Origin of the sequence: Streptomyces sp. NPDC058646 (genome assembly GCF_042716875.1) — a bacterium.
Taxonomy (GTDB): Bacteria; Actinomycetota; Actinomycetes; order Streptomycetales; family Streptomycetaceae; genus Streptomyces.
The window spans coordinates 1-52634 of the sequence record NZ_JBHXRK010000039.1 but is presented as its reverse complement, the minus strand read 5'-3'; the positions used below and the strand labels follow the sequence as shown (position 1 = coordinate 52634).

General features: G+C 71.7%; 51 protein-coding genes. 22 read left to right on the top strand and 29 right to left on the bottom strand.

The features are described 5' to 3' along the window. The coding region (locus tag ACFWUZ_RS32905; protein ID WP_384381230.1) for a type I polyketide synthase at positions 1 to 1928 on the bottom strand (1928 nt) is incomplete at its 3' end. 311 nt (positions 1929 to 2239) lie between these two features. Here ACFWUZ_RS32905 and ACFWUZ_RS32900 point away from each other — a divergent pair. Continuing rightward, a complete protein-coding gene (locus ACFWUZ_RS32900; RefSeq protein WP_384381228.1) occupies positions 2240 to 2650 on the top strand; it encodes a YybH family protein in 411 nt (136 codons plus the stop codon). Positions 2651 to 2821: 171 nt separating this feature from the next. Here the strand turns inward: ACFWUZ_RS32900 and ACFWUZ_RS32895 are convergent, their stop codons facing one another. Next, the gene (locus tag ACFWUZ_RS32895) at positions 2822 to 3220 is read right to left on the bottom strand and encodes a YybH family protein (RefSeq protein ID WP_384381226.1); all 399 of its coding nucleotides are present in this window, start codon (positions 3218 to 3220) and stop codon (positions 2822 to 2824) included. A 131-nt stretch (positions 3221 to 3351) separates the two neighbouring features. Next, positions 3352 to 4209: an NAD(P)H-binding protein gene (locus ACFWUZ_RS32890; protein WP_384381224.1), complete on the bottom strand. Its 858-nt coding sequence runs from the start codon at positions 4207 to 4209 to the stop codon at positions 3352 to 3354. A 256-nt stretch (positions 4210 to 4465) separates the two neighbouring features. Between ACFWUZ_RS32890 and ACFWUZ_RS32885 the strand changes: the two genes are divergently transcribed. The 6 genes from ACFWUZ_RS32885 to ACFWUZ_RS32860 all read left to right on the top strand — a co-directional run bounded on the left by ACFWUZ_RS32885 (position 4466) and on the right by ACFWUZ_RS32860 (position 10540). Next, positions 4466 to 5638, top strand: a complete 1173-nt coding sequence (locus ACFWUZ_RS32885) for an acyl-CoA dehydrogenase family protein (protein WP_384381222.1) — start codon at positions 4466 to 4468, stop codon at positions 5636 to 5638. Between the two features lie 18 nt (positions 5639 to 5656). Next, positions 5657 to 6133, top strand: a complete 477-nt coding sequence (locus ACFWUZ_RS32880; protein ID WP_384381220.1) for a pyridoxamine 5'-phosphate oxidase family protein — start codon at positions 5657 to 5659, stop codon at positions 6131 to 6133. A gap of 52 nt (positions 6134 to 6185) precedes the next feature. Beyond that, the gene (locus tag ACFWUZ_RS32875; protein ID WP_384381218.1) at positions 6186 to 7718 is read left to right on the top strand and encodes a DHA2 family efflux MFS transporter permease subunit; all 1533 of its coding nucleotides are present in this window, start codon (positions 6186 to 6188) and stop codon (positions 7716 to 7718) included. 131 nt (positions 7719 to 7849) lie between these two features. Further along, a complete protein-coding gene (locus ACFWUZ_RS32870; protein WP_384381216.1) occupies positions 7850 to 8293 on the top strand; it encodes a nitroreductase family deazaflavin-dependent oxidoreductase in 444 nt (147 codons plus the stop codon). 166 nt (positions 8294 to 8459) lie between these two features. After that, positions 8460 to 9749 (top strand): flavin monoamine oxidase family protein, encoded by a 1290-nt coding sequence (locus ACFWUZ_RS32865; protein WP_384381214.1) that lies wholly within the window; start codon positions 8460 to 8462, stop codon positions 9747 to 9749. 26 nt (positions 9750 to 9775) lie between these two features. After that, positions 9776 to 10540 (top strand): SDR family oxidoreductase, encoded by a 765-nt coding sequence (locus ACFWUZ_RS32860; RefSeq protein ID WP_384381212.1) that lies wholly within the window; start codon positions 9776 to 9778, stop codon positions 10538 to 10540. An 88-nt stretch (positions 10541 to 10628) separates the two neighbouring features. On the opposite strand, the gene ACFWUZ_RS32855 is transcribed toward ACFWUZ_RS32860, so the two are convergent. Continuing rightward, positions 10629 to 11189 carry a flavin reductase family protein gene (locus ACFWUZ_RS32855; RefSeq protein ID WP_384381210.1) on the bottom strand — a complete coding sequence of 187 codons (561 nt, stop codon included), beginning with the start codon at positions 11187 to 11189 and terminating at the stop codon, positions 10629 to 10631. Positions 11190 to 11416: 227 nt separating this feature from the next. On the opposite strand from ACFWUZ_RS32855, the gene ACFWUZ_RS32850 reads away from it, so the two are divergent. Together ACFWUZ_RS32850 and ACFWUZ_RS32845 are read left to right on the top strand one after the other, a co-directional pair. After that, a complete protein-coding gene (locus ACFWUZ_RS32850) occupies positions 11417 to 12976 on the top strand; it encodes an aspartate aminotransferase family protein (protein WP_384381208.1) in 1560 nt (519 codons plus the stop codon). 401 nt (positions 12977 to 13377) lie between these two features. Beyond that, positions 13378 to 15468 (top strand): BTAD domain-containing putative transcriptional regulator, encoded by a 2091-nt coding sequence (locus ACFWUZ_RS32845; protein WP_384381206.1) that lies wholly within the window; start codon positions 13378 to 13380, stop codon positions 15466 to 15468. A 15-nt stretch (positions 15469 to 15483) separates the two neighbouring features. On the opposite strand, the gene ACFWUZ_RS32840 is transcribed toward ACFWUZ_RS32845, so the two are convergent. The 4 genes from ACFWUZ_RS32840 to ACFWUZ_RS32825 form a co-directional block, all read right to left on the bottom strand. Further along, positions 15484 to 15738 (bottom strand): LapA family protein, encoded by a 255-nt coding sequence (locus ACFWUZ_RS32840; protein ID WP_384381204.1) that lies wholly within the window; start codon positions 15736 to 15738, stop codon positions 15484 to 15486. Between the two features lie 83 nt (positions 15739 to 15821). Next, entirely contained in the window at positions 15822 to 16145 is a 324-nt protein-coding gene (locus tag ACFWUZ_RS32835; RefSeq protein WP_384381202.1) for a hypothetical protein, read from the bottom strand. Then, positions 16142 to 16750, bottom strand: a complete 609-nt coding sequence (locus tag ACFWUZ_RS32830; protein ID WP_384381200.1) for an RNA polymerase sigma factor — start codon at positions 16748 to 16750, stop codon at positions 16142 to 16144. Before ACFWUZ_RS32830 ends, ACFWUZ_RS32835 begins: the two co-directional genes overlap by 4 nt. A gap of 297 nt (positions 16751 to 17047) precedes the next feature. Next, complete coding sequence (locus ACFWUZ_RS32825) at positions 17048 to 17293, bottom strand: DUF6332 family protein (RefSeq protein WP_384381198.1); 246 nt, start codon at positions 17291 to 17293, stop codon at positions 17048 to 17050. 713 nt (positions 17294 to 18006) lie between these two features. Here ACFWUZ_RS32825 and ACFWUZ_RS32820 point away from each other — a divergent pair. Further along, positions 18007 to 18795, top strand: coding sequence for a response regulator transcription factor (locus ACFWUZ_RS32820; protein WP_384381196.1), 789 nt, complete (start codon positions 18007 to 18009; stop codon positions 18793 to 18795). 97 nt (positions 18796 to 18892) lie between these two features. Here the strand turns inward: ACFWUZ_RS32820 and ACFWUZ_RS32815 are convergent, their stop codons facing one another. The 17 genes from ACFWUZ_RS32815 to ACFWUZ_RS32735 form a co-directional block, all read right to left on the bottom strand. Continuing rightward, entirely contained in the window at positions 18893 to 20194 is a 1302-nt protein-coding gene (locus ACFWUZ_RS32815) for an MFS transporter (RefSeq protein WP_384381194.1), read from the bottom strand. A gap of 94 nt (positions 20195 to 20288) precedes the next feature. Then, positions 20289 to 21218 carry an alpha/beta hydrolase gene (locus tag ACFWUZ_RS32810; RefSeq protein WP_384381192.1) on the bottom strand — a complete coding sequence of 310 codons (930 nt, stop codon included), beginning with the start codon at positions 21216 to 21218 and terminating at the stop codon, positions 20289 to 20291. Then, positions 21215 to 21439 (bottom strand): acyl-CoA carboxylase subunit epsilon, encoded by a 225-nt coding sequence (locus ACFWUZ_RS32805; RefSeq protein ID WP_384381190.1) that lies wholly within the window; start codon positions 21437 to 21439, stop codon positions 21215 to 21217. The genes ACFWUZ_RS32810 and ACFWUZ_RS32805 overlap by 4 nt, the downstream gene beginning before the upstream one ends. A gap of 135 nt (positions 21440 to 21574) precedes the next feature. After that, on the bottom strand, positions 21575 to 23140 hold the full coding sequence (locus ACFWUZ_RS32800) for an acyl-CoA carboxylase subunit beta (RefSeq protein ID WP_384381188.1): 1566 nt from the start codon (positions 23138 to 23140) through the stop codon (positions 21575 to 21577). Between the two features lie 30 nt (positions 23141 to 23170). Then, positions 23171 to 24139: an ACP S-malonyltransferase gene (fabD, locus tag ACFWUZ_RS32795; RefSeq protein WP_384381186.1), complete on the bottom strand. Its 969-nt coding sequence runs from the start codon at positions 24137 to 24139 to the stop codon at positions 23171 to 23173. 61 nt (positions 24140 to 24200) lie between these two features. Further along, positions 24201 to 24941, bottom strand: a complete 741-nt coding sequence (locus tag ACFWUZ_RS32790; protein WP_384381184.1) for a 4'-phosphopantetheinyl transferase family protein — start codon at positions 24939 to 24941, stop codon at positions 24201 to 24203. Between the two features lie 168 nt (positions 24942 to 25109). Then, positions 25110 to 26513 (bottom strand): MFS transporter, encoded by a 1404-nt coding sequence (locus ACFWUZ_RS32785; RefSeq protein WP_384381182.1) that lies wholly within the window; start codon positions 26511 to 26513, stop codon positions 25110 to 25112. 41 nt (positions 26514 to 26554) lie between these two features. After that, on the bottom strand, positions 26555 to 28969 hold the full coding sequence (locus tag ACFWUZ_RS32780; protein WP_384381180.1) for an SDR family oxidoreductase: 2415 nt from the start codon (positions 28967 to 28969) through the stop codon (positions 26555 to 26557). Between the two features lie 2 nt (positions 28970 to 28971). Further along, positions 28972 to 29919, bottom strand: coding sequence for an aromatase/cyclase (locus tag ACFWUZ_RS32775; RefSeq protein ID WP_384381178.1), 948 nt, complete (start codon positions 29917 to 29919; stop codon positions 28972 to 28974). Between the two features lie 70 nt (positions 29920 to 29989). Next, on the bottom strand, positions 29990 to 30775 hold the full coding sequence (fabG, locus tag ACFWUZ_RS32770) for a 3-oxoacyl-ACP reductase FabG (protein ID WP_384381176.1): 786 nt from the start codon (positions 30773 to 30775) through the stop codon (positions 29990 to 29992). Positions 30776 to 30818: 43 nt separating this feature from the next. Then, positions 30819 to 31088 (bottom strand): acyl carrier protein, encoded by a 270-nt coding sequence (locus ACFWUZ_RS32765; RefSeq protein WP_384381174.1) that lies wholly within the window; start codon positions 31086 to 31088, stop codon positions 30819 to 30821. A 79-nt stretch (positions 31089 to 31167) separates the two neighbouring features. After that, the gene (locus ACFWUZ_RS32760) at positions 31168 to 32385 is read right to left on the bottom strand and encodes a ketosynthase chain-length factor (RefSeq protein ID WP_384381172.1); all 1218 of its coding nucleotides are present in this window, start codon (positions 32383 to 32385) and stop codon (positions 31168 to 31170) included. After that, positions 32382 to 33650, bottom strand: coding sequence for a beta-ketoacyl-[acyl-carrier-protein] synthase family protein (locus ACFWUZ_RS32755; RefSeq protein ID WP_384381170.1), 1269 nt, complete (start codon positions 33648 to 33650; stop codon positions 32382 to 32384). Before ACFWUZ_RS32755 ends, ACFWUZ_RS32760 begins: the two co-directional genes overlap by 4 nt. Positions 33651 to 33687: 37 nt before the next feature. Further along, positions 33688 to 34017 (bottom strand): TcmI family type II polyketide cyclase, encoded by a 330-nt coding sequence (locus ACFWUZ_RS32750; RefSeq protein WP_384381168.1) that lies wholly within the window; start codon positions 34015 to 34017, stop codon positions 33688 to 33690. A 19-nt stretch (positions 34018 to 34036) separates the two neighbouring features. Continuing rightward, positions 34037 to 34696 (bottom strand): TetR/AcrR family transcriptional regulator, encoded by a 660-nt coding sequence (locus ACFWUZ_RS32745; protein WP_384381166.1) that lies wholly within the window; start codon positions 34694 to 34696, stop codon positions 34037 to 34039. Between the two features lie 59 nt (positions 34697 to 34755). Continuing rightward, complete coding sequence (locus ACFWUZ_RS32740; RefSeq protein WP_384381236.1) at positions 34756 to 36231, bottom strand: FAD-dependent monooxygenase; 1476 nt, start codon at positions 36229 to 36231, stop codon at positions 34756 to 34758. 208 nt (positions 36232 to 36439) lie between these two features. Continuing rightward, on the bottom strand, positions 36440 to 36571 hold the full coding sequence (locus tag ACFWUZ_RS32735) for a hypothetical protein (protein WP_384381238.1): 132 nt from the start codon (positions 36569 to 36571) through the stop codon (positions 36440 to 36442). A 308-nt stretch (positions 36572 to 36879) separates the two neighbouring features. Here ACFWUZ_RS32735 and ACFWUZ_RS32730 point away from each other — a divergent pair, with 308 nt between their 5' ends. From ACFWUZ_RS32730 to ACFWUZ_RS32700, 7 genes are all read left to right on the top strand, one after another. After that, positions 36880 to 37761 carry a hypothetical protein gene (locus ACFWUZ_RS32730; RefSeq protein WP_384381164.1) on the top strand — a complete coding sequence of 294 codons (882 nt, stop codon included), beginning with the start codon at positions 36880 to 36882 and terminating at the stop codon, positions 37759 to 37761. A 79-nt stretch (positions 37762 to 37840) separates the two neighbouring features. Then, a complete protein-coding gene (locus ACFWUZ_RS32725; protein ID WP_384381162.1) occupies positions 37841 to 39082 on the top strand; it encodes a cytochrome P450 in 1242 nt (413 codons plus the stop codon). 75 nt (positions 39083 to 39157) lie between these two features. Beyond that, positions 39158 to 39367, top strand: a complete 210-nt coding sequence (locus ACFWUZ_RS32720) for a ferredoxin (protein WP_384381160.1) — start codon at positions 39158 to 39160, stop codon at positions 39365 to 39367. 19 nt (positions 39368 to 39386) lie between these two features. Beyond that, entirely contained in the window at positions 39387 to 40859 is a 1473-nt protein-coding gene (locus ACFWUZ_RS32715) for an FAD-dependent monooxygenase (RefSeq protein WP_384381158.1), read from the top strand. Between the two features lie 38 nt (positions 40860 to 40897). Next, positions 40898 to 41557 (top strand): hypothetical protein, encoded by a 660-nt coding sequence (locus ACFWUZ_RS32710; protein WP_384381156.1) that lies wholly within the window; start codon positions 40898 to 40900, stop codon positions 41555 to 41557. Between the two features lie 136 nt (positions 41558 to 41693). Then, positions 41694 to 43289 carry an MFS transporter gene (locus ACFWUZ_RS32705; RefSeq protein ID WP_384381154.1) on the top strand — a complete coding sequence of 532 codons (1596 nt, stop codon included), beginning with the start codon at positions 41694 to 41696 and terminating at the stop codon, positions 43287 to 43289. Positions 43290 to 43335: 46 nt separating this feature from the next. Beyond that, positions 43336 to 44013, top strand: a complete 678-nt coding sequence (locus tag ACFWUZ_RS32700; protein ID WP_384381152.1) for a monooxygenase — start codon at positions 43336 to 43338, stop codon at positions 44011 to 44013. A 36-nt stretch (positions 44014 to 44049) separates the two neighbouring features. On the opposite strand, the gene ACFWUZ_RS32695 is transcribed toward ACFWUZ_RS32700, so the two are convergent. Continuing rightward, complete coding sequence (locus ACFWUZ_RS32695; protein WP_384381150.1) at positions 44050 to 44286, bottom strand: hypothetical protein; 237 nt, start codon at positions 44284 to 44286, stop codon at positions 44050 to 44052. Between the two features lie 328 nt (positions 44287 to 44614). Here ACFWUZ_RS32695 and ACFWUZ_RS32690 point away from each other — a divergent pair, with 328 nt between their 5' ends. Continuing rightward, entirely contained in the window at positions 44615 to 45250 is a 636-nt protein-coding gene (locus ACFWUZ_RS32690; RefSeq protein WP_384381148.1) for a class I SAM-dependent methyltransferase, read from the top strand. Positions 45251 to 45367: 117 nt separating this feature from the next. Here ACFWUZ_RS32690 and ACFWUZ_RS32685 read toward each other — a convergent pair whose 3' ends face one another. From ACFWUZ_RS32685 to ACFWUZ_RS32675, 3 genes are all read right to left on the bottom strand, one after another. After that, entirely contained in the window at positions 45368 to 46030 is a 663-nt protein-coding gene (locus ACFWUZ_RS32685) for a deoxynucleoside kinase (RefSeq protein WP_384381146.1), read from the bottom strand. A 590-nt stretch (positions 46031 to 46620) separates the two neighbouring features. Next, entirely contained in the window at positions 46621 to 47856 is a 1236-nt protein-coding gene (locus tag ACFWUZ_RS32680; protein WP_384381144.1) for a glycosyltransferase, read from the bottom strand. Between the two features lie 405 nt (positions 47857 to 48261). Continuing rightward, the gene (locus ACFWUZ_RS32675) at positions 48262 to 48891 is read right to left on the bottom strand and encodes a TetR/AcrR family transcriptional regulator (RefSeq protein WP_384381234.1); all 630 of its coding nucleotides are present in this window, start codon (positions 48889 to 48891) and stop codon (positions 48262 to 48264) included. 627 nt (positions 48892 to 49518) lie between these two features. On the opposite strand from ACFWUZ_RS32675, the gene ACFWUZ_RS32670 reads away from it, so the two are divergent. The 4 genes from ACFWUZ_RS32670 (at position 49519) to ACFWUZ_RS32655 (ending at position 52526) form a co-directional block, all read left to right on the top strand. Beyond that, on the top strand, positions 49519 to 50316 hold the full coding sequence (locus ACFWUZ_RS32670; RefSeq protein WP_384381232.1) for a VOC family protein: 798 nt from the start codon (positions 49519 to 49521) through the stop codon (positions 50314 to 50316). A 91-nt stretch (positions 50317 to 50407) separates the two neighbouring features. After that, positions 50408 to 51322, top strand: a complete 915-nt coding sequence (locus ACFWUZ_RS32665) for a GNAT family N-acetyltransferase (RefSeq protein WP_384381142.1) — start codon at positions 50408 to 50410, stop codon at positions 51320 to 51322. A gap of 243 nt (positions 51323 to 51565) precedes the next feature. Continuing rightward, positions 51566 to 52066, top strand: coding sequence for a hypothetical protein (locus ACFWUZ_RS32660; RefSeq protein ID WP_384381140.1), 501 nt, complete (start codon positions 51566 to 51568; stop codon positions 52064 to 52066). Positions 52067 to 52319: 253 nt separating this feature from the next. Continuing rightward, on the top strand, positions 52320 to 52526 hold the full coding sequence (locus ACFWUZ_RS32655) for a hypothetical protein (RefSeq protein WP_384381138.1): 207 nt from the start codon (positions 52320 to 52322) through the stop codon (positions 52524 to 52526). The last annotated feature ends 108 nt before the right edge of the window (positions 52527 to 52634 follow it).

Below are 52634 nucleotides of genomic sequence, written 5' to 3'. Positions count from 1 at the left end.
GGGAGGGTGAGGATGCCGGAGATGTGGGCGGCGGTGAGTTCGCCGATGGAGTGTCCGGCGAGGTAGTCGGGTTTGATGCCCCAGCTTTCGAGGAGTCGGAAGAGGGCGACTTCGAGGGCGAAGAGGGCGGGCTGGGTGTAGCCGGTCTCGTCCAGCCCCTCCCCACTGGCGATGACCTCGGCGATCGGCCGGTCCAGGAGCGGGTCCAGCTGTGCGGCGACGGCGTCGAAGGCTTCCGCGTAGGCGGGGAAGGCCTCGTACAGTTCCTGGCCCATGCCGGTGCGCTGCGCACCCTGACCCGTGAACAGGAACGCCACCTTGCCCTGCCCGGCCGTACCCGTGACCACGGACGGCGCGGCGGTGTCCGAGGCGAGCGCCGCCACTCCGTCGAGCAGCGCGTCCCGATCCGCCGCGACCACCACGGCCCGGTGGTCGAAGACGGTCCGGTGGGCGGTCAGCGACCGGCCGGTGTCCTGAGCGGCCTGCTCCGGGCGCACCGCGAGGAACTCCCGCAGCCGCCCGGCCTGCCCGCGCAGCGCCGCCTCGTCGCGACCCGACAGCACCCAGGGCAGCACCGGCGGCGTGCCCCCGGCGCGGGCCTCGTCCCGCTCCGCACGCGCAGGCTCCGGGGCTCCGGAGAGCACGACGTGGCAGTTGGTGCCGCCCATGCCGAAGGAACTCACGCCCGCGACCAGCTCGCCGTCCTCGCGGGGCCACGGCTCCAGGGACTGCTGCACGGCGAGGCCCAGGTCGGCGAGCGGGATGCCGGGGTTCGGCGTCGCGAAGTTCAGGCTCGCGGGCAGCAGCCGGTGGTGCAGACTCAGGAGCGTCTTGATCAGGCCGGCGATGCCCGCCGCGCCCTCCAGATGGCCGATGTTGGTCTTCACCGAGCCGACCAGCAGGGGCGCCTCGGGGGCACGTCCCGACCCGAGCGCGGCGCCGAGCGCCGCAGCCTCCACGGGATCGCCGACGGGTGTGCCGGTGCCGTGCAGTTCGACGTACTGGACCTCGTGGGCGCCGACCCCCGCCCGCTCGTAGGCCTCGCGCAGCACCGCCTCCTGGGCGGCCGGGCTGGGCACGGTCAGGCCGTCGGTGGCGCCGTCGTTGTTGACCGCGCTGCCGCGGATGACGCCGTAGATCCGGTCGCCGTCCGCCTGCGCCCGGCCCAGCGGCTTGAGGACGACGACCCCGCTGCCCTCGCCGGGTACGAACCCGTTGGCGCGGGCGTCGAACGTATAGGTGGTGGCATCCGGGGAGAGCGCGCCGAATCGTTCCTCCGTCACCAGGTTCTCGGCGAGGAGGTTGAGGTTCACACCCGCCGCGAGGGCGGTCCCGGCCTCGCCGTTGCGCAGGCTCTCGCAGGCCAGGTGGACGGCGACCAGCGAGGAGGACTGCGCGGCGTCGACGGTCAGGCTCGGCCCGTGCAGACCCAGGTAGTACGAGACGCGGTTGGCGATGACCCCGCGGTTCACCCCGGTCATGGTGTGCTGGGTGACGGCCTCGGTGCCGTGCAGGTAGAGCAGGTTCGTGTAGTCGTCGCGCAGCGTTCCGACGAAGACCGAGGTCCTGCTGCCGCGCAGGGCCTCCGGCACGATACCGGCGTCCTCCAGCGCCTCCCAGGCCAGCTCCAGGACCAGCCGCTGCTGGGGGTCCATCGCGGCGGCCTCGCGCGGGGAGACGTGGAAGAACGGCGCGTCGAAGTCGGCGACCGCGCTCAGGAATCCGCCGCGCCGGCCTCCCGCCGGGCCGTCGGCGTCCCAGCGGTCCGCGGGCGCGTCCCCGATGGCGCTCGAACCGCCGGCAAGGAGGTCCCAGAAGGCCGGGAGGCTCTCCGCGCCTGGGAGCCGGCACGACATTCCGATCACGGCGATCGGTTCACTCTGCGCGCCGGCTGCGTCGGTCGTCTTGTCGTCGTGCTCGGTCGTCATCACGTCCGGTTGCCCTTTCCCTACTGCGTCTTGCAACGGTTCAAGAATGTTGGTCCGTATTCGGATTTCGACCGTACAGCGGTTCGTGTACTCACCTCCCAGCGTGCGATCACAGCCCGGTAATCAATGAGGGGATTTCAAAGTCCCCGCGAGCGCTCGACTCCGCAGGTCGCGGCAGGGCAATGGGGGCGCGACCCTTCCGGAACGGGCCGCACGTCCGCCCCGTTACCTGACGATGGACCGATGGTGTCTGCGGCCCGGATACCTTCCGTGGTGGGTCAGAAATAGCGAGCAATATGGAGGGCACACCCATGGCTGAAATCCCCAACAGCGTCACGCTCCCCGAGGACCTCGAAAAGCACATCGAGAGCTATCTGACGGCGTTCAACGCGGGCGACGCCGAGGCCGTCAACCGGCACTACACGGACGAGGCGATAGCCGTCTGGGAGCCCGGCAGCCCGATCAGCGGCAAGGAGCGCCGCGACTACGTCGTGGAGTTCCTCGCGACGCAGAAGCCGACGATGCAGGCCGACGTCCGCGAGGCGTACGTGACGGGCGACACCGCGCTCCTGGTGGTCGACTGGAAGATGGAGGTGGCGGGCCCGGACGACACCCGGGAGCACCTCGAGGGCTCGGCGCTCGACGTCATGCGCCGCGACGAGGACGGGAACTGGCTCTACGCCATCGACGACCCGTTCGGCGACACCAACAAGGACGCCTGAGCCGGTTCGCGCCCGCCCGGTCCCGCCACCGGTCCCCCCACGCAACGCAGAGAGTCGCACGGCCCCGAGTGCAGTCGGGGCCGTGCGACTCTCCGTGTTCCAGGGCCTGCGTCCGCACGGCAACACGGACCGGCCCCCGCGTGGGGTACGGGAGCCGGCGGTGCGGATGCGTCAGATGCTCGCGACGGGACGGTCGACGGCCATCAGCCACCGGCCGTCCTCGACGCGGCGCACGACATCGGTGCACGAGCCCTTCACGGGCACGAGCTCGCCGTCGTCGCCGGGTATGCCGAGCTCGAAGTCGACGACGATCAGCGTGACGTCACCGGCGGTGTAGGAGTGCTTCAGCGTGGACTTGAGGGTCGGGCCCTTGGCCAGCAGTTCCGTGATGGCGCGGGTCCGCTCGGCTCCGCTCAGCGGCTTGCCCGAGAGGTTGGAGATCGCGTCGTCCCTGTACAGCCGGTCGAACGCGGCGCCCTCGCCCGAGTTGAAGGCCCGCAGGAAGACGTCGTTCTGGACTTCCGGGTCGTCCGTCAGCTCAAGGCTGTAGAGGTCGACTTCAGCGGTCATGGTGATGTTCTCCCACTCTGTTGTGTGCCGTCGGTCGGTGGTGCGGAAGGTCGGTGGTACGGGAAGACCGGTACGCCCGGGGGCCGGAGCTACGGGAGGCCGGCCCGCCGCGAGGGGACGCGGCCGCGCGGTCAGGCGTCCCAGACCCCGGTGGCCGCCGCGTCCTTGGCGAACGCGGCGAAGTCGCGGGGGTCGTGCCCCAGCGCGTCCTTGAAGCCGGTGGAGATGTGGGCGCCCTTGCCCTCGCGGATCTGGCCGATCAGGTCGGCGACCATCTGGGCGTAGTCGGCGGGCACGCCCTCGGCGACCAGCTCGGCGACGTACTCCTCCGGAGACAGCGCGACGTAGCGGATCTCCCGGCCGGTGGCGCGGGCGATCTCCTCGACGGCCTCGCCGAACGAGAGCAGCCGCGGGCCGGACAGCTCGTACGTCTTCCCGGCGTGGCCCTCCTCCGTCAGCGCCGCGACCGCGACCGCGGCCACGTCGTCGCAGTCGATGAACGGCTCGAGCCCCTCACCGGCCGGCAGGCGGACCTCGCCCGCGCGGATCCCGTCGAGCAGGATGCCCTCGTCGAAGTTCTGCGCGAACCAGCCCGGACGCAGGATCGTCCACTCGGCGCCGGAGTTCTGCACCTCGGCCTCGCTGCCGATGAGGGACTTCCCGCCCGCCTCCTCGTTCGTACGGGCCTGCAGCAGCACGATCCGCTCGACGCCGGCCGCCACCGCCTGCCGGCAGAAGGCCCGGACCGACACCTCGGGGTTCCACTCGACCGGCTCGTCCACCATGTCGACCATGTAGACGGCGCCGGCGCCGTCCAGCGCGGGCTGCCACGTGCTCTCGTCGTACCAGTCGAAGCGGGTCTTCCCGGAACGGCTGGCCGCGCGGACCTCCAGGCCGCGTTCCCGGAGCTGCGCGGCCACCCGCCGGCCGGTCTTACCCGTGCCGCCCAGGACAAGAATCGGTTTGGTCGTCACCGTTTGATTCGTCATGGCGCCAGTGCACCATGTCCGGGATTCGAATTCCATGGACCGGATGTGTTTGCGATCTCCTCGGGGTCTTCCGCCATTGCAGCGCCCGGTAATCGTCCGTCAATTCTCCGGTCTTCGGGCAGGTGGGGGCGGATGGGTTACCGGTCGATTCCGACTGATTACAGGCCGGTGACCAACTGCTTGAACGAAACGGAACTCCTCTCGGTACGTTTCTCCGCGGCATGTTGGTGACGGAGTTCGTGACTGAGGAGGCAGGGTGACTACGACCGACGTTGAAGGCGCGGCCGTGTTGGAGGCGGTGAAGGGCATCGTCCCGACACTTCGCGACAACGGGCGGGAGTCCGAGCAGCGCCGTTGGATCCTGGACGACAACATCGAGCTGCTGGACAAGGCCGGCGTCTTCCGCGCGGCGGTCCCCGCCCGCTTCGGCGGACTCGACCTCCCGCTGCGCGACCAGGTCGACGTCCTGGCCGAGATCGCCCGGGGCTGTGCCTCCACCAGCTGGGTCTCGATGGTGTGGCTGTCCACGACCTGGATGGTCTCGCTCTTCCCGCTCCGTACGCAGGAGGAGGTGTACGCCGGGGGGTCTGTGCGGGTCTCCGGCGGCTTCACCCCGGGCGGCACGCTCGTCCCCACCGAGGGCGGCTACCTGCTCAACGGCACCTGGCGCTTCAACACCGGCAGCCGCGGGGCGGACTGGAACATCACCGCGGCCCACCTCGAAGGCCCGGACGGCACGTCCCGGGAAGCCGTCGCCATCGTCCCGATGTCCGAGATGACCCTCGCCGACGACTGGTACGTCGCCGGCGCCGCCGCGACCGGCAGCTCCTCCTCGACCGCCAAGGACCTCTTCGTCCCCGCCCACCGGGTCGTCGACGCCGAGGCGGCCGTGGTCGGCGAGACGGGCAAGGACACGGCGTCGCCCGGCCGCCACTACGGCATCTACACCTTCGTCATGGCCGAGGCCACCGCCACCTTCGTCGGCATCGCCCGCGCCGCCCTGGAGCTGTTCCTGGAGCGCGTGCCCGGCCGCGGCATCGCGTACACCAACTGGGCCGACCAGAGCGCGCACCCGCTGACGCAGATCCAGGTGGCCACCGCCGCCAACAAGATCACCGCGGCCGAGGGGCTGCTCGACGGTGTCGTACGCCTGCTGCAGGAGCGCGCCGACGCGGGAGAGCACCCGACGTGGGACGAGAAGGCGGCCGTACGCGGCCGGACCGCCTACGCGGTCCAGCTGGCGAAGGAAGCCGTCGAGGTGCTGCACACCGCGAGCGGCGCGAGCGTCATCACGCTCTCCACTCCGCTCCAGCGCTTCCACCGCGACATACAGACCCTCGCACTGCACGGACTGATGCAGCTCAACACCAACCTGGAAGTGCACGGACGGGTCCTGCTGGGACTCGACCCCGAAACCCCGTATCTGTAGGGCGCAGGAGTACACATCATGGCGACGACGGTGCAGTCATTTGCCGAGATCGAAGAAGAGTTCAACCGCTACATCCGGGACATCGTCTACTGCTCGCTGGTCACGGTCGACAGCAAGGGCCGCCCGCGCGCCCGCGTGCTGCTGCCCATCTGGGAGGTCGTGGACGGTCGTCCCGTCGGCTGGCTCGCCGCGTACAAGACGCCGGTGAAGACCGCGCACCTGAAGAACAATCCACACGTCACGTGCGCCTACTGGAACCCCCGGCAGAACTGCATGTTCGCCGACTGCACGGCCGAGTGGATCGAGGACCAGCAGGTCAAGAACGAGGTGTGGGAGCTGTACCGCAAGGGCAGTCCGGCGCCGGTCGGCTACGACCCGCAGCGGTACTGGTCCGGTGGACCGAGCGACCCCGAATTCGGCTTGCTGCGCATGGATCCGTTCCGGGTCCAGGTCGTGCGGGGCCAGGACCTGAAGAGCCGGATCTGGCAGCCCTGAGAGGCAGTTCCGGTCATCCGGTGAGTGTTAGTCACCTTGGGAAGGAAAAGTGATGTCCACAGACAGCACCACGTCCGACTTCACACGCGTCGAGTCGGAGAAGTCCAGCAACGGGGCGGGGGAGGCAGCGGACCGCGTCAGCCCGCCCGTACAGGAGAGGCCGGACCCGCTGCGCTGGAAGGCGCTGGCGGTCCTGTGCACCGCCTTCTTCATGATGCAGCTCGACGCGCAGATCGTGCTCCTCGCGCTGCCGTCGATCCAGTCCGACCTGAGCCTGTCGGCCAGTGGCGCGCAGTGGGTCATGAGCGCCTACCTGCTCACCTTCGGCGGCCTGCTCCTGCTCGGCGGCCGCTCGGCCGACCTGCTGGGCCGCCGGCGCATGTTCATGATCGGTATGGCTCTGTTCCTGATCTCCTCGGTCGTGGCCGGCGTCGCCTGGTCCGGTGAAGTCATGATCGCGGGCCGGGTCGGCCAGGGCATCTCGGCGGCGATCGTCGCCCCGACCGCCCTGTCGATCCTGATGACCACCTTCAAGGACGGCAAGGAGCTCAACAAGGCCCTGGCCATCTGGGCGGCCAACGGCGCCGGCGGCGCCATGGCGGCCCTGCTCGTCGGCGGTCCGATCAACGACTCCCTCGGCTGGGAGTGGATCTTCTTCATCAACGTCCCGGTCGCCATCGCCGTGCTCGCCCTGAGCCCGGCCCTGCTCCGGGAGAGCCGCGTCGCCTCCGGCACGCGTTCCTTCGACGTCGTCGGCGCCGTCACCATCACGGTCGCCCTCGTGCTGTTCATCTACAGCGTCGTCGAGGCCCCCGCGATCGGCTGGACCAACGGCCGCACCATCGGGATGCTCGCCGCGTCCGCCGTCCTGATCGCCCTGTTCGTCGTGGTGGAGAAGCGTGCCAAGTCGCCGCTGGTCCCGCTGTCGCTGTTCCGCTCGCGGAACCTGGTCGGCGGCAACGTGGTCATGCTCCTCATCGGCATGGTCACCTTCGGCGCGGTGCTGGTCATCTCGCTCTACGCCCAGCAGGTCCTCGGCTACACCGCCCTCGTCTTCGGGCTGAGCACCGTCGTGTACACGGTCATGTCCGTGACGGGTTCGCAGGTCGGCTCCCGCATCATCACGAAGTTCGGCTTCCGTACCCTCGGCCTGGTGTCGACCGCCCTGATGGGCGCCGGCGTCCTCCTGCTGACGCAGGTGTCCGTCGACGGCTCGTACTTCGGTGACCTCTTCTGGGGTCTGCTGATCTTCGGCTTCGGCCTCGGTCTCGGCTTCGTCGCCGTCTCCATCGCCGCGCTCACCGGAGTCCCCGGCGAGCAGGCCGGTATCGCCTCGGGCATCAACACCGCGGCCTTCCAGATGGGCGGCGCGCTCGGTGTCGCCATCGTCTCCGCCGTCACGGTGTCCTACACCACCGGCGGGGAGGAGCTCGAGTCCCTGACCAACGGCTTCCAGGCCGGCTTCGTCTCCCTGTCCATCCTGGCCGTCGCCAGCGTCATCGCCACGCTGCTCTTCTTCAAGCCCCCGAAGGAGGAGGCCGCCGGCGAGGCCGCGGAGAAGGCGGTCCCGCACGCCGGCCTCTGAACCACCGCATGCGGTGACCGGATCTGGTGGGCTGTCCTGCATGCCGGGCAGCCCACCTCCGCCGTCCGGCACCCCGGGGCGCCGGACGGACGCCCCCCGCAGTACCCGCCCCACCCGACAAGGAGAACGACGTGACAGCGTGGGCCATGGATGAAGTGATCGACAGCCCCAACCCGGCCGTGGCCGAACACGTCCGGCGCTATCTGCGCACCGACGGCGCATCCGGCTACACGGAAGGCGGCATGACCAACCTCCTGCTCACCACGGTGGGCCGGAAATCGGGCAAGCTGCGCCGCACCGGGCTGTTCTTCGGATTCGACGGTGACCGCTTCGTCCTCATCGCGTCCGACATGAACGGCGGACCCACCCACCCGTCCTGGTACCTCAACCTCGACGCGCACCCCGAAGTGCACGTCCAGGTGAAGGGTGAGAAGTTCACGGCCACGGCCCGTACCGCGGTGGGGGAGGAGCGGGAAAAGCTGTGGGCGATGATGACCTCGCACGTTCCGGCGTACGACCACTACCAGGCCCGGTCGACCCGGCAGATCCCGGTTGTCGTACTGGAGAAGATCTGAACTCCCCGCCGTTCTGACACCCGAACCCACATCCCCGTCCGGCACCGGGCGGGGATGCTGCTTTCGGCATGTGCACTGGTTACCTGGAAATGAGCGCCCGTTGAGTGCCCGCGGATAGCTTTGACGATGTTCTACACATCCGAAAAGCAACCTGCTGGGGGCTAAATTGAGCACCGATTACGACGTCATCGTCATCGGCGCAGGCTTCGCCGGAATCACGGCTGCGCGGGAACTCCGGGCCAAGGGAAAGCGCACGCTGCTCCTGGAGGCCAGGGACCGTATCGGCGGACGCGTCTACACCCAGGAATTCGCCGGCCACACCGTTGAGCTCGGCGGGGCCTGGGTCCACTGGACCCAGCCGCACGTATGGGCCGAGCTCACCCGCTACGGGATATCGACGGTGCCGGACGTCGACCCGGAGATAGCCGTCTTCCCCACCCCGGACGGCTACCGTGCCTTCCCCGCCCAGGAGAGGTTCGATCGCCAGCACGAGCTGCTGACCGCGCTCTTCGCCGATGCCGACGAGTACTTCTCGCACCCGTGGGAGCCGACGCGGAACAAGGAACTGATCGCCGAGGCCGACAAGTTCACCCTGCGCGACGGCATCAAGAACCTCGACCTCTCGCCCGAGGACGAGGGTCTGCTGATCGGCCTGGCCTCCGGTGAGTCGGGCGGCTCCAGCGCGCGCGGCGCACTGACCATGACCGGTCACTGGTGGGCGCTGGGCAACCTGGAGCACATCGGCTTCCACGAGATCTTCACCCACCGGCTGGAGAACGGCCTGTCCGCGCTCGCGGAGGCCATGCTGGCCGACGCGCAGACCGACCTGCGCCTGGAGTCGCCCGTCGCGAAGGTCGAGGACGACGGCTCGGCGGTGCACGTCACCACGCGCTCCGGGGAGCGTTTCTCCGCCCCGGCCGCGGTGGTGGCGGTGCCGGTCAACGTGTGGAAGACGATCGACTTCAGCCCGGGCCTGCCGCAGCCGTTCACCCAGGCCTCGACCGAGGGCATCGGCGTCCCGTACGGCGTCAAGATGGCCATGCACATCCGCGGCGACTTCGGCCCCGTCTACGCGCAGGCCGACGAGGGCGCTCCGATCATCGGACTCTTCGCCCACCGCCAGCTCGACGACGGCCAGCTCGTCGTCGGCTTCATCGTCGAGCCCGACGTCGACCACACCGACTTCCAGCAGGTCGAGGCGGCCGTGAAGCTCCTGGAGCCGAGGGCCGAGCTCGTCGACTACGTCTACCACGACTGGGGCCGGGACGAGTTCTCGCAGGGCGGCTGGGCCTACCGCCAGCCCGGACAGCTGGCCCTGCTCGACGACATCCAGACGCCGCAGCCCCGTATCGCCTTCGCCAACGGTGACATGGCGAACGGCTGGAGCGGCTGCGTCGACGGCGCCATCGAGACCGGGCTCAAGGCCGCCCGGTACGTCGACTCCCTCACCGACTAGACAGCTCAGGACCCCAAGGAGAAGCAGTGGGCAAGTACGCAGGCAAGAAGGCCGTCGTCACCGGAGGGACCCACGGCATGGGCCTCGCCACGGCCAAGGCGCTCCTGGAGGGCGGCGCCGAGGTCCTGGTGACCGGCCTCAACGAGCGCAACCTCGAAGCGGCCAGGAAGGAGCTCGGGGCCGGCGCGCACGTCGTGCGTTCCGACGCCACGAGCCTGGACGACATCGCCGCGCTCGGGGCCGAGGTCGAGAAGGCCCTCGGGCGGATCGACTTCATCCACATCAACGCCGGCTTCGCCGAGGTCGAGCCGTTCGACACGGTCGACGAGGCGACGTACGACAAGACCTTCGCCGTCAACACCAAGGGCGCCTTCTTCACGGTCCAGCGGCTGCTCCCGCTGGTGAACGACGGCGGGGCGCTGGTCTTCACCACGGCGGTCGCCGACGGCACCGGCACGCCCGGCATGAGCACGTTCTCCGGGGCCAAGGCCGCGGTGCGCGCCTTCGCCCAGGTGCTCGCCGCCGAGTTGCTGCCGCGCGGGATCCGCGTGAACGTGGTCAGCCCCGGCTTCATCAAGACCCCGACCATGGGCGTCGTGAACGTCTCCCCCGAGGTGCGCGCCCACTTCGAGAAGGAAGGCGCCGAGCTCACTCCGCTCGGCCGGGTCGGCACCCCGGAGGAGGTCGCGCAGGCCGCGCTGTTCCTCGGCTTCGACGCGACCTTCACGACCGGCATCGAGATCGCGGTCGACGGCGGCATCGCCCAGGGCCTGGTCCCGCTGTCGCAGTAGCGCACCACGCGGTTCACCCCGCACGCCCAAGGGCGGCCGATCCCCACCGGGGCCGGCCGCCCTTGGGCGTGAGCGCGCGGGCCGGCGGCTACGTGCGGGTGCGCGCCGGCTGGTCGAACTTGCCGTCGAAGAAGAGCAGCCCGGTACGGTCGGTCCGCCCGTCCCCGCGGCCCCCGGCCAGCACCGTCCCGATGAACAGGGTGTGGTCGCCGGAGTCGTGCGCCGCGGTGCGCTCGCACTCCAGCCAGGCCAGGGCGCCCGAGAGGAGCGGCGCCCGGGTGTGCTCCCCGGGCTGCCAGTCGACGCCGTCGAACTGACCGTGGCCCAGTACGCGCTTCTTGTCCGCGAAATGCCGGGCCAGCTCCTCCTGATCGGCACCCAGGATGGAAATGCCGAAGGAACGGCTCGAACTGAGCGCCTTGTGCATCACCGCACTGTGTGCGATCGAGCACAGTATGGTGGGCGGCGCGAGCGACACCGAACTGAAGGCGTTCGCCGTCATCGCATGAATGTGTTCACCTCCCACGGTGATGACGACGACACCAGTGGCGAACTGGGACATCACGTCCCGCAGCGAGGACGGCGTCACGGCGGGCAGCCGTCCGGACCGCAAGACTGCGGGTTCGAGCTCAGCAGATACAGAAGTCATGTCACCCTCTTCGGAATCAGTGCATCGCCAACACCCGGCCGACCTGCAGGAATTAAAGGCCCAGGTGAATCGAAGGTATCGGGGTGGGCGGTGCCGTACCTTCATTGTCAAGTAACCGCTGTCTCCGGGCGGTAATCGAACGGCTGCATGACTGCCAATGACCGCCCATTACCGGCGATGACTCCCTTGTGAGCGCGCATTGACGAGCAGTCAGGAACGCTGGTGAAATGAATTCTGCATCCGCTCCACCCCAGCTCGCAGAACCCCACCTGGGAGCCGTCCTGGGCACCGCCGGCCTGGACATCGCCTACGTGAGGGCCGAAGGGAACACGCTGTACGCGCGCGACGACGAGGGCCGGGAGTTCCCGGTGCTGGACTTCGCCGGCGGTTACGGCTCGCTCCTGCTCGGACACAGCAACCCGGACATCACGGAACGCGCCAGGGAGCTGCTGGACGCCCGGGTCCCGGTCCACGCGCAGTTCTCGCTGCACCCCGAGGCCAACCGCCTCGCCGTTGCCCTCAACGCGATCGTGCAGCGCGAGACCGGCACCGGCGAGCCGTACTTCGCGATCTTCGCCAATACCGGCGCCGAGGCCAACGAGGCCGCGATCAAGCACGCCGAGCTGGACCGCGTACTGCGGCTGAAGGCGCTCACCGAGGACGTGGCGGCCCGTCAGGACGAGGCCCTCGCGGCGGTCCGGGCCGGCGACGCGTCCGTACCGGAGGGCTGGGGCGCGCTCGATGAGGTCGTCGACACGCTCGCCCGGCGCAACGCGGAGCAGCTGTCGCGGCCGCCGCTGTTCCTGACCCCCGAGGGCTCCTTCCACGGGAAGCTCGTGGGCAGCGTCCAGCTCACCCACAACGAGAACTACCGGGCGCCGTTCAAGTCGCTCGCCGCGCAGGCACGCTTCGTCCCGATCGACCGGCCCGGCGCGCTGGAGAAGATCATCGAGGAGGAGCGGTCGGTGCTGTCCGGCCTCGCCGCCGTGGACGGCACGGTCGTCGTCGCCGAGTACGACGCCCCGGTGTTCGCCGCGTTCCTCCTGGAGCCGATCCAGGGCGAGGGCGGCATCCGCGAGCTCTCCCAGGAGTTCGCGGCGGAGGTGCAGCGGCTCTGCGCGGCGATCGGCTGCCCGGTGGTGGTCGACGAGATCCAGAGCGGCATGGGCCGCACCGGCTCGTTCCTGGCCGGCACCCACATCGGGCTCCGGGGCGACTACTACACGCTGGCGAAGAGCCTCGGCGGCGGCCTCGCCAAGACCTCGGTCCTCCTCGTACGGGAGTCCCGCTACCGCGGCGAGTTCGAGCTGATCCACAGCTCCACCTTCGCCAAGGACGGCTTCTCCACCCAGATCGCGCTGAAGGTGCTAGAGCTGCTGGAGGACGGTGACGGCCGCGCCTACCGGACCGCCGCCGAACGCGGCGGCCGGCTGAAGGCCGTGCTCACCTCCGTACAGGAGGACTACCCGGACGTGGTCAAGGACGTCCGCGGCCGGGGGCTGATGCTGGGCCTCGAGTTCTTCGACCAGTCGGACGCGGCGGCCCCGCCCGTCCAGGAGGCGGCCCGGGCCGGTCTGTTCGGCTACGTCATCGCGGGCCACCTGCTGCGGGGCCACCGGATCCGTACGTTCCCGACCGCGAGCGCCGTGAACACCCTGCGCTTCGAGCCGTCGCTGCTCCTGTCCGACGACGAGATCGGGCAGCTGGAGACGGCCCTGAGGGACACCTGCGACATCATCCGCGGCGGGTACGAGCGCCCGCTGGCCCTGCCCGCACCTGCCCAGTAGTCCTCCTCCCCCTCTCCCCAGGTCCCGCAGACCCCCGCCCCCGAAGTCCCGCAGAGCAAAACAAACCGATCGGTCTAGAAGCCTTGTGCGAACGAGGTCCTGGGCGGCGGCGCCGAGAGCGCCGCCGCTTCCTTTGTTGGGACCCGTCCGGCCTGCACGGGACCTGAATCGCCCCCATGTGCCCTGACCTGCCGCCTTGTTCAGGTCCGCCGATCCCTGCGGGGCCGCGTCGGCCGACTGCGACCTTACGCGCTTGAAAACCGCCGCGTCGGTTTGTATTGTCTGAGGAGCGATGGGGGACCATCGCGAGCCGCGCGTGATCCACGGTCACTGCACCTGCAGTGCCTCTCTCAGCCTGTATCCAGGGCTTCGCACGCCATGGGGGAACTATGCGGTTTAACATGTTGGGCCCGTTGGAAGCCGTCTCGGGCGGCGAACCCATCGCCCTCGGAGGCAGCAAGCAACGGGCGACGCTGGGCTTCCTCCTGCTGCAGCCCAACCAGGTGGTACCCGCCAGTCAGTTGCTGCGGGCGCTCTGGAGCGTCGAGGAGGCGCCGGCGACGGCGCGCAAGATCCTGCAGAACGCCGTCTGGGGCCTGCGCCGCGCCCTCGCCGCCGAGGACGGCGCCGACTGCCCGGTCTCGCTGCGCACCCAGGCCCCGGGATACTCGCTGCGGGTCGACCCCGAACGCGTCGACCTGCACCTGTTCCACCAGTGGGTGGAGGAGGGCCGGACCCAACTGGCCGCGGGCGCGCCGGAGGAGGCGTCCCTGCTGCTGCGCGACGCCCTCGCCCTGTGGCGCGGCCCGCTGCTCGCCGATCTCGTGGAGGTCGGAGTCCTGTGGCCGGAACTGACCACCGTGCAGAACGCGCGGCTGGACGTCCTGGAGGACTACTTCGAGGCCCAGCTCGCCTGCGGCCGGCAGTACGCGGTGCTCGGCGAACTGGAGGCCATGGTCGAGGCCGAGCCGCTGCGGGAACGGTCCTGCGGACAGCTCATGCGCACCCTCTACCGCTGCGGCCGGCAGGCCGACGCCCTCGGCGTGTACAGCCGCCTGCGGTCCTCCCTGGTCGAGGACCTCGGTCTCGAACCCAGCCGCGAACTGCAGATGCTGCAGACGGCCATCCTGGCGCACGACCCCGTGCTCCAGATGCCGGACGCCGCCGCCCCGGCTGCGTCCCCGGCCGCCCGGCGCCAGGAACTCCGGCTCGCGCCGGCCCCGGCGCCCCGGCCCCGGCAGGTCGTCTCGGAGCGGCAGCGGGTCAGCGTGCTGCTCGTCCGCACGGAGCTGGGCCCGGAGTTCGACGGCGTGGACGGGGCGGAGGTGGACAGCGCGCTGGAGGGCGCGGCCACCGGGTCCCGGGAGCAGATCGAGCGGCACGGCGGTGTCGTCGCCGCCTCGATGGGCTCCGTCTGCCTCGGACTGTTCCCCGCGTCCGGCGGGGCCGACCACGCCGAACGCGCGGTCGGCGCGGCGGCGGCGATCCGCGACGCCCTCGCCTTCCCCCTCGGTACGGACGTCCGTGCGGCCGTCGCCACCGGCGAGGCACTGGTGCGCCACCAGCCCGGCGACGACTCCGTACCGCCGTCGGTCCAGGGTGCGCTGCTGCACGAGTGCCAGGCCTTCCTGACGCTCGTGGTCATGGGCGAGATCCAGGTCTGCGACGCGACCCGCAGGGCCACCGGCGACCGGTTCTCGTACGCCCGGCTGCCGGGCGCACCCGCCCGGTGGCAGCTGCTGGGCTCCACACCGGACCAGCCGGGCTCCGCCGGGGCGCCGCACCGGGAGGCCGGCGGGCACGCGAGCGAACTGGACCTGCTGCGCGGACTGCTGGGTCACACCAGGAGCCGCGGGACCGCCCATCTGGTCACCGTGCTCGGCGGCTCCGACGCGGCCAGGGCGGGCCTGCTGATGGAGTTCCAGCGGGGCGTCGCGGGCCGGACGCCGCAGCCGGCGCAGTTCCTGTTCTGGCGCCAGCCGCCCGCCGTCGAGCACGGCCGGTTCGCCGTCCACCGGATGATCCTGGCCTCGTACTGCGGGCTGCTCGACGGCGACTCCTCCCGCACGATCAGGGACAAGCTGCACGAGACCGTCCACCGGCTCGCCGACGACGAGGGGCGGACGAACTGGCTGGTGTCGCGGCTGATCCCGCTGGTCGACCCGGCGATCGGCACGCTGCCGGGCCCGGCGGACGGAGAGCTGGCCGACGCCTGGCACCAGTTCCTGGAGCGCGCGGCCCGCGACCGGCCGCTGGTGGTGATCTTCGACGACCTGCACCGGGCCGGTGACGCCCTGCTGGAGCTCGTCGAGCCGCTCGCGGAGTCCTCGGGCTCGGTCCCGCTGCTGGTCGTGGCGGGAGCGGGAGCCGAACTGCTGCACCGCCGTCCCCACTGGGCGGGCGGCCGGCGGCACGCCACCACCCTCACCCTCGACCCGGCCGCCCCGGGCCTGGCGTCCGTGAAGCCGCCGCGCCGGGCCGCGGCCGGGTGAGCCCGGGCGGGGCCGTCACCGCCTGGCGCGGCGCCGGGCGATGAGCAGGCCGAGCGCCATACCCACCAGCAGGGTGACCGTGAGGACACCCCACAGGGGGATCGTGACCGTGGGGATCCACAGCCTGACGGTGACGGACCCGGTGTTGGCGGCGATGAACCAGACGGCGAGGGCGGCCAGGACGACGAAGCCGATGGTGCGCAGCCGCATGTCCCGGCCCTTGACGGTCAGCGTCGACGGGCGGTGTGACGTACCAGCCTTCTGCGTCATAGCCACCATTGTCAACCGATATGTGCGATTGATCGACCCGATGTCCGGGTATTCGTTTGCTCACTCTCAGTGATGCGGGCAGCTCACCGCCGGTCGGCGGCGCTCGCCGAGTGATCCGCCGAAGGGTGCGCCGGGGCGAGTGTGCAGACGCCGTCGGCGCACCGGCGCTCCAGACGGCCACGGGAGACGGTCTGCGCCAGGCCCACCATCCAGCAGGTGGGGCAGCCGCGGAAGGCGACCAGCGCCAGCGGGGCCGCCAGCAGGACGGCCGGCCCGGCGACGGGCACCAGGGCGATCGAGCCGATGATCAGCCCGAAGCCGATGGCGCCACGCGCCAGGTGGCGCGGGACGGACTTACTGGCGAAGTCCGTCCCGCGCGCGGCGGGCTCCGCGTTCACGGTCTTCACGGTCGTGCCTCTCCTTCGACTCGTCGGTCGGCGGCCCGGCCGGGCGCCGACGCCGCCCCGCCGGTCACCGCCAGGGACTGGCGCAGGGCCGCACGTGCCCTGTGCAGCCGCGTCTTCATCGCGGCATTGCTCAGACCGAGCGCACGGGCGACGGTCCCGCCGGGCAGGCCCTGCAGGTCCCGCATGATCAGGACCTGCCGCTGGTCACGGGGCAGGGCACCGACCGCGGCGGCGACCCGCTCCACCTCCAGCCGGTGCAGCACCGCGTCCTCGGCGGACGGTTGCGCGTACGCCTCCGGTCCGGCCGGTGCCCCGTCGCTCCGCGGGACGAGCAGCCGTACCTGCCGGAGGCATTCGTTGCGCACGATCCGGAACATCCACGAGGCGAGCGCGCCGGTGGCCCGCAAGGTGCCGATCTTCCGGTAGAGGATGATCAGCGCCTCCTGCGCCGCGTCCTCCGCGTCCTGCGGCGAGGCGCACAGCGACAGGGCGAACTTGCGCACATGGGGCTGCGATTCCATGACGACGGTGGTGAGCGAAGTGACGTCGCCGTCCTGAGCGGCCTTGATCAGCCGCTCGTCCGGCCAGCGGAAGCGTTGGTTCATCTGCTGCTCGTTCCCGGCAGGCGATCCGCGCGCACGCGCCGATCAGCCCCGGCTCCTGTAGCGCCGCATCAGATGCCAACTGCACGCGCCCACGAGCAGGGCTCCGATCACTACGAGACCAGTGACCATCATCGGTGTTCCTCCCGGATCTGCCGACCGGCCCGTTTGGCCGGTACACGAACAAGAGGCGGCGAGGTCCGGAAAGGATTCACCTCCGGCCGAACTTTCTTCCCGGGCAGGGCGCGACCGCCACGCGACGGCCGCTGCCGACGATCCCGGGAGCGGGGACGCGGCGTCTCAGCGGTCCCGCTGCGCGTGGCGCCACAGGACATGAACGACCCGGAGCACCCCGAGAACACCCGCGACCGATGCTCCCGTGATCAGCAGGACCCTCTCCACGTCCGGGGAAAGGTCCCAGACGGCGACGGGTCCGGCAACCGCCGCGAATACGACGGCGGCGAGAAAGCACGCACTGAGCAGCGCGTAGCCGATCTCGACCGTGGTCTCGTCCCGTTCGGCCTGGCTTCGACGCAGTGTGGTCATGGCCCCAGAATCGCATCCGACCTGCCCCGGGCACGACTGGACGTCGAGAAGTCGTACGGGCTTGCGTGCCGCGTCTGTGCCAGGCGGAGGGGCTGGGGAACCTGACACGGTCAGGGTGGGTGAGGCGAGGGGGAAACGGGCTCGATCAGGGACTGCGCTCCGCGGGATCCGGTGCGTGCTCCGGGTCCGGGGAACGGTCCGCGCGTGCGGTGAGGGGCTGCCGCAGGATTCCATTTGTCGGCCCGGAACGGGGAGCGGCCGAAGCCGGAGGGGAGTGATCCGGCACGGTCGGCCCGCCGGCGCCCGACTTCCGACGCCTGACGCCTGACGTCCGGGCCACGGCCCGGATCCCGCGCCGACGGACTGCCCGGGTCTGCGCCACCTGTCGCCGGGCCCGCGCGGTGATGTCGCGCTCCCTCCGGTACGCCCGGATCCGGCGGACGAGCGCGAGAACCGGAAGTGACATGCTCCTCGTCCGGATGCCCGCAGGAGACCGTGATCCCGCGTTCGAGCAGCACTTTCTCGACCTGACGGAAGCGGAGGGGGAAGCGGTGGTACCGCTGCACCCCGTGGTCAATGATCTTCACCGGATGGCGGAAAACCTCTGTACGACGCCGGCTCGGCCTTCACGAGCAGTCCCTCTCCACCTCGCCTCACCCGAAGACCATCCCGACCCGCACTCCACGTTGACCATGCCCTCCCAGGAGGATCAGATGCACCGGCAGGCCACGGAACTACTCGAACCCCGCACCGGGCGGCCCCCCGCGACGGACCACCACCTGCTCCGCCGAGCGCACTTCACGCCCCCGGCGCAGACCGGCACCGTCGGCACCGGGCAGGCGCTGCGCGTCCTCGTCGTCGAGAACGAGGAACGCGCCGCCGGCTCCCTGGTGCAGGGTCTGCGCCGGCACGGCTACGTGGCCGAGAGCGTGGCCACCGGTGCGAAGGCGCTCCAGGTCCACCGGTCCGCCGAACTGATCCTGCTCGACCTCGACCTGCCCGACCTCGACGGCCTGGAGGTCTGTCGCGGGATCCGCGCGGTCAGCGACACCCCGGTCATCGCCGTCACGGCGCGGGGCACCGAACTCGACCGCGTACTGGGGCTGCAGGCCGGCTCGGACGACTACATGGTCAAGCCGTACGGGTTCCGCGAGCTGCTGGCCCGGATCGAGGCGGTCATGCGGCGCGTACGACCCCAGCAGCCCGTCACCCAGGTGATCACCCACGGCCCCCTGGTCATCGACTCGGGCACCCGCGAGGTCTCCGTCGACGGCCGGCCCGTGGAGGTGACCCGCAAGGAGTTCGGACTGCTGCACCTGCTCGCGTCGCAGCCCGGGGCCGTGGTCTCCCGCCGCCAGCTGATGACCCAGGTGTGGGACGACTCCTGGTCGAATCCGGGACGCACCATCGACACCCACGTCAGCAGCCTGCGCGGCAAGCTCGGATCGAGCACGTGGATCATCACGGTCCGCGGCGTCGGCTTCCGGCTCGGCCACCCGTAGGACCCGCAGGACCGCAATACGGTGTTGTCGACCCGGTACGTGCCAACGACGTCCCGGCCTGGTCGCCCCCCGGCACAGTGCTCCGAGGTGCTCCGTGTCACCGGGCGCCGGCCGACGTTCTCTCCGCAGCGAGCGCCGGTACGGACGCCGCCGTCCGCTCCTCCCCGCCCGAACCCGCCCGCCGGGTACGCCGCAGGTGCACCGCCAGGACGAGCAGCGCGGCAATCACCGTGGCCGCCCCGCCCGCCAACAGGCCCGCCCGGGCCCCGTACCGCTCGCTGAGCCAGCCGGTCAGCAGCGCGCCGAACGGCGTGGTGCCCTGGAAGACCAGCGTGTACAGGGCCATCACCCGGCCCCGGTAGTCGGCATCGGTGCCCAGTTGGATCCGGTGGTTCGCGGCCTGCGCGAAGAAGATCGAGGCGAACCCGGTGAGGAAGAGCAGTACGGCCGCCACCGCGTACGAGGGAGCCAGGCCGGCCAGCAGCTCCAGCACGCCGAACGCCAGCGCCGCGGCGATCACCAGCCACAGCGGCGGCCGGCCGCGCCGCCGCGTCGTCGCGAACGCCGCGGCCAGCGAACCCGCCGCCATCGCGGTGGTGAGCAGCCCGAACGCGGCGGCGTCGGCGTGCAGCACGGTCTTCGCGAACAGCGGCAGCGTCAGCTGGAAGTTGAAGCCCAGCATGCCCACCACCGCGACCAGCGCCATCGGCAGCAGCAGGCCCGGCCGGGCCGCCATGTACCGGATTCCGTCCACGGCCCGCGCCCGCTTCGCGCGGTCCGCACCCCCGGCGGGGCGGTGCAGCTCACCGGAGCGGATCAGCCGCAGCGCGCACACCGTCGCCAGATAGCTCACCGCGTTGACCGCCATCACGGGCCCGGTGCCCACCCAGGCGATCAGCAGCCCGGCCAGCGCCGGACCCACCACCCGCGCCGCGTTGAAGTACGCGGCGCTCAGCGCCGACGCGTTGGGCAGCAGATCCGCTCCCACCAGTTCGGAGACGAAGGACATCCGGGTGGGCACCTCGACCGCGTTGACGATGCCCAGGGCGAGCGCGAACACGCAGACGTGCCACAGCTGCACCACCCCGGCGAGCACCAGCACCGCCAGCAGCAGCGCCAGTACCCCCGAGACCGCGTTCGCCGAGATCAGCAGCCGCCGCTTGTCGTAGCGGTCGGCGAGGGCGCCCGCGTACAGGGTGAGCAGGAGCAGCGGCGCGAACTGCAGCGCCGTCACCACGCCGAGCGCGGTCCCCGAGTCACCGGTCAGTGACAGCACCAGCCAGTCCTGGCCGACGACCATCATCCAGGTGCCGGTGGCGGAGACCAGCTGGCCCCCCGCGAACAGCCTGAAGTTGCGTACCCTCAGGGACTGGAAGCTGTGGGCGAGCGCGCGTTTCATCGGGTCCCCGTCAGTCGTTGCCGCGCAACGGCCGCTCCGGCCGCCCGCCCTGGTCGCCCTCGTCGCCGCTCTCGCCGCCCCGTGCGGTACCGCACTAGCGTGCGCCCGCGAGTACGGGCGATCGCCTGCTCCCGCCGGCCGCGCGCATCACGTGCCGGGCCTCGGCGGGTGCGGCGTCCAGGGCCAGCAGCTGCTCCTCCAGGAACCCGAGCGCCCGCAGGTGGTACGCGCGGGCCGACCAGCCGAGGCTGATGTTGTGCCCCGCGTCCGGCAGGCGTTCCACGCGCACCGTCGGGGCCGCCAGCGGCTCGGTCAGTGCGGCGACGGCATCCTCGTCGAAGCGCCACCACTGCTCCTGTTCGGCGAAGGTGAACCGGACCGGCACGTGCACGCGCGCGGCGATGCCCGGGTACAGCTCCGGCCACAGCGGGGCCTCCCGCGCCTCGCAGGCCGGCACCGGGGACACCAGGGCGCGACCGAGCCGGAAGGCATCCGGCGGATACAGCCGCAGGGCGCCCCAGTGGCGGCGCCAGTCACCGTGGCCGTCCTGGCCCGGCAACTGGTGCGGGGCCACCGCGAGCCGGTTGCCCAGGCCCGAGACGTCCAGGCCCAGCAGCCGGTCACCGCACTCCCCGGCCGCCGCTGTGGCCAGCGCCAGCTTGCCGCCGTTGGAGTGGGCGACCACGAAGAATCCCCACCCCGTGGTGTGCCGGCCGGCGAAGTCGGCGAGCGCCGCGTGCAAGGTCGCCGCCTGGTCAGCCAGCGCCTGCCCCTCGGGCAGGTGCGCGGCCGACAGCCCGTACCCGGGCCGGTCCACGGAGAGCACGCTGTAGCCGAGCTCGGCGCCCAGGGAGAGCAGCGAGAGTCCCGGGCGGGCCCGGCTGTCGAAGTAGCCGGCGCTCATCCCGCAGCCGTGGATGGCCACCACGACGGCGCGCGGCGGCATCGAGACCGGCTCGGCGAGCAGCGCCGAGACCGGGATGCCCCCGGCGTCGAGCGTGATGGCACGGACCTCTGCCGTCATGTCGCTGCTGCTTCGCCGCGCCAGCCGCGTCCGGTGGGGTGGATGCCCCGATGCTCCCGGTGCCGCCAGCGTACGGGCGTACGGCCGGCGGGCCGGGGCTCGTGAGCGGCCTCGGCCGCCGCCCCGGCACGGGACCCGGCGAGGGCGAGCAGCACCGCGGTGACCGCGGCCAGTTCGTCCGGGTCGGGGGAGCCCTTCTCGATGTGGATGAGCTGGGTCATGGTTTCTCCAAACGGAATCGGAAGGAGGAGGAACGGGAGTTCAGCACCCGGTGCCCGGCCCGTGCACCGGCCTCGGCGGCGATCCGCTCCGGCACGGCGTGTCGCCGGTGCCGCAACCGTTGACGGCACCGGCCGTCACTGCGGCGGGTTGCCGTGCTTGCGCGACGGCAGGTCCGCGTGCTTCGGGCGGAGCATCGCCAGCGAGCGGATCAGCACCGACCGGGTCTCACGCGGGTCGATGACGTCGTCGATCAGACCCCGTTCGGCCGCGTAGTACGGGTGCATCAGCTCGTCCTTGTACTCGGAGATCCGCTGCTGCCGCACGGCCTCGGGGTCCTCGGCCGCGTTGATCTCCCGCCGGAAGACCACGTTCGCCGCACCCTCCGCGCCCATCACCGCGATCTCGTTGGTGGGCCAGGCGAGCGCCAGGTCGGCGCCGATGGACCGCGAGTCCATGACGATGTACGCGCCCCCGTACGCCTTGCGCAGCACCAGCGAGATCCGCGGCACCGTCGCGTTGCAGTACGCGAACAGCAGCTTCGCCCCCCGCCGGATGATGCCGTTGTGCTCCTGCTCCACACCCGGCAGGAAGCCCGGTACGTCGACGAGGGTCACCAGCGGGATGTTGAAGGCGTCGCAGAACTGCACGAACCGCGCGGCCTTCTCCGACGCCTCGATGTCCAGCACCCCGGCCATCGAGGCGGGCTGGTTGGCGACGATGCCGACCACGTGCCCGTCGAGCCGGGTCAGCGCGCACACGATGTTGGTGGCCCACGCCGGGTGGATCTCGAAGTACTCGCCGTCGTCGACGATCTCCTCGATCACCTTGCGGATGTCGTACGCCTGCCCGGGCTCGGTCGGCACCAGGTCCAGCAGCGCGTCGGTGAGCCGGTCCGCGGGGTCGCCCGAGTGCTCCACCGGGGCCAGCTCCCGGTTGTTGGCCGGCAGCAGCGACAGCAGGTAGCGCACGTCCTCGATGCAGTGCTCCTCGTCGTCGTACGCGAAGTGCGAGACGCCGGAGACCGCGGAGTGCACATCCGCGCCGCCCAGACCGTTCTGGCTGATCTCCTCGCCGGTGACCGCCTTGACGACGTCCGGGCCGGTGATGAACATCTGCGAGGTCTCGCGGACCATGAAGACGAAGTCGGTGAGGGCGGGGGAGTAGGCCGCGCCGCCCGCGCACGGGCCGAGCATCACGGAGATCTGCGGGATCACCCCGGAGGAGCGGGTGTTGCGCTGGAAGATGCCGCCGTAACCGGCGAGGGCGCTGACGCCCTCCTGGATGCGGGCACCGGCACCGTCGTTGAGCGAGACCAGCGGAGCGCCCGCCGCCTCCGCCAGGTCCATGATCTTGTGGATCTTCTGGGCGTGCGCCTCGCCGAGCGCCCCGCCGAAGACGCGGAAGTCGTGCGCGTAGACGAACACCGTGCGGCCGTGGACCGTGCCCCAGCCGGTGACCACGCCGTCGCCGTGCGGCTTCTTGTCCTCCAGGCCGAACCCGCTCGCGCGGTGCCGGCGCAGCGGCTCCACCTCGTTGAACGACCCCTTGTCCAGGAGCAGCGCGATCCGCTCGTGCGCGGTCAGCTTGCCCTTGGCGTGCTGGCGCTCGGTGGCGGCCGGGTCCGGGCCGCGCCGCGCTGCTTCCTTGATCTCGGTGAGTTCGTCGATCCGGCTCACGATCGTGCCGTCTGCTGTGGGCATGGTCTTCCTCAACTCTCGTACGTCGGTGGGTCAGGCGGCGAAGGCGGCGTCACGGCTCGCCGCGAACGCGGCGACGGTCAGGCCGAGCTGGCGGGCGGTGCCGGTGGCCAGCGTCCGGGCGCGGGGTGCGATGCGCCGGCCCAGGCCGGTCAGCACCAGACCGGGCCCGACCTCCACGAAGTGGGTGGTGCCGCGGCCCGCCAGCAGCCGGACCGTCTCGGTCCACCGCACCGGGCTGGTGAGCTGCGCGCGCAGGGCGACCACGGCCTCGGTGGCGGTCGACACCTCGGCGCCGGTGACGCTGGAGACCATCGGGACCACCGGGTTGCCGAAGTGGGTGCCGATGAGCGCCTCGGTGAACTCGGCCTCGACCTCGCGCAGCAGGCTGGTGTGGAACGGCCCGCCGGTCTCGATCCGCTGGACCCGCCGGGCGCCCGCCGCGCGGGCCAGGCCGATCAGCCGGTCCACCGCGGCGCTCTCGCCGGACACCGCGGTCTGCCCCGGGTCGTTGTCGGCCATGACCTCGATGACCCGGCCGGTGATCCGGGAGGCCTCGCCGCACAGCCACCGCACCTCGGCGCGGCTGAGCCCGATGACGGCGGCCGTGGCGCTGGGCACCCGGTCGTTGGCGGTCGCGACCAGTTCGCCGCGCAGCCGCACCAGTTCGAGCGCGTCCGTCCAGTGCAGGATGCCGGCGGCGGTCAGTGCGGCGTACTCGCCCAGGCTGTGGCCCGCGACGGCATCCGGCTCGATGCCGTGGTCGCGCAGGATCTCGTAGGTGACCAGGCTGGTCAGGAACACGGCCGGCTGGGCGATCGCGGGGTCGGCCAGCTCGGTGGCCGACCCGTACAGGCACAGCCGTGACAGGGGGACGCCGAGGACGTCGTCGGCGGCCCGGAAATAGCGCTCGAAGATCTCGGGGCGCAGCGCGCACAGGTCCCTGCCCATGCCCACGCGCTGCGAGCCCTGGCCGGGGAAGACGAATGCGGTGCGGCTCATGTGGTCGTGCCCTTCTCGGTAGTGGTGCGTCGTCGGTCGGTACGCCGTCACGGCGCGTGGTTCAGGCGTCGAGCAGGGCGGGCACGGCGGGTGCGCGCAGCCACTCCCCGGACAGCCGGCGGATGTCCACCGTCCGGGGCGCGCCGCCCCGGACGGCGGCGGCCGCCACGTGCGCGGGTCCGCACGGCACGTCCAGCACGGTCCAGCCGGCCGGATGCCCGGCCGGGTCCCCACCCAGGTAGTCCAGGGTGGGGGAGCGTCTGAGCCCGGTCCCCAAACCCTTCAGGTACGCCTCCTTGCGGGTCCAGATCCGGCCGAACAGCGCGGTCCGGTCCTCCCCGGACGCGGCGTCCAGCTCGGCGCGCTCCCGGGGGTGCAGCGACGGTGTGCAGAACTCCACCGTCGCCCCGCGGGGCAGCCGCTCCAGGTCCACCCCGACCGGCACCGCCGCGACACCCACCAGGGCGATGCCCGCGCTGTGCGACAGCGAGAAGTGCAAGGGAGGCGACGGCGCCTCGACGGCCGGGCGGCCGTGCTCCCCGCCGCACTCCCCGCACCGCTCCCGCACGAAGCGCACCCGGTCCGGTGCGGTGCCGGTGTACCGGCCGAGCAGCCGCCGCAGGGCGACGTGGGAGGCCGCGTACAGCACCCCGTCCGCCGGCCGGACGAAGGCGGCGGCCCGCCGCCGCTCGGCGTCGTCGAGTTCGGAGCGGTCCAGCCCCTCGGCGTCGGCGCCCCGCGGGCTGTGCACCAGCCACAGGTCGAGCCGGTCCGGCTCCACCGTGAACCTCGGTGCCGTCATGTCGTTCCCCACCGGTCGATCTGGTGCGACATGGTGGTTCCTTTCAACAAGGTGGAGCAGGGGGCTGGGCTTCAGGTGTTCAGGGGCCCATGGGACTCACCCGGCCTGCGGGACTCACACGGCCCGCGCGGCCCGCGCGGCTCACCGGGCTCACGCGGCTCACGCCGCTCACGGGGCGGCGACGGGCACGGCCGCCCGCCGAGGCCGTAAGCCGCGCAGCGCCGGCAGCAGACCGGCCGAGCCGACGGCCACCACCAGCAGCAGGGCCGGTCCGGTCCCGGCCGTGTGGAGCGCGGCCACCGCCGCCGTCACCAGGACCGCGCCCAGCTGGACGGAGGTCTGGTACAGCCCGCCGGCCGCTGCCTGCCGGTCGGCCGGCACCGCCGCGGTGGCCTGCAGGTGCAAGGCGGTGAAGGCGAGCACGAACGCCGCCCCGACCAGCAGCATCGTGGGCAGGACGTCGGCCGCGTACGAGATGTCCGCGCGGCCGTCGCGCGGGTAGAGGGCGTACCCGAGCGCGGCCGCGGCCGTCCCCGCCGCGATCAGCCGGGCCGGCCCGAACCGGGCGGCGATCCGGCCCGAGTACAGGGCGGTCAGCGCGAGCGGCGCACTGGCCGGCAGGAAGGCGAGCCCCGTCTCCAGCGGGCTCCACCCGGCCCGTTGCTGCAGGTGCAGGGTGGCCACCAGCAGCAGGCCCAGGTACGAGCCGTTGAGCGCGCCGGCGCCCAGCGCGGAGCGCACCAGCGGCTCCCGGGCCAGGAGTTCGAGCCGCACCAGGGGTTCGCGCGCGGTCAGCTCGACCCGTACGAACACCACCGCGAGCAGCACCGCCAGGGCGGACGCACCGACCGTACGGGCGCCGGACCAGCCCGCGCCGGGCACCGACGTGATCGCGTACACCAGCGCCAGCACCGCCCCGGTCAGGCTCAGCGCGCTCACCGCGCCGTACCCGCCCGCCGGGCGCGGACCGGGCCCGTCGCGCGGGATCAGCTTCGTCCCCGCGGCGAACAGCAGCAGCGCCACCGGTGCGGGGAACGCGAACGCCCAGCGCCAGCTGACCTCGCTGAGCGCCCCCGACAGCAGCAGTCCGGCGGAGAAGCCGCCCGCCCCGAAGAGCGAGTAGACGGCCACCGCCCGGCTGCGCGCCGGCCCCTCGGGGAAGACGGAGGCGATGATGGCCAGTCCCGTCGGGGCGGTCAGCGCCGCGCAGAAGCCCTTCACGAAGCGGCTCGCGACCAGCAGCCCGGCGCTGTCCGCCAGCGCCCCGGCGACCGAGGCGGCGGCGAAGACGGCGAGGGCGGCGAGGTAGACGGGCCGGCGGCCGAGGTGGGCGACCAGCCGGCCGCCGAAGAGCAGCAGCCCGCCGAAGCCCGCCGCGAAACCGCTGACCACCCACTGGAGCTGGGGTGTGTCCAACTCCAGATCGGCACCGATCGACGGCAGCGCCACGAGCGCGACGGACACCTCCAGCGCATCGATGAGCATGTTGCCCGCGAGGACGAACAGCAGGCCCCACAGGGCGGCCGGCGCGGCGGCCCCGGCGGCCCTGGTCGTGGGGGTGGAAAGCGTCATGGTCGTGGCCTGTCCCGTCGGTTCCGTCGTGGTGGTGGGGCTCAGCCGAGCAGCGTGCCGCCGGTGGCGTCGACGAAGGAGCCGGTGATCCAGCGGGCCTCGTCGGTGGCGAGGAAGGTCACCACGTCGGCGATGTCCTCGGGCTCCCCGACCCGGTTGAAGGCGGAGAGGCCGGCCATGGCCTCGACGGCCTCGGGGATGTCGAACACCGGGTTGCCGTTGCGGGTGATGCCGGGCGCCACGCTGTTGATGGTGATCTTGCGCGGGCCGAGCAGCTTCGCGAAGTGCAGGGCGAGCTGCTCGACGGCGCCCTTGGTCATCGCGTACGCGATCTCGTCCGGGTTCGCGACGTGGGTGAGCCCGGAGGAGATGTTGATGATGCGACCGCCGTCGGGCATGTTCTTCAGGGCCCGCTGGATGAGGAAGAAGGGTGCCTTCGCGTTGACCGCGAAGAGCCGGTCGAAGACCTCGGAGGTGGTGTCCTCGGCCTTCACCCCGCCCATCACGCCGGCGTTGTTGACCAGGATGTCCAGGTCGGTGCCGCCGGTCCGCTCCCGCAGGCCCTTCTCCAGGCCGAGGAACAGCTCGTGGACGTCGCCGGGCACACCCAGCTCGGCCCGGACGGTGAAGGCGCGCCCGCCGTCCTTCTCGATGGAGGAGACGACCTGCTCGGCCGCCGCCCCGTCGGAGGTGTAGTGGACGGCGACCAGCGCGCCCTCCGCGGCCAGCCGGACGGCCGTCGCCCGGCCCATGCCCCGGCTCGAACCCGTGACCAGGGCGGTCTTGCCGTTGAGCCTGCCTGCCATACCAGTTCTCCTTGTCTTCGCCGTCACTGCGGCTGATGCCGCCGCGACTGATGTCACTGCGACTGTTGTCACTGCGTGCGCGGCGGCCGCGTCCGATGTCCGCGCGTCCGATGCCGCTGCCTCCGGGGCCGAGGCCTCCGATGTCTGCGCGCCGGTCGTCCTCGGGTCGCCGAACCAGCGGGTCAGCGCCGCGGTGAGAGCGGCGGCGGAGCCGTCACCGGTCTCCGATCCGGCCGCCTCGTCGCCGGCCGCCCACACGACGTGCCCGTCCGGCCGGACCAGCACGGCGCAGGCGCCCGGGTCCGTCCCGCTCGCGGTGACCGTCCGCACGAGCGGTGCCCAGGGCCCGGCCGCCGCGGCGAGCACGTCCCGCTCCGGCCCGCCCGGCAGCAGCAGGACGCCGCCCCCGGTGCGCAGCAGCGAGGTGCTGGTCGCCCCGCCGTCGCCGGTGACCAGCTGCCGGTGCGGCAGCCGGCGACCGAGCAACGGGTGGCTGCCGGGCCCGACGTCGTAGCGGAGGTCCAGGCCCGCGACCATGCCGGCCAGGTGGGCCCGTACGTCCTCGTGGTGGCCCACGAGCTCGGCCACGACCTGCCGGGCCGCGTCCACTTCGCCGGAGCCGAGCAGCAGCAGGGCCTGCGCCCCGATGTTGCTCAGCACCCGCCGGCCGACCGCGTGGCGTTCGGCGTGGTAACTGTCGAGGAGCCCTGCGGGCCCGCCCCGCCGCACCTGCGCGGCCAGCTTCCAGCCGAGGTTGACGGCGTCCTGGAGCCCGAGGTTCAGCGCCTGGCCGCCGATCGGCATCTGCTGGTGGGCGGCGTCGCCCGCCAGGAGGATCCGGCCGTCGCGGTACGCGGCCGCCTGCCGGGAGGCGTCGCCGAAGGAGTTCACCCACAGCGGGGTACCGCCGCCGATGTCCTCGCCGGTGACGCGCTTCCAGGTGTCGGCGACGTCCGCGAAGGACGGCGCACCGCCCCGCGGCACCGCACCGAACTCGTGCACCATCACCCGGGTCACGCCGTCGGGACGCCGGGCGGCGATGGCCAGCCCGCCCTCCAGCCGCTCGAAGCGGCGGTTGGGTACGTCGATGCCGGCCACGTCCGCGCGCAGCAGCTCGCGGCCCGCGTCCGTGCCGGGGAAGGCGAAGCCGGCCAGTCGCCGCACCGCGCTGTCCTCCCCGTCGCAGCCGACGAGGTAGGCGGCCCGGAACGACGCCGTGCTCCCGTCCGGACGCACCGTCCGTGCCTCGACGTGGTCCCCGGCCACCGTCAGCCCGGTCAGTTCGTGGCCGCGCCGGATGTCCGCACCGAGGCCGTGCGCCCACTGCCCCAGCAGCTCCTCCATCCGGGTCTGCGGGACCTTCCACTGGCCCGGGTAGGGGCCGGGAAGCGTCAGGTCGAGCGGGATCCCCCCGAAGTGCCCCATGACGTCCTGGGGCACCTCGCCGAGCTGCGCGAGCAGGCCCCGGCCGTCGAGGATCTCCATGGTGCGGGCGTGCAGGGTGGACGCCCGCGACTGCGTGGTCGGCGCCGTCAGCTTTTCGAGGACCACCACGTCCGCTCCGGCGAGGCGCAGCTCGCCCGCGAGCATCAGCCCCACCGGTCCGGCGCCGACCACGATCACCTGGGTGTGTGTGAAGTCCCCGGCCACGGTCAGACCGCCCTGGCTTCCGCGTACTCCTTGGCGTGGCCCAGCGTGGCGCGGCTGTTGGTGCTCAGCGCGGTGTGCACGTACTCCTTGGCGCAGGAGAGCTGTGCCTCCGGGCCCAGGATGCGGGCGATGTTCGCGGTGTTGATGGTCACCGTGTGCTGGGAGGACGCGGCGACGCCGGACTCGTTCTCCGTGAAGGTCCAGTAGCCGGTGTGCAGGGTCATCAGCGCCGGGAGGGTGACCTGCTTGTAGGCGATCTTCTGGTGGGGGAAGGTCACCCGGTACGACTTGGTGGTGTGCACCGAGCCGTCCTTGGCCCGGGTGTCCATCTCCAGCGTCTGCAGACCCGGGACGTCCTCGTCCAGCCGCACCTTGGCGACGTGCGGGAGGCGCTCCTCCCAGCGGTCGGCCTCGTTGATGAAGTCGTACACGTCCTTGGCGGACCCGTTGATCTGGACCGTGTCCTCGAAGGAGAAGGTCAGATCCTCGGTGGCGTACGCCAGTTCGATGTTCTCCTTCAGGGCGGCCAGCTCCGAGCGCGAGTTGCGGTCGACGGCCTCGTCGATCCACTCCAGGCTCTTCGGGTCGTCGCCCACGGCCCGGTAGTCGTGCAGCAGCCGGACCCGGGAGGCCTCCGGGCCGACGGCCTCGACGATCCAGGTGCCGCCCATGGCGGCGATCGGGGGCGCGGAGACCTCCTGGCGGAAGGTGACCGTCAGGTTCTCCGGGTCGAGGGTGCGCCGCGAGGTCCAGCTCTTCGGCTCACCGTTGGCGGTGGCCCAGATGCGGATGCGCTCGGTCCCCTCGCCCCGCTCCACGTGGTCGACGTGGACCGTCGGCGGGAAGATCCGGGGCCAGTTCTGCACCTCGGCGATCAACCGGTAGACGGCGGCGGGCGGCGCCGAGATCGTGATCTCGTGTTCCACCTCGCGCAGGCCGGGCTGCGACATGCTCATGCTCCTTTGGATTCGGGTCCGGTACCGCGGGCAGCGGGCCGGCTCTCTGGAAGGCGGGCCGGCTCTAGAAGTTGCCGAGACCGCCGCAGACGTTGAGCGCCTGCGAGGTGATGGAGGCGGCGATGTCCGAAGCCAGGTAGCCGACCAGACCGGCCACCTCCTCCGGGGTGGAGTAGCGGCCCAGCGGGATCTTGGACTGGAACTTCTCGAGGATGGCGTCCTCGGAGGCGTTGTACGCGGCCGCGTAGCCCTGCCGCACGCGCTGCGCCATCGGCGTCTCGACGTAACCGGGGCAGACCGCGTTCACGGTGATGCCGGTCGGCGCCAGCTCGTTGCCCAGCGCCTTGGTGAAGCCGACCACGCCGTGCTTGGAGGCCGAGTACGGGGCGCCGAGGACGACACCCTGCTTGCCCGCCGTCGAGGCGATGCTGATGATGCGGCCGCGGTCCTTGTGGCGCATGCCACCGGTGTTGAGCACCGCGTGGGTCAGCCGGAAGACGCTGTTCAGGTTGGTGTCGATGACGTCGTGCCAGAGGCTCTCCTCGATGTCGGCGGTCACCCCGCCCCCACTGCGCCCGGCGTTGTTGACCAGCACGTCGACCGTGCCGAACCGGTCCACCGCGGCCTGGACGAACGCGACGGCGTCGTCGGTGGAGCGGACGTCGAGGGTGGTGCCGTCGACGTCCAGGCCCTCGGCCTGCAGCGTCTTGACGGTCTCGGCGACGTTGTCGGCGTTGCGCGCGCCGATGAACACCTGGTGGCCCGTGCCGGCCAGGAGCCGGGCCACGGCCAGCCCGATCCCACTGGTACCGCCCGTGACGAGGGCGACCCGCTTGTCCTGCTGCGACATGTCTCAGTACTCCAAGATTCGGAAAAGATGGGGGGCGGGCGGATCAGACGGACGCGAGCTCGTCGAGGTAGACGTTGATCGCCGCGACCAGCGCGCGCGGGGTCCGGTTGTCCGCGAAGATGTCGTCGTCCAGGGAGATGGCGAACTCGCGCTCGATGCGGCCGCCGGTCTCCAGCAGCGCCAGCGACTCGTAGCCCAGCTCCTCGAAGTCGATGTCGAGGATGTCGCCGTCCAGGTCGACGTCCTCACCGGCGCCGGCACCCTCCAGGAGGATGCGCTTGAGGTCCTCGGCGGTGAACTCCTGCTTGGACATGTGGTCCCTCGTCTCTCGTTGATGTGTGCGGTTCGGTGGGTGTGTGCGTTTCGGCGGGCGGGCGGCCCGCGTACGGCGGTCAGTGCGGTGCGCGCACCAGGACCGCGGAGTTGAAGCCGCCGACGCCGCGCGCCAGCACCAGGGCGGTGCGCAGCGAAGCCGTCCGCGGCTGCCCGGTCACCAGGTCCAGGGCGTACTCGGGGGCGAGCTCCACGTTGGTGGTGGGCGGGATCAGGCCCTCGCACATCGCGAGGACGGCCGACACCACGTCCACCGGGGCGGACCCGGAGTACAGGCGCCCGATCATCGTCTTCGGCGCGGTCACCGGGACCCCGTACGGACCGAAGACCGCGGTGATCGCGTCGGCCTCCTCACGGTCCAGCTGCGGCGTGCCGGCCGCGTCGGCGAAGACCACGTCCACGTCGCCCGGCTCGGCGCCCGCGTCGGCCAGCGCCACCTCGATGGCGCGGCGCAGCCCCGGCTCGCGGCCACTGCCCGGCTTCGGGTCGAAGGTCGACCCGTACCCGGCGATCTCGCCGTAGATCTTCTGCGCACCCCGGGCGCGCGCCGACTCCTCGTCCTCCAGGATCAGCAGCGCACCGCCCTCGCCCGGTACGTAACCGGAGGCCGCCCGGTCGAAGGGCAGGTAGGCGCGCTCCGGCTCCTCGCTGGTGGACAGCCGTCCGCCGGCGATCTGCGCCACCCAGCCCCACGGGCAGACCGACGCGTCGAACCCTCCGGAGAAGATCAGCTTGCTGCCCTTGCGGATCTGCCGCCGCGCCTGCGCGATGGCGTCCAGGCCGCCCGCGTGGTCGGAGACGACCACACCGGAGGGGCCGCGCATCCCGTTGCGGATGGAGATCTGGCCGCTGTTGACGGCGTAGAACCAGGCGAAGGACTGGTACGCGGACACGTACTGGCTGCCCTGGCTCCACAGGTTCTTCAGCTCGTTCTGGCCGAATTCGAAGCCGCCCGAGGTGGAGGCGGTCACGACCCCCATGTCGTACTCGGGGATGTCGCCCGGCTTGACGCCGGCGTCCTCGAAGGCGCAGTCCGCGGCGACCAGCGCGAGGCGGGTCATCCGGTCGGTCTGCGGGATCAGCCGGCTCGGCAGGTGGTCCTCGGCCACGAACCCGCGTATCTCACCGGCGAGCTTCGACGGGTACGGCGACGGGTCGAACCGGGTGATCCGGTCGATGGCGTTCTTGCCGACACGGGTCGCGGCCCAGAAGTCGTCGACGCCCAGCCCGTTGGGGGTGGCGACGCCGATACCGGTGATGACTGCTTTGGCGCTCATGACGCGCTCCTCTCAGGACGGGCCAGCACCATCGCGCTCTGGAACCCGCCGAATCCGCTGCCGACCGTCAGGACCGCGTCCGTACGGTGGTCGCGGGCGACCAGCGGGACGTAGTCGAGGTCGCACTCCGGGTCCGGGGTGTGCAGGTTCGCGGTGGGCGGCACCACGTTGTGCTCCATCGCCAGCACCGAGGCGGCGATCTCGATCGAACCGATGGCACCCAGGGAGTGGCCCACCATCGACTTGATGGAGCTGACCGGGGTGCGGTAGGCGTGGTCGCCCAGGCTCAGCTTGAACGCGGCCGTCTCGTGCCGGTCGTTCTGCTTGGTGCCCGAGCCGTGGGCGTTGACGTAGTCGATCTGATCGGGGTTCATCCGCGCCTCGTCCAGCGCCACCCGGATCGCCTCGGCCATCTCGCGGCCGTCGGGGCGCAGGCCCGTCATGTGGAAGGCGTTGCACCGCGAGGCGTAGCCGGCGATCTCCGCGTAGATGTGCGCACCGCGCTTCCTCGCGTTCTCCAGCTCCTCCAGCACGAACACCGCGGAGCCCTCGCCCAGCACGAAGCCGTTGCGGGTGCCGTCGAACGGCCGCGAGGCGTGCTCGGGGTCGTCGTTGCGCGGCGTCGTCGCCTTGATCGCGTCGAAGCAGGCCATGGTGATCGGCGAGATCGGCGCGTCCGTCGCACCGGCGATCATCACGTCGGCCGTACCCTCACGGATCAGCTCGACGGCGTGGCCCACCGAGTCCAGACCCGACGTGCACCCGGTGGAGACCACCGTGGCCGGGCCCTCCGCGCCGACCGCCCAGGCCACCTCCGCCGAGAACGAGCTGGGCACGAAGTGGTTGTACAGGTGCTGCGGCGCGTACGTGTGGTCGACCAGGTCGAGCCGGCCGTCGTTGCTGACCACCCGGTACTCGTCGTCGAGTCCGGTGGTCGCGCCGACCGCGCTGCCGATGGTGACACCGGTGCGGTACGGGTCGAAGCCCGCCAGGTCCAAGCCGCTGTCCGCGAGCGCCTCGCGGGCGGTGACCACGCCGAACTGCGCGGCGCGGTCCATGCGGCGGATCTCCTGGGGCGTCAGCCCGTGCGCCTGCGGGTCGAAGTCGGCCTGGGCCGCGATCCGGGAGCGGAAGGAGGAGGGGTCGAAGAAGGTGATGCCCCGGGTCGCTGTGCGGCCTTCGCTCAGCAGACTCCAGAAGTTCTTGGCACCGATGCCTCCCGGTGCCAGTACACCGACACCTGTGATCACTACACGGCGGCCCACGAGCAGTGGCCTCCCATCATGTCGTCGAGAGACGGATTCACTGCGAATCCGTCCAGTTGTAGAAGCGGGTGGCCATCGCATCCGCCGGGGAACGCCAGGTCTGCGGGTCGTACGCCTCGATGAACGGCTTCAGGTCCTGGCTGATCTGCACGAAACGGGGATCCGTCTTCGCCTCCTCGATCAGCTGGCCGCCGTTGTCGGAGTCGAAGTCCTGGAGGTGGAAGTACAGGCCGTTGTACGAGAACAGCTGGCGGCGCCGGGTACCCATGCGGTGCGGCATCTCGGTCCGGTCGAACTCGCCGAAGAGCTTGGCGACCTCGACGCTGGACTCCACATCCATGCGGGCCACGATCAGGGTGCTGTGCATGTCTTCTCTCTTCCGTGGGTCAGCGCGGGGCTGCGGGGCTGAAGAGGCGGATGAAGTCCGCCACACCGGTCGCGACGAGGGCTTCGGTCTCGAAGTCCGACAGCGGCAGCGCGCCGTGGAACGATCCCTGGACGACACCGCCCGCGACCAGCTGGATGAAACGGCCGGCAGCGTGGTTGCTGTCCGGGATGTCGAGGAGCCCGGCGTCGCCGAGCCGCTCCAGTCGGCGCGCGAGCTCGCGCTGGGCCTGCCGCGGACCGGAGGTCTGCCACATCTCCACCACTCCGCCCGGCAACCGGGTGATCTCGGCCCCCAGGTGCCGGACGACGGCGAAGTGCTCGGGGAAGTCGGCCAGCGGCGACAGCCAGGCCCGCCCCAGCGCGGTCAGGTCCCGCTCCAGATCGGTCACCTCGCCGAGGTGCTCCTCGGCGATCACCGTCAGCGCGGCGGCGACGGAGGCAGCACTGTCGAGCAGGACCGACAGCAGCAGCTGCTCCTTGTCCTTGAAGAAGTGCTCGACCGTTCCGGGCTCCAGCCCGGCCTCGTCCGCCACGGCCCCGACGGTGGTGTGCCTCCAGCCCTCGCGGGCGAAGACGGTACGGGCCGCCGTGACGACGGCGCGGCGCTCCTCGGCCGGACCGGCCGAGGGCCGTGCACCCGTTGTCTGTGTAGTGGCCATGGCTGTGTGCCTCCAGTTCGCTTGCTGGTCTGACTGCATCTGCGCGGGCGGACCGGTCCTCAGACCGCCAGGGGCTTGCCGAACCAGCGCTCCAGGGCCATCGGCAGGTCGTGGTGGCTGCCGGGCGCGGCCCAGGCCACGTAGCCGTCGGGACGGATCAGCACGGCGGAGGTCCCGCGCAGGCCGCTCGCCCCGCTCAGCTCGCCGGGTACGGCGGTGACGATGTCCACGCGGTCGGCCCAGCCGGCCGCCCGGGCCCGCAGCCGGGCGTTGTCCTCGAAGTCCAGCAGCACGCCGCGGGCCGGATGCAGCAGCTGCCGGCTCGACGTGCGGCGCTGCCCGACGGTCAGCTCCACCTGCGGCATGCGCCTGCCGAGCAGCCGGTGGCTGCCGGAGCCGACGTCGTAGGTGATCTCCAGGCCGCTCACCATGGCGGCGAGGTGCTTGCTGACGTCCTCGTACGCGACCAGCTCGCCGAGCACGTCGCGCAGCGGCTGTACCTCCGGTCCGCTGAGGAACAGCAGGCCCTGGGCGCGGGTGTTCATCAGCAGGCGCTTGCCGACCGCGTGCCGCTCGGAGTGGTAGGTGTCCAGCAGGCCCTCCGGCGCCCAGCCGTTCACCACGGCGCCGAGCTTCCAGCCGAGGTTCACCGAGTCCTGGATGCTCGTGTTCATGCCCTGCCCGCCGGCCGGCAGGTGGATGTGCGCGGAGTCGCCCGACAGCAGCACCCGGCCGCGCCGGTACTCCGTCACCTGCCGCGTGGCGTCGCCGAAGGAGCTCACCCAGACCGGCTCGGCGTGCGAGATGTCGTCACCGGTCAGCCGCTTCCAGGCGTCCGCGACCTCCTGGAACTCCGGCGGGCCGGTCCGCCGCTGCGGCGGGGTGCCGCGCTCGCACACGATGATCCGGGTGACCCCGCCGGGAAGCGGACCGACCATCACCATGCCGCCGGGCAGCGTCTCCCCGATCATGCGGGGCTTCAGGTCGATGCCCTTCAGGTCGGCGAGGAACATCTCCATCGTGGCGGCCGTGCCGGGGAAGTCGAAGCCGACCGCCTTGCGCACCGTACTGCGCCCGCCGTCGCACCCGACGAGGTAGGCGGCCCGCAGGGTCTGCTCGCCCTCGGGCCCCCGGACGGTCACGGAGACGCCGTCGCCGTCGTCGTCGATGGACAGGACCTCGTGGCCGCGCCGCAGATCGGTGCCGAGGCCGACCGCCCACTCCTCCAGGTGCGTCTCGGTCACCGACTGCGGCACCGTCTTCGCGGCCTGCAGGGCCCCCTCCAGGACCGCGAAGTCGATGGGAACGCCCCCGAAGTGACCCTGGTTGCTGGTCTCGACGTCACCGAAGCGGGGCAGGATGCCGCGCTGGTCGAACACCTCCATCGTGCGGGCGGTGAAGCCGAGACCGCGGGACTCACCGGTGCGCTGGGGGAGGCGCTCCAAGACGATGACATCGACCCCCGCGAGCCGCAGCTCACCGGCGAGCGTCAGCCCGGCCGGCCCCGCGCCCACGACAATCACGGCAGCGTCCATGTACCTCTCCTCAGCCATTTCAGGATTCCTTTCAGCGGAAAGCTGTTCATGAGTCTCCGCAATGAAAGGAGCGGCCGCAATGGATCGCAATGCAAACCCTGGTGATGTTTCGTCATGGGTTGCCTCGTTCTTCAGCAGCGGGTGCCATTTCCTACAGAGAAACGTAAAAAACACCCCGCCGTGCCCCTGTTTCCGGGCGGATTCCCGCTCAAGGACGGCAGTCCTTGATGCCGCAGACGGCGGCGCCGGAGGTGGGGGAGGCGAGGGTGTCCCCGGAGGCGGCGGGGCCGGACTTCTCGGCGGCGCGCCGCCCGGGCTCGGCGCCGGCCTCGACGACCACGGTCTCGCGGCCGGGTCCGCTTCCCTGAGGACGGCCCGAGGCACCCTTCCCGTGCCGCCCTCCGAGATCAGCTCCGAAGTCTTCAGAGTTCTGAGAAATACTTCTCCGGCCGCCCCTCCTCCCCACTTTTCCTTCCTCTGACGTTCCCCTCACGTCACGTCATTCTTTCGTCAAATTCCTTGCCCGGCCCCGTTCCGTCCAAGAGACTCGTCGTCATCTCCCTCGGATTTCGGCCCAGCCGATTTCGTGACGCGGAGACCGCTGGAGTTTCTCTCCGGACCCGCTCCCCGACGTTCCTTGAGGGCACTATGGCTTCGTATGCGCGACGCTGCGCGCAGTCCATCAACGCGCTGCACTCCATCCCCTACTTCACCGCCGACCTGGCGAACGAACTCGCCGAATTCGCCGTCACCGACCCGTCGAGCGTCTACCTCGCCAGCCGTGCCTCCCCGCTCGGCGCGGTCGACGCACCGGTCGTGACCGCGGCCTTCAACGCGTTCGCCCCCGGCTACATCGCGCAGCGCGTTCCCGCGCTCTGGGACCAGGTGTCGCCCGAACGCGCGGTCCTCGCGCGCCAGGCCGCCGCCGGCGCCGCACTCGAACGGCTCCTGGGCGCCGACACCGTACGGTCGCCGGAGATGGCGCAGGCGGCGAAGCTCGCCGCGGAGGCAGCCGCCGGCTGCTCGCTGCCCGGCCGCCCCCTGTACGCCGCCAACGCCGCCCTGGAGCAGCCCGACCCCCCGCACATCGCCCTGTGGCACGCCGCGACCATGCTGCGCGAACACCGGGGCGACGGGCACATCGCGGTGCTGGGCTACTTCGAGCTGACCGGCGTCGACGCCCTCGTCATCGACTGCGCGAGCACCCACGGCATGGCCAAGGACATCGTCATGCCCCAGCGCGGCTGGGCCGAAGCGGACTGGACGGCCGCCCGCGAACGCCTGCTGGACCGCGACCTCGTGGACCGCGAAGGGGCACTGACCGCCCGGGGCGCCGCACTGCGCGACGAGGTCGAACGCGAGACCGACCGCCTCGACCGGGCACCGTACGCGTCCCTGGGCGGCGCGGACGCCGAGAAGCTGGCCACCTACGTCCACGGCCTCGTCAACACCGCCGCCCGCTCAGGGGCGTTCATCCCCCAGCTGCTGGACTTCTTCGCACCCGCGACCGACGTCTGGAACGAGCGCTGACCCACCCCGCGCCGACGTGCCCCGCGTGGGCGCACCGCCGCACCGCCCCGACCCGAGCAGAGAAAAGGACCGAACGACCATGACCCTGTCGACCATCGCGGGACCCCCCACCGCACTGTTCTCCCCCGAGTACTACCAGGACCCGTACCCCACCCTGGCCTGGCTGCAGGAGAACTCGCCGGTCCACCGGTTCGACTTCCCGGTCGGCAACGTCCCCACCTGGATCGTGACCCGCTACGAGGACGTCAAGACCGTACTGGCCGACTCCCGGTTCAGCGCCGAAGGCGCCACCTGGGGCAACGACGAGTTCAAGGCGGCCGGCCTGGTCGCCGCCGCGGGCACCATCCTCGAACGCGGCATCGCCGTCGTCGACCCGCCCGTGCACACCCGGCTGCGCCGCCTGGCCATGAGCACCTTCACGACCCGCCGCGTCGAGCAGTGGCGCGAGACCGTGGCCGCCCTGGTCCGGCGCACCCTCGACGACTGCGCCCGCCGGGAACGCTTCGACGTCATGGACGACTACGCGGGCGAGGTGTCCGCCGGCGTGCTCGGCGAGATCCTCGGCTTCCGCATCGAACGCCACCGGGAGCTGGTCACCGCCCTCAACCAGGCCTTCCCCTCCGATCCTGCCCTCATCCACGAGGCCCCCGCCGCGTTCGGCCGGATCTGCGAGTACGCCGCCGAACTCGTCGAGGACAAGCGCCGCAACCCCGGGGACGACCTGACCTCGGCCCTGATCCAGACCAGCGACGACGACGGCGACCGGCTGGACGCCGACGAGCTCGTCGGCATGGTCGCCGCCATGATCATGGGCGGCAGCGACACCGTACGCGGCTTCATCGGCAACGCCGTACTGGCCCTGCTCGACCACCCGGACCAGGCCGACCGGCTCCGTACCTCCCCGGACCTGGCCGGCAGCGCGGTCGAGGAACTGCTGCGCTACGAGGGCGCCCTCAGCACGGCGCTCTTCCGCGTCACCACCGAGGAGACCGAACTGGCCGGCACCGTCCTGCCCGCGGGCTCCCCGGTGATCGCCGGACTGCTGGCCGCCAACCGCGACCCCCGCCACTTCCCCGACCCCGAGCGCCTCGACCTCGGCCGCACCGGCCCGCGCCACGTCGGCCTGGGACACGGGCTGCACAACTGCATGGGATCGGCCCTGGCGCGCCTGGAAGGCGTGATCGCCCTCCCCGCCCTGCTCCAGCGCTTCCCCGACCTGTCCCTGGACCTCCCGCGCGACCAGCTGCGCTACATCGACAGCTGGGCCATCCGCCGGCTGGCCGCACTGCCGGTCGTCACCTCCGGCACGCCGCGCGCGTGAAGCGCTGCTCCGGGCGGCCCCGTACGGCCCGCCGCCCGGGCCGTCCCCATGAGACCTCAGGCAAGGAGAGCCACCATGCGAGCCACCGCGCAGGTCGACCGGAAGCTGTGCCTGGGCGCAGGACTGTGCGAGGCGATGGGCCCCGACCTGTTCCGGCTGGACCACGACGGCATCGCCGTCGAGCAGCCGGTCGACAGCAGGGGGGCGGACCGCCTCGAACAGGTGCGGGACATCGCCGACTGCTGTCCGACCGGTGCCATCACCGTGATCACGACCGATGAGTAGCGAAGAGGTGCGCGAAGCAATGGACACAGACGTCATCGTCGTCGGAGCCGGGCCCGCAGGGCTCATGCTCGCCGGGGAACTGCGGCTCGCGGGCGCCGATGTCATCGTCCTCGAGAAGGAGAGCAGCCCCAGCGCCGAATCCCGCGGCATGGGATTCACCGCGCGCACCCTGGAGGTGTTCGACCAGCGCGGACTGCTGCCCCGGCTCGGCGAACTGAACCGCTCGCCCGGCGGCCACTTCGGCAGCGTCCCCGTCGACTTCGCCGTCGGCGGCGGTACGCACGCCGGCGTCACCGGCATCTCGCAGGCGCGCACGGTGACGATGCTCGCCCAGTGGGCCGCGGAACTCGGCGCCGGCATCCGGCGCGGCCACGCCGTGACCGGCTTCACCGACCACGGCGACCACGTCGAGGTGCGCGTCCGGACCCCGGAAGGCGAACAGCGCCTGACGGCCCGCTACCTGGTGGGCTGCGACGGCGGCCGCAGCCTCGTACGCCGGGAGGGCGGCTTCGGCTTCCCGGGGACCGACGCCACCGCGGAGCTGCTCCTCGCCGACGTCAAGGACCTCGAACTGCCCAAGCTGTGGTCGGGCGCACGCCGCCCCGGCGGCATGCTGCTGGCCGCACCCCTGGGCGCGGACACGATGCGCGTCGTCGTCTTCGAGCACGGCCGCCCGTACCGGCAGCGCACCGGACAGCCCTCGTTCACCGAGGTCGCCGAGGCGTGGAAGCGGGTCAGCGGAGACGACATCTCCGCCGCCACCCCGGTGTGGGTGAGCTCCTTCTCCGACGCCGCCCGCCAGGCGAGCGAGTACCGGCGCGGCCGCGTGCTGCTGGCCGGGGACGCCGCGCACATCCACCTCCCGGCCGGCGGCCAGGGCATGAACGTGAGCATCCAGGACGCCGTGAACCTCGGCTGGAAGCTCGGCGCCGTCCTGACCGGCCGCGCCCACGAGGACCTCCTGGACACCTACCACGAGGAACGCCACCCGGTGGGTGCGGAACTGCTGAAGAACACCCGGGCCCAGGCCACCCTGTTCCTCGGCGGCGAGGAGATGCAGCCCCTGCGCGACATCCTCACCCGGGTCTTCAGCGACGAAACCGCCGCCCGCCACCTGGCCGGACTGGTCAGCGGCCTGGACATCCGCTACGACCTGAGCGCCCTCGGCGACCACCCCCTGCTCGGCATGCGCATGCCCGACACCGAGCTGGTCCTCGACGACGGCAGCGAGACCACCAGCACCCGGCTGCTGCACCCCGCCCGCACCCTGCTGCTGCAGCTCGGCGACGACCCCGGACCGGCGCAGACCGCCCGGGCCTGGGGCGACCGCGTGCAGGTGGTCCGCGCCCGCGCGACCCGCCCCGCACAGCCCGGCGAACCGGCCGCGGCCGACGCCCTGCTGATCCGGCCCGACGGCTACGTGGCCTGGGTCAGCGGCGACGGAGACCTCGCCGAGGCCCTGCACCGCTCCTTCGGCGGCAGCGGCGAGTGAACCCGCCCCGACCCGATCACCCCTCGCAGGAGACGACCATGACCACGACCGATTCCACCGCTCCGCAGGCCACCATGGCCCGGATCGCCCGCCCCGACGCGCACGTCCGCTACATGAGCTACTGGTTCGTCGACGGCGCCGACCAGGGGCGGGCCGTCCTCGACGAGATCGTCGCCGCCTGGCGTTCGACGCCCTGGCCCGAGGGGATCCTCCACCTCTCCTGCTACCTGAGCACCGACCACGACACGGTGCTCACCTACGCCCAGTGCACCGACGACACCGTCTACCGGACCTTCCTGCGCAGCCTGCCGGACGGCCCCGCCCGCGTCGAGCCGATCCAGTTCCGCCTGCACCGCAGCGTGGTGGCCGACCCGGACGCGGGCGCACCGAACGCCGTGGTCGCCGCCAGCTTCGACGTGGACGGCGCGAACCGGCAGGAGACGATCGTGGCCCAGGTCGTCGGCAACCTCGAGAAGGCCCCCGCCGAGGAACAGGCCGGCCTGATCGCCTCCCACTTCCACCTCAGCCTCGACGGCACCCGCGTGATCAACTTCGCGGAATGGGTGAGCGACCAGGCCCACGTCGAGTTCCTCGAAGGAGCCACCCGCCACCGGTCCCTGCGGATCGCGCAGGACATGCCCGGAGTCCGCCCCATCGGCTACAAGCGCTACCACCTCCACCAGGGCCTCGACGCGTGACCCGAGGTCATATCCCCGTTCAGACCTGACAATCCGACGGCAACCCGGTTGATCCCAGCGAATCACCCGCAGGACGATGGCCGGACCTGCCCCGACGACCCCGTCGGTCACCCGTGACAAGCAAGAGAGGTACTCCATGGTGGTTGCTCCGGCCAAGGCTGGCAGGAGGGAATGGATCGGGCTGGCCATGCTGGCCCTTCCCACCCTCCTGGTCTCCATGGACCTGACGGTCCTTCACCTGGCCGTCCCCGACCTCAGCGAGGACCTGCGCCCGAGCAGCACCCAGCTGCTCTGGATCGTCGACATCTACGGATTCATGATCGCTGGCTGGATGGTCACGGCGGGCACCGTCGGAGACCACATCGGCCGCCGCCGGCTCCTCCTCTACGGCGCCGCGGCCTTCGCCGGCGCATCCGTCCTCGCCGCCTTCTCCACGAGCGCCGAGATGCTCATCGTCACCCGCGGACTCCTCGGGATCGCCGGCGCGACACTGATGCCCTCGACCATGGCGCTCATCCGCAACATGTTCCACGACGAGGTCCAGCGCTCGCGCGCCATCGGCATCTGGATGACCAGCTTCATGGTCGGAGCCACCCTCGGACCCCTGGTCGGCGGCGCACTCCTGGACGCCTTCTGGTGGGGCGCCGTCTTCCTCATGGGCGTCCCCGTCATGGTGCTCCTGCTGGTGTTCGGCCCGAAGATGCTGCCCGAGTACCGCACCGACGACGCCGGCCGGGTGGACTTCGTCAGCGCACTCCTGTCACTGATCGCCGTCCTCGCCGTCGTCTACGGGATCAAGCAGATCGCGGAACAGGGCCCGACCCTCGCCGCCGCCGCGGCCGTCGTCGCCGGAGCCCTGGCCGGCGTGGCCTTCGTACGCCGCCAGCGCGCCTCCTCCGACCCGCTCCTGGACCTGGCCCTGTTCAGCACCGCCCGCTTCAACACCGCGATCGTCGCCCTGCTCCTGAACAGCGCCGTCATGATGGGCATCAACTTCTTCGCCGCCCAGTACCTCCAGCTCGTCCACGGCCTCCCGCCGCTGGAGGCCGGGCTGTGGACGCTGCCGATGACCCTCGCCGGCATCCCCGTCGCGCTCCTGACCCCCTCCGTGGCGCGCCGTATCCGGCCCGCGTACGTCATGGCCTTCGGCCTGCTGGTCGCCGCCGCCGGCTTCGGCATCATCACCCAGGTCGACGTCTCGGGCCTGGCCGTCCTCGTCACCGGAACCGTCGTCCTGTTCGTCGGCCTGGCCGCCATGGGCGTCCTCGGTACCGACATGGCCGTCAGCGCCGCCCCGCCCGAGCGGGCCGGCGCCGCGTCGGCCGTCACCTCCACCGGCAACGAGCTCGGCGGGGCCCTCGGCCTCGCCGTCCTCGGCAGCATCGGCAGCGCCGTCTACCGGGACGGCATCGCGGACAGCGACCTCGGCGCCGTCCCGGCCGAGGCCACCGCATCCGCCGGGGAATCGCTCGGCGGCGCCGTGCGCGCCTCCGCCGAACTCCCGCAGCAGCTCAGCGGCGACCTCCTGGACTCCGCCCGGGCCGCGTTCCTGGACAGCCTGCACGCCGTCGCCCTCACCTGCGCCGTCGTCGTGACCGTACTGGCCGTGGCCGTGGCGGTCCTGCTGCGCAACACCGGCCGCCCGGCCGGACCCCCGGATCTGCCGCAGGACTCCCCGGACACCCCGTCCCCGGACCTGCGGACGAAAACGGCCGCCTCGGCCACCCCGTGAACCAGCGGCGGACCGACGGCTGAGAACCACAAGGAGACAGACAGACATGGCCACTCCCGTCCACCCCACCATCGACCGCCCGGACTCGACGCTCGCGCTCATCACCCCGCTCCACGTGGGCACCGCCGACATCCAGCGGGCCGTGGCCGACGCCGTCGTCGCCGAATGGTCCGCCGCCCCCCGCCCCGAAGGCCTGCTGTCGCAGAACTGCTACGTGAGCACCGAGGGCGAGAACGTCTGGACCTACGAGCAGTGGACGGACATCGACGCGTACCTCGCATCGGGCCGCGCCTTCCGCGCCCCCGCACCCCTGCGCGGCCTCGGCGCCGGCGGCACCGACATCGAACGCAGCGCCCCCATCGCCTTCGAGCGCTACCGCAGCACCGTCTTCGACACCGGGAGCGCCCCCACCCGCATCGTCGCGCCCACCTTCGACGTCGACGGCCGCGCCGCACAGCGCAACGTCATCGACCGGCTGCTCGACGGGCCGCTCACCGAGGCCACCCCGGGACTCCTCTCGGCACACTTCCACTACAGCCTCGACGGCAGCCGCGTCCTGAACTACGCCGAGTTCACCGGCGACGAGGAGCACCTGGCCTTCCTCGCCAGCCCGATCGCCCACGAGACGACCAGGCTCACGAAGGAGACGCCGGGCGTACGCGGCATCGGCGGGAAGCGCTACGTCCTGCACGGCAGCGTCCCGGAGCGCCGCTCCGGCGGCTGACCCGGTCAGCCGCCGCCCGCGGCGGCGGCGCGGCGGCTACGCACGGCTGCGGGCCGCCGCGACGCACCGCGGACCGGCGCTGCGGTGTTCCTGCGGGCTGACGCCGTACGCCCGCTGGAACACCGGGCTGACGGCGAACCCGCGGCCGGGGCCGACCCGCCGGGCGACGACGTCCAGCGGGGCGCCGGACTCGCGCAGCAGGTCGGCGGCCAGGGCCACGCGCCACTCCGTCAGGCAGGCCATCGGCGCCGCGGCGACGCCGAGCGGAAGCACGCGGCCGGCGCCTGGTCCTGCTGTCCGCCCGGCACCGGGCCGAGGCCCTCCGGGTGCGAGGACGCCGTGACGAGCCCCCGGTCGAGTGGACCGTCGCCCGGCGAACGGCCCGCGCGCGCCCACGGGCCGCAGGCCCGGGCCCCGGGACGCCGGTCTACGATCTGGCCATGACTATGGACAAGCTCCGCCATGCCCTGGAGGGCCGCGAGCCCTCCGCCTCCGGGCCGGCCCGAACACCCAGGACCCGCTGATGGGCCGTCCCCTGACCGTGGGAAAGGACGCCCGTCCCCGGGGACGGGGCCGGCACGGGGATGTCAGCTTCTCCCCCGTGGCGGAGCACCAGGACGGGACCAGGGCGGCCTACGACGGGATCGTCGAGCTGTACGCGTCACTGTTCGCCGGCCGCCTGGAGACGCAGCCGTTCGCACGGGCCATGATCACCACCTTCGCCGAGCTGGTCCGCGGCACGGGAAACCTGCGGACGGCCGACGCCGGCTGCGGCCCCGGACACCTGACCGCCATGCTCCACGACCTGGGGCTGGACGCCTTCGGCCTCGACCTCTCCCCGGCCATGATCGACCACGCCCGCCGGGCCCACCCCGCGCTGCGGTTCGACGAGGCGCGGATGGAGGCCCTGCCGGTCGAGGACGGCACGCTCGGCGGCATCCTGGCCCACTACTCGATGATCCACACCCCGCCCGGCGAACTCCCCGCCCTGCTCGCCGAGCAGGCGCGCGCCCTCGCACCGGGCGGCCTGCTCCTGGTCTCCTTCTTCGCGACCGGCGGACCCGAGCCGGTCCGCTTCGACCACAAGGTGACCCCCGCCTACAGCTGGCCCGTCGACCGGTTCGCCGACCTGCTGACCGCCGCCGGGCTCGCCCCGTTCGCCCAGCTGCTCCACGACCCGGCCTCCGAACGGGGCTTCCTCGACGCCCACCTGCTGGCCCGCTCGCTCGCGCCCTGACCGCGTGGGCACAAGGGGCGCTCCGGCGCCGGCCGCCGTACCCCGCCGAGGCCCCGTACCGGGCGGCCCCTCCCTGACCGAGCCCGGGCCGGCAGGTTCACGGGGCACGCCCTGCACTCAGGCCCGGCGCCTGACCGCGGCCAGGGCGTCCTTGACCTCCTGCACCACCCGGGCCGCGTCCTCGGGATCGTTCACCACGTCCGTCCGGTTCATGTCGACGACGAGGACCTCGCTGGCCGCGTAGTGCTTGTGCACCCAGTCGTCGTAGCCGGACCACAGCGTCCGGTAGTACTCGACGAGGCTCTCGTCCTGCTCGAAATCGCGGCCCCGCAGCCCGATACGGTGCAGCACCGTCTCGAAGTCCGCCTTGAGGTAGACCATGAGATCGGGAGCCTTGCGGTACGGCAGGCCGTCGATCTCGCGCATCATTTCGTGGAGCAGCCCCTCGTACACCCGCATCTCGAGGGAGCTGATCCGGCCGAGGTCGTGGTTGACCTTGGCGAAGTACCAGTCCTCGTAGATGGACCGGTCCAGGACGTTGTCGCCCTGCTTGTACGCCTCCTTGATCGAGGCGAACCGCGTCTGCAGGAAGTAGAGCTGGAGCAGGAAGGGGTAGCGCCTCGCCTGGATCTCCTCGGGGCCCGCCGTGTAGAAGAGCGGAAGGATCGGATTGTCTTCCACGCTCTCGTAGAAGACCTCGCTGCCCAGCTCCTTGGCGAGCAGCTCGGCCACACTCGTCTTGCCGATCCCGATCATGCCTCCGACGCAGATCACTGGCATACCTCACTTCTCCCTGGGGGTCTTCTGTACGCGGGTGGGTGGACTGGGCACCTCACACCACTGAGACGCACGCCGGCGGGCACGCAATTCCCCGGGAGCTTCATGATCAACGTCATAGGGTCCCCGTACGGACCACAACCCTGACCCAGGCCGCTCTCCTGGACTGGCCGGCCCGCCCTCTCCGCAGCCGCCGCGCACAGCGACGAGCCGCAGCCCCACGGCCGGCCTGAATCCTAAAGGACGCGGTGCCCCCCGCCGGCCAGACCGTTGGGGCACCCGCCCCACCCCGCCCGGACAGGGGCCCCGGCGCCGGTGAACCCGTGGCCGTCACGTGCCCGGACGCTCCCGCGGCGGGCGGTGCGCGGCCGGCACCTCGGGCAGCAGGCCGGGCCGGACGACGTCCCGCGCAAGCGCACTCGCCGTGACCAGCGGCCGCGGCGGGGTCCGCGGCACGGATAGGAGGTGCCACTCCCCCCCGGCGGCGGGTGGCGTCGCACAGGGTGCCCAGCAGCAGCACCGCCTCCGGGCCCGCGACCGGGCCCGCCTCCTCCTCCCACCCCCTCACCGCCGCCGCTGTCACCGGCCGTGCTTCAGCGGCGCGGGTTCCCCGTGTCGAGGAGCAGCTTCGCGGCCGCCGCCGCCCCGTCGGTGCGGACGGTGCCCGCGACTGCCTTCGCTCGTGCTCCCGTCTCGGGGGAGAGGGCCGTGCTGAGTGCGGCGGACAGGGACGCGACGGTCGGGACGGGGCCGTCGTGAGCCGTACCGATGCCGAGTTCAGCCACCCGGGCCGCCCAGTACGGCTGGTCCGCCAACTGGGGCACCACCACTTGGGGGGCACCGGCCCGGGCGGCCGTGGTGGTCGTCCCCGCGCCGCCGTGGTGCACGACGGCAGCCACCTGCCGGAACATCTGCTGGTGGTTGACCTCGCCGATGGCGAAACAGTCGCCCCGCTCGTCGATGAGGCCCAGGTCCGCCCAGCCGCGCCCGACGAGTACCCGGCGACCCTGCGCGCGAACCGCCTCGATGGCCACCCGGGCCGCGTCCTGCCCGGCGCGCACGGCCATGCTGCCGAAGCCCACGTAGACGGGCGGCGCGCCGTCCTGCAGAAAGGCCTCCAGGTCCTGCGGGAGCGGTCGCTCGTCGGGCAGGGTCCACGCGCCGGTCTGGACGACGTCGAGGTCCGGCGTCTCGTGCCACGGGTCGAGCACCGGGTCCGTCGCCAGCCACGGCCGGTCGCCGAAGGCGTAGTCGCGTACGTTGTCCACCGGCGGCAGGCCGATCGACGCCCGGTTGGTGTTGAGGGCCTCGCCGAACAGTGCGTCGATGCTCTGGGCGTCGAGGTCCCACAGCGCGCGGTTGTCGGTCACCTCCGGCGGGAACGGCCGGCCCGGGTAGGCCAGCGGGGGGCGCTGAGGAGAGGGCAGGGTCAGCTGCTGGAAGATCGCGGACACGTAGCCGATGCCCAGCTTCTCGGCAATCGACCGCGCTCCGGCGATGGCCGGCATCGCGCCTGTGGCCATCAGCACGTCGCAGCCCTCTGCCGCCGCGGGCATGACCTCGAACTGGCTGGCTATCAGTTCGGCTGCGCGCTGGGGCAGATTGCCCATCGACGGCGGCGGTGCCGCGGTCGTCAGGGCGCGGGCCGACTGCCCGACGCCGACCACGGACACACCGACTCCGGCCATCCGTTCCGCGAAGTCCTCGTCCGGCGGGGCGCACACCCGGACTTCCGCGCCGAGTTCCCGCAGCCGTACTGCGAGGCCCACCAGCGGTTCGACGTCCCCGCGTGACCCATACGTCGACAACAGCACACGCACTTCGTCCATCTCCTTGATTCCTCGGTTTCCGGGCTGAGCCGACTTCCTGAGGCGCAGCCCGGCTTCCGCCCGCCCTGGTACGACACACGTCGCGCCTGGCAGGGCAAGCATTCTTCGTCCCCTCAGGGGGCTGGTCGGCCGACATCTCCCGCGGGCGGGCCCGGAGCAGTTCGCACGGTGCCTTCGGCGCCGACGGCCTGCGATGAGGCTGCCCGAGCCCGTCGAAAGGGGGGCTTCGCACAGGGTCAGGCCGCGGGCGCGGCACGCTGGAGTTCGCGCGTGCGCCTGCATGCCTCAAACGATCTTACGGATCGCACGTTCGATCAAGGAACATCGGTGCGCGGTTCGATGACCGGCGGGTTGTCGGCGAAGGGCCGTCGCCGGGCTGAGCGAGTCCGGGGCGGGCGGCGGTTCTTACCAGGGGGCGCCGGTGGGGTCGTTGGCGAGGGCGGCGGCGAGCAGGGTGCGGAGGTGGTCGGCCTGGGGGAGGAGGGTGGCTTCGATTACGTCGTTGGTCTGTCCGTCCAGGGTGAGTTCCTGGATACGGCGGAACAGGAGGCGGTCCGATGCGGCGATCAGGGCAGCGGCGGCCCGCAGGGCGATCGCCGGGGTGTCGGTCGGGACGGCGGTGGCGAGGGCGGTGGCCAGCGCGTCTTCGCGCCGATCGTGCAGTTCGCGGAGCCGGGCGGTGAGGGTGGGGCTGTCGGCCACCATCCGGGCGAACGCGGGGCCGGTGAAGCCGACGACGGGGCTGTGCTCCAGCAGGGCGGTCCGGAAGGTCCGGCTCAGGGCGGCGAGCGGCGTCTCGTCCGGGCCGCGCTCCGCGACCGACCGGGCCAGGCCCTGGGTGAACTCCTCGTGGTGGTCGAGGGCGAGGTCCTCCTTGCGGGGGAAGTAGTTGGTCACCGTCTTCTTGGCGACCCGGGCCGCGGTGGCGATCTCGGCGATGGTGGTCTGCTCGAAGCCCTGCTCGATGAAGAGCCTGGTCGCGCAGTCGGAGATCAGCTGCCTGGTCTCCTGCTTCTTGGACTCGCGGAGTCCCATGTCGGTAGCCATGAAGAAGAATCTTACCCCTGATGCAAAATTAGCCTTGACCTTCTCGGAGCCTCCACCTAAGTTTACGTCCGTCGCAAAATTCGCCTGACTGAACGGATTGGAATTGCGCCAGCTCAGCTGTTTCCACGGCCGCCCCGTCGACCGCTTCACCCCTCCCGACGGTGCCGGCGACTCCCCGCCCAGCCCCACCGCACGTGCCGTCCCGCACCTGCTCGCCCAGTACGCAGACGCCCGGTACGCAGACGCCGGGTACGCAGACCCCCTGCCCGCCGCGGCCCGCGCCGCCGCAGGTCGGGCGGACACCCGCACGGCCCGGTCCGAGCCCGTACCCACGGGCCGCACCCCCACGCCGTCGGCCCGGACGTCGGCCTTGCCGGCGCCGGCGTCCGGCAGGCTGTTCCGTCCTGTTCGCCCGGCCCGCGTCTGGACCCGGCCGTCCAGGTGACCGCGGCGGACCCGGTCTGAACGCCGGCCCCGCCCCCGTGTGCACGAAGTCCTCCGCCCAGCACGGTCGGCGCCCACCGTCCGGCCGCACTGCGCGACCCCTACCGCGGCACCCGTTCCCCCCTCACGGTCCCGCCGCCATCCCGTTGGCCCCCCTTTCCAGGAGTTCCCCTGAACGTCACCACCTCCACCCTGTCCCTCACCGTCGACGACGTGGACGCCTCCCGCGAGTTCCTCTGCACCCACCTCGGCTACCAGGTCGCCGTGGCCGCCGAGGGATTCGTCTCCCTGACCCGTGAGGATGCCGCCGCCGACATCGTGCTGCTCCGCACCGGCATCGAGGTGCTTCCGCCGGAGCAGCGCGACCGGCAGGCCGGCGGCCTGATCCTCGCGCTCACCGTCACCGGCCTCGACGCCGAGGAGCGCCGTCTGCGCGAGGCCGGCGCCCCGATCACCATGCCGCTGCGCGAAGAACCCTGGGGCGAGCGGCTGTTCCAGCTCACCGACCCGAACGGCATCGTGGTCCAGCTCGTCGAATGGGCCGCCCCCGCCGACAGCACCGCCCCCGCCGAGGCCGCTCCCGCCACGCAGCCGACCTTGCACGTGATCGCGCCGGCCGACGAGCACGTCGTCGAGTCACCGAACGCACGCATGACCGGTCTGGCCGCGCCCAGCCGCGGCAGCAGCGAGCTGAGCACCTGGACCGTCACCATGGCGGCCGGACAGACCGGCCCCGAACACGCCGTCAGCCGCGAACAGGTCTGGACCGTGTCCTCCGGCGTGCTCGAGGTCAGCTGCGGCGGACACACCGCAACCGTTCCGGCGGGCCGGACCTTCATCCTTCCCCCGGACGTCCTCCGCCAGGTCCACGCCCCGCAGGACGCCGCTGCCCACGTCGCGATGCGTAGGGACGGCGTGGCCCGCGTACCGGACACCGAGGGCACCCGGCCCCTGCCGTGGGCCCAGTGACGAGCCGTCAGTACCCTCCCTGCACCGCGTCAACACCCGCGTGAACTGCCCAGCGGCACCCCGCCGCCCAGCTCCCAGCTACGGAGACAGCTTGTCCGTCCGCATCACCGCCCTGACCGACCCCGACGAGACCTCCTCCAGCCGCCGCCTGGCCTGGCTGGCCTCGGACGCCGACGGAAGCCCCGTCGGGTCCGCCTTCCTGCGCCTGTTCACCAAGGAGGGCCAGCAGCACCTCGCTGAACTGGACATCCAGGTCCATCCCGCCGAGCGGCGGAAGCGGATCGGTACCCAGCTGCTCGCGGCGGCCGCGGCGGCAGCCCACGAGGACGGCCGGCGCAGCATCGTCGCCCAGGTCCAGGACGGCACCCCCGGCCCCGGCTTCCTGGCCGCCGGAGGGTTCCGGATCGCGTTGACCCTGACCTACGCCCGCCTCGCCCTGGCCGACGCGGACCTCCCCTCCCTGACCGCGATCGCCGAAACACCGCCCGCCGACTACCGGTTGACCGCGTGGGAGGGGCACGTACCCGACGAACTCGCCGACACCTACGTGGCCTCTCGCCGCGCGATGGACGACATGCCGATGGGCACCGTCGACTACGGCACGGTGGTCTGGGACGTCGAACGGATACGGGCCGCGGCCGCGGCCGTCGAGGCACGCGGGGAGATCCTGTACACCGTCGCGGCCGTCGACCGGTCCGACGGGTCCGTCGCCGGCTTCACCGAACTCGTGGTCCCGGGCAGCGGTACCGGCGACGCCCTGCACTACGGCACGGCCGTCCTGGCCGAGCACCGGGGCCACGGCCTGGCCCGCTGGATGAAGGCGGCCGCAATCCTCGCGGCCCGCGAGAGCCACCCCGAACTCGGCGGCCTGCTCACCGATACCGCCGACAACAACCCGTACATGCGCCGCGTCAACGACACGCTCGGCTACCTGCCGACGCACGTGGCCTACGAGTGCCAGCTGGACCTGCAGGATGCGCCGGCCCTCGGCCCCGCTGGTCGGTGATCCGAGCAGCCCGTCCGTGACGGGTCGGCGGGAGTGAGACTGCTCGGGTCCAGTTGATCTTGAGGTGAGGGTGAGCGGGTGTACGGCGGCTCGCTGACCGGCTGCCGGGGCTGCGGATCCGGTAGGGGCCGCGGGTGGGAACGAAGCGGGCGATCCTGGACCGAAGCCCCCCGGCCGTGGGCCGTGGGCTGGGGGCTGGGGGCATCAGGCCGGCCGGTGTGGTGCCGTGCGAGGATCCGGGCCATGGATCGTGAGGCAGCGTGGAGCTTCGGCCCGGCCGGTGAAGCACCCGTAGGTCAGGGTGATGTGGTGGCGCTGACGAGGAGGGCTGCTGACCGGAGGCAGGGCGGACAGGTGGTGACCGTACCGCTCGTGTGCAAGTGGTGTGATGCGGACGAGTTCCAGGCCGTGGCGGGTGAGTGCTACTGCTGGGGTTGCCTGATGCCGGTCGGGATCTGGGACGGGGACGTCCATCCCGACGAGTCGCCGTTGAAGCCGATGGCCTATCCGTGGAGACTCGCGCCGTCCGACGTTCAGTCCTCCCCTTTCACCCCTGGCTCTTCAGGCGAAGCGGGGGACGGCTGGGCGTGCCCTGAAGGACACCGGGTGTTTCAGAGCGTCGTGGCGTTCGATCTCGCCGGTGACGGCTCGGCACGAAGGATTTCGGTCGGCCTGAGGTGCCCGGAGGACGGCGCTCTTCTCCTGTACATCGACGACGCGCATCTGGTGCCGGCAGGGCCCTGACCTCCACCCGGCCGACGGCCCGGGCTGCGCTGAACGGCAACGGCAACGGCAACGGCAACGGCGCAGGCCGGAAGGCCAACCCGTACAACGCAAAGGGAACGACCTGACGGCGCAGAGCAGCGGAATGACCGCGTACGGGACCAGGATCAGACCGGGATCACGCGCGAGCGGATGACCGTACGCGGGGGCGGATGCGTCGACGTAAGACGGGCAGGCGGGCTGCGTACGGACGACCTAGGAGGAGACACCCGCCATGGACCGCGCCAGTGACACCACGGAGCCGGAGCTTCCGGCTCGTGTTCCGGAGAACCGCAACGCCGTGACCCCTGACCTGCCGCCCGTAGGCCCGGGCGCCCCCGACCTTGCGGGCACCGTCGAGAAGGACGACAGCGAGTCCGCTGAACCCGCCGGGCCCGCTGCCGGACCAGCAGCGGACAAGCCCCAGGAGCCGACCAGTTAGAAACCCGACGCCAAGGGGTTGTCCCGTAATCGATCTTCGAGTCGCGATGGGCAGTGGCAGTTGAGGTGCGTGCGCTCGCCGCTATCCGGCCAAGGCGAGGTTGTGCAG

What these genes read in the sequence shown, in the direction of transcription:
- ACFWUZ_RS32720 (WP_384381160.1), top strand. Translation starts at nt 39,158, where the DNA reads ATGCGAGCCACCGCGCAGGTCGACCGGAAGCTGTGCCTGGGCGCAGGA.
- ACFWUZ_RS32715 (WP_384381158.1), top strand. Translation starts at nt 39,387, where the DNA reads ATGGACACAGACGTCATCGTCGTCGGAGCCGGGCCCGCAGGGCTCATG.
- ACFWUZ_RS32900 (WP_384381228.1), top strand. Translation starts at nt 2,240, where the DNA reads ATGGCTGAAATCCCCAACAGCGTCACGCTCCCCGAGGACCTCGAAAAG.
- ACFWUZ_RS32725 (WP_384381162.1), top strand. Translation starts at nt 37,841, where the DNA reads ATGACCCTGTCGACCATCGCGGGACCCCCCACCGCACTGTTCTCCCCC.
- ACFWUZ_RS32765 (WP_384381174.1), bottom strand. Translation starts at nt 31,088, where the DNA reads ATGTCCAAGCAGGAGTTCACCGCCGAGGACCTCAAGCGCATCCTCCTG.
- ACFWUZ_RS32685 (WP_384381146.1), bottom strand. Translation starts at nt 46,030, where the DNA reads ATGCCAGTGATCTGCGTCGGAGGCATGATCGGGATCGGCAAGACGAGT.
- ACFWUZ_RS32815 (WP_384381194.1), bottom strand. Translation starts at nt 20,194, where the DNA reads ATGAAACGCGCGCTCGCCCACAGCTTCCAGTCCCTGAGGGTACGCAAC.
- ACFWUZ_RS32675 (WP_384381234.1), bottom strand. Translation starts at nt 48,891, where the DNA reads ATGGGACTCCGCGAGTCCAAGAAGCAGGAGACCAGGCAGCTGATCTCC.
- ACFWUZ_RS32785 (WP_384381182.1), bottom strand. Translation starts at nt 26,513, where the DNA reads ATGACGCTTTCCACCCCCACGACCAGGGCCGCCGGGGCCGCCGCGCCG.
- ACFWUZ_RS32890 (WP_384381224.1), bottom strand. Translation starts at nt 4,209, where the DNA reads ATGACGAATCAAACGGTGACGACCAAACCGATTCTTGTCCTGGGCGGC.
- ACFWUZ_RS32730 (WP_384381164.1), top strand. Translation starts at nt 36,880, where the DNA reads ATGGCTTCGTATGCGCGACGCTGCGCGCAGTCCATCAACGCGCTGCAC.
- fabD (WP_384381186.1), bottom strand. Translation starts at nt 24,139, where the DNA reads ATGAGCCGCACCGCATTCGTCTTCCCCGGCCAGGGCTCGCAGCGCGTG.
- fabG (WP_384381176.1), bottom strand. Translation starts at nt 30,775, where the DNA reads ATGTCGCAGCAGGACAAGCGGGTCGCCCTCGTCACGGGCGGTACCAGT.
- ACFWUZ_RS32820 (WP_384381196.1), top strand. Translation starts at nt 18,007, where the DNA reads ATGCACCGGCAGGCCACGGAACTACTCGAACCCCGCACCGGGCGGCCC.
- ACFWUZ_RS32705 (WP_384381154.1), top strand. Translation starts at nt 41,694, where the DNA reads ATGGTGGTTGCTCCGGCCAAGGCTGGCAGGAGGGAATGGATCGGGCTG.
- ACFWUZ_RS32875 (WP_384381218.1), top strand. Translation starts at nt 6,186, where the DNA reads ATGTCCACAGACAGCACCACGTCCGACTTCACACGCGTCGAGTCGGAG.
- ACFWUZ_RS32710 (WP_384381156.1), top strand. Translation starts at nt 40,898, where the DNA reads ATGACCACGACCGATTCCACCGCTCCGCAGGCCACCATGGCCCGGATC.
- ACFWUZ_RS32655 (WP_384381138.1), top strand. Translation starts at nt 52,320, where the DNA reads ATGGACCGCGCCAGTGACACCACGGAGCCGGAGCTTCCGGCTCGTGTT.
- ACFWUZ_RS32775 (WP_384381178.1), bottom strand. Translation starts at nt 29,919, where the DNA reads ATGTCGCAGCCCGGCCTGCGCGAGGTGGAACACGAGATCACGATCTCG.
- ACFWUZ_RS32660 (WP_384381140.1), top strand. Translation starts at nt 51,566, where the DNA reads ATGGATCGTGAGGCAGCGTGGAGCTTCGGCCCGGCCGGTGAAGCACCC.
- ACFWUZ_RS32895 (WP_384381226.1), bottom strand. Translation starts at nt 3,220, where the DNA reads ATGACCGCTGAAGTCGACCTCTACAGCCTTGAGCTGACGGACGACCCG.
- ACFWUZ_RS32680 (WP_384381144.1), bottom strand. Translation starts at nt 47,856, where the DNA reads ATGGACGAAGTGCGTGTGCTGTTGTCGACGTATGGGTCACGCGGGGAC.
- ACFWUZ_RS32745 (WP_384381166.1), bottom strand. Translation starts at nt 34,696, where the DNA reads ATGGCCACTACACAGACAACGGGTGCACGGCCCTCGGCCGGTCCGGCC.
- ACFWUZ_RS32840 (WP_384381204.1), bottom strand. Translation starts at nt 15,738, where the DNA reads ATGACGCAGAAGGCTGGTACGTCACACCGCCCGTCGACGCTGACCGTC.
- ACFWUZ_RS32700 (WP_384381152.1), top strand. Translation starts at nt 43,336, where the DNA reads ATGGCCACTCCCGTCCACCCCACCATCGACCGCCCGGACTCGACGCTC.
- ACFWUZ_RS32810 (WP_384381192.1), bottom strand. Translation starts at nt 21,218, where the DNA reads ATGACGGCAGAGGTCCGTGCCATCACGCTCGACGCCGGGGGCATCCCG.
- ACFWUZ_RS32760 (WP_384381172.1), bottom strand. Translation starts at nt 32,385, where the DNA reads ATGAGCGCCAAAGCAGTCATCACCGGTATCGGCGTCGCCACCCCCAAC.
- ACFWUZ_RS32830 (WP_384381200.1), bottom strand. Translation starts at nt 16,750, where the DNA reads ATGAACCAACGCTTCCGCTGGCCGGACGAGCGGCTGATCAAGGCCGCT.
- ACFWUZ_RS32845 (WP_384381206.1), top strand. Translation starts at nt 13,378, where the DNA reads ATGTTGGGCCCGTTGGAAGCCGTCTCGGGCGGCGAACCCATCGCCCTC.
- ACFWUZ_RS32850 (WP_384381208.1), top strand. Translation starts at nt 11,417, where the DNA reads ATGAATTCTGCATCCGCTCCACCCCAGCTCGCAGAACCCCACCTGGGA.
- ACFWUZ_RS32855 (WP_384381210.1), bottom strand. Translation starts at nt 11,189, where the DNA reads ATGACTTCTGTATCTGCTGAGCTCGAACCCGCAGTCTTGCGGTCCGGA.
- ACFWUZ_RS32750 (WP_384381168.1), bottom strand. Translation starts at nt 34,017, where the DNA reads ATGCACAGCACCCTGATCGTGGCCCGCATGGATGTGGAGTCCAGCGTC.
- ACFWUZ_RS32825 (WP_384381198.1), bottom strand. Translation starts at nt 17,293, where the DNA reads ATGACCACACTGCGTCGAAGCCAGGCCGAACGGGACGAGACCACGGTC.
- ACFWUZ_RS32800 (WP_384381188.1), bottom strand. Translation starts at nt 23,140, where the DNA reads ATGCCCACAGCAGACGGCACGATCGTGAGCCGGATCGACGAACTCACC.
- ACFWUZ_RS32805 (WP_384381190.1), bottom strand. Translation starts at nt 21,439, where the DNA reads ATGACCCAGCTCATCCACATCGAGAAGGGCTCCCCCGACCCGGACGAA.
- ACFWUZ_RS32880 (WP_384381220.1), top strand. Translation starts at nt 5,657, where the DNA reads ATGGCGACGACGGTGCAGTCATTTGCCGAGATCGAAGAAGAGTTCAAC.
- ACFWUZ_RS32790 (WP_384381184.1), bottom strand. Translation starts at nt 24,941, where the DNA reads ATGACGGCACCGAGGTTCACGGTGGAGCCGGACCGGCTCGACCTGTGG.
- ACFWUZ_RS32740 (WP_384381236.1), bottom strand. Translation starts at nt 36,231, where the DNA reads ATGGACGCTGCCGTGATTGTCGTGGGCGCGGGGCCGGCCGGGCTGACG.